Genomic DNA, 57671 nt, shown 5'->3' on the forward strand with positions numbered 1-57671 from the left:
CCTGAAGAGGTCGCCTTTTTTATGTCCGCGGGTTTTACACCGCGGCTTTACGCAACGTCGCCATGAACGCCGCCGCGCCGATGAACAGCCCGGCAAAGGTACGGTTCATGCGTTTTTGCTGCTTGGGGGTGCGCAACAGGCGCAGCACCTTGGACGCCAACCCGGTGTAACCGGCCATGACGATCAGATCAACACAGATCATGGTCACGCCAATGATCAGGTACTGGATCAGCAGCGGTGCATGCGGATCAATGAACTGCGGCAACACCGCCAGCATGAACACCAGCGCCTTGGGGTTGCTGATGTTGACCAGGAAACCGCGGAACACCAGCGCCATCGGCTTGCCAATCTGACGCACTGCGGCATCGTCGCTCATGTCGCTGGGTAGCGCGCGCCATTGCTTGATGGCGAGGTAAACCAGGTACGCCACGCCGAACCATTTGATCGCATAGAAGGCCGAGGCTGAAGCGGTGAGGATCGCGCCCACACCGGCGCCGACAATCGCGATCTGCACCGCCAGGCCTAATTGCAGGCCCAGTGCGTTCCAGTAACCGCGCCAGAAACCGTATTGCAGACCGCTGGACATCGACGCAATGGCGCCGGCACCGGGTGACAGACTGATCACCCAGCAGGCTGCAAAAAACGCCAGCCATGTTTGAAGCTCCATTGCACACCTCGACTCAGACTCGTGACAGACGTCTAAGCTAATGCGGCTTTGGGCTGATGACCATCAATTTTTTGCAGGATATTGCGGCTGCCGACCAGCGTGGTCGGCATCCCGGCTATTTTTCGAAACCGCTCGAGGGGAATACATCCGTACCGCGCCAGCGTCGAACCGAGCGCTGGAAGAACAGGCTGTTGGGCACTTGAACCATGGCACTGCCGGTGCCAAGTTCTTCCGCTTCGATCAGCGTGGTGTAAAGCAGATTGATCGCCACTACCCGGCCTTTGACGCCGGGCTTGTCGGTGGTGTCCACCAACTCGACCACGTCGCCGAGGCGAAACGGGCCGACGGTGAAAATCAGGATCGCGCACAGCAGGTTGGAGAGCACACTCCACATGGCGAAAAACGCCACCGCCGCCACCGCAACGAAGCCCGACAGCGCGGTCCACAGAACCGTGGCCGACACCCCGAGGCGCTCCAGCACGAAAATCAGCGCACTGCCCATAATCAGCCAGCGCAATCCACCGCGTAGCGGCATCAGCAACTGCGGCGGAAACGGATAGCGCTCGCCCAGTCGGGTCAGGCCTTTGGCAACGAAGCGCTGGGTGAAATAGCCAGCCAGCAGAATCAGCAGGATTTGCACGACCAGCCAGAGGGGTTCGATCCAGTCTGCCGGCAACGGCAGCTTGAACGCCTCCATCAAGACAGCGCCTCCAGCTCGGCCTGCATGCTTTCCAGCAGTTCAAGCGCTTCCATCCAGGCTTCTTCCAGTTCGGCTTCGCGCACCTTCAACCTGGCCTGTTCGGCCAGCAGATCGCGCAAGTCGTTCTTGCGCGCCGGCTCGTAGATGTCGCTGTCACCCAGGCTGGCGTCAATCTTCGCCAGTTTCTCGTGCAGTTTGCCAAGCTCGGCTTCCAGCTTGTCGGCCTCACGCTTGTGCGGCGCCAGTTGCTGACGCAACGCAGCAGCGGCCTGACGCTGGGCCTTCTTGTCGGTTTTGTCCGGGTTGACCGGTGTGTTGCTGACCGGCGCATTGCGCTGGCGATAGTCCACCAGCCAACGGGTGTAGTCTTCCAGGTCGCCGTCGAACTCCTCGACCTTGCCGTCCGCCACCAGGTAGAAATTGTCCGTGGTGCTTTTGAGCAAATGGCGATCGTGGGAGACCACCAGTACCGCGCCACTGAATTCCTGCAGGGCCATGGTCAGCGCCAGGCGCATTTCCAGGTCCAGGTGGTTGGTTGGCTCATCGAGCAGCAACAGGTTCGGTCGGCCCCAGGCGATCAACGCCAGTGCCAGGCGGGCCTTCTCGCCACCGGAGAAGTTCAGCACCGGCTCATCGATGCGTGCACCACGGAAGTCGAAACCGCCAAGGAAGTCGCGCAGGGTCTGCTCGCGCTCGGTCGGAGCCAGGCGCTGCAAGTGCAGCAACGGGCTGGCCTTGGAGTCGAGTGAGTCCAGCTGATGCTGGGCGAAGTAGCCGACGACGGTGTTCTCGCCACGGGTCAGTCGGCCGGACAACGGCTCGAGTTCACCGGCCAGGTTTTTGATCAGGGTCGATTTACCGGCACCGTTCGGGCCAAGCAAACCGATCCGCGCACCGGGGGTCAGTTGCAGCTTGACCTTCTCCAGCACGGCTTTGTCGCCATAACCCAGCCGGGCATCGGACAGATCGATCAGCGGGCTGGAGATTTTCTGTGATTCGCGGAAAACGAAATCGAACGGTGAATCGACATGGGCGGCGGACAGTTCTTCCATCCGTTCCAGCGCCTTGATCCGGCTCTGGGCCTGACGGGCCTTGGTGGCCTGGGCCTTGAAGCGGGCGATGTAGCTTTCCATGTGCGCACGTTGCGCCTGCTGCTTCTCGTAGGCCTGCTGCTGCTGGGCCAGACGTTCGGCGCGGGCGCGTTCGAAGGCGCTATAACCACCGCGGTACAGGGTGATCTTGCGTTGATCGACGTGAGCCACGTGATCGACCACGGCATCGAGGAAGTCCCGGTCGTGGGAAATCAGCATCAAAGTGCCGGGGTAGCTTTTGAGCCACTCTTCGAGCCAGATGATGGCGTCGAGGTCCAAGTGGTTGGTCGGTTCGTCGAGTAGCAACAAGTCCGAGGGGCACATCAAAGCTTGCGCCAGGTTCAGACGCATCCTCCAACCACCAGAGAAATCTCCTACCTGACGATCCATCTGCTCGTTGGTGAATCCAAGGCCGGCCAGCAACTTGCGGGCCCGGGCATCGGCGGTGTAACCGTCGGCGCTGTCGAGTTCCGCGTGCAGGCGGGCCTGAGCGGCACCGTCATGCGCCGCTTCGGCTGCGGCGAGGTCGCGTTGCACCTGGCGCAGGCGCAGGTCGCCATCGAGCACGTAGTCGACCGCCAGGCGTTCGAGCGTATCGACTTCCTGGCGCATGTGGGCGATGCGCCAGTCGGCCGGCAGGAAGCAATCACCCGAGTCCGGGTGCAGTTCGCCCCGAAGCAAGGCGAACAGGCTCGATTTGCCGGCGCCGTTGGCACCGATGAGGCCGGCTTTGTGGCCGGCGTGCAGGGTCAGCTCGGCGTCTTCTAGCAGACGTTGAGGGCCACGCTGTAAAGTCAGGTTCTGAAGTCGAATCATAATGGCGGCGGAGTCTACCAGCTTCGCTCGCAACTGGCGCGAGTAGCACTATGTCCTCTGACCTGTGGAGCTTTTCCCTGACGACTTACGCCCGTCCCGGCGTTGAACACGCGTGCCTGCAACTGCAGTCGGCCGGCGTGAATGTGTGTTTGCTGCTCTGTGGATTGTGGCTGGGGGAGCGTGGCGTCGCCTGCAACGAGCATCGAATCAAGAGGCTGCGCGCGGTGGCGGAACCTTGGGATGGGGATGTCGTGCAACCGTTGCGCGCATTGCGCATGCGCTGGAAAGCCGTCGCAACGAAGGACTCCGAGCTGAAAAAATTGCGCGAGCAAGTGCAGGCACTGGAACTGGAAGCCGAGCGACATCTGTTGTTGCGACTGGAGCGATCGGCGCAGAGCTGGCCGCAGAATGAGGCGACCGATCTAACGGCCTGGCTGGAAGGTATGGCGGCAGGCGCCGCCAACCTGGACCGCGACGCGCTGCTTGAGCTGCGCGTCGCGGTAACCGGCACTTAGGAAGCGCTGGTTGGGTTGGTGCTGGAGTTCGACAGTGCGGCTGGCGTTGGCGCAGGCGTGGTTGTCGAGGTGGTTGCGGCGGGTGCAGTCGATGCAACTGGCGCTGGCGTCACTGGCTTGGCAGCGGGCGCAGGGGTCGGTTTGGCAGCGGCGACTGGTTTGGCAGCGACGGGTTTTGCGGCTGGCTTGACTGCAGCAGGCTTGGCCGCTGGTTTTGCAACAGGCTTGGCAACAGCTGGTTTGGCGGCGGCTGGCTTGGCTGCTGGTTTCGCGGCAGCGGCTGGCTTGGCGGCAGCAGGTTTGGCCGCAATTTTAACGGCAGGTTTTGCTGCGGTTTTTACTGCCGGTTTTGCGGCTGGTTTCGCGGCAGCGGTTTTGGCCACGGCAGGTTTAGCGGCCGGTTTCGCAGCAGCAGTTTTAACAGCCGGTTTAGCGGCTGGCTTGGCTGCTGGCTTGGCTACTGCAGTTCTTGCCACAGCAGGTTTGGCGGCAGGCGCTTTGGCAGCCGGTTTGGCAGCGGCGGTTCTCGCGGCGGCTGGTTTGGCGGCTGCAGTTCTCGCCGCTGGTTTTGCGGCAGGCTTCGCAGCGCTGGCAGCGACTGGTTTTTTCACCGCCGGTTTGGCGGCAGGTTTGGCTGCGGCTTTCACCGGCGCTTTGGCGGCGGGTTTGGCAGCAGGCTTGGCCGGTGCTTTTGCAGCAGCGGGTTTGGCAGCGGCTTTCTTGGCAGGTGCCGCAGCAGGTTTGGCTGCACGCAGGGACAACGCCTTGCTGACAGCCTCTTGAACGCGACCGACGCCCTGGGCCAATTTCAGGCTTTCCTGAGCATCACGCTTGAGTTGCAGAATGTAGCCGCGAGTTTCCGACTGACGACCCTTGAGGGCATCGAGCAACTCCTCAAGCTCTTTCACTGCGTCCTTGGCTTTGGCTTGTGCCTTGGCCTTGCCGGCCGACGCAGCGTCCTGCAATTTGGTACGGGATTTGTGCAGTTTCTCTTGCGCTTTTCCGCGCTGCTTTTCCAGTTTGGCGAGCAGTTTTTCAGCATCAGCCAAGGCTTGGGAACAAGCGTTTTCCAGATGCTCGAGCAGGCTGCCCGAGAGTTGTTGGAGTAAGTGCAACGGGGTATTTACAGGCTTCTTGGTGGCCGACATGGTTTACCTCCTGGCTGACGTGGGTGCGGCTCATACTAGACCTCTGCTGCTACCGCCGCTAGGGCATGTTGACAGTATCCAAAGCGCTGCGTTGCAACGAATCGAAAATCTTCTGCGCTTGCGCAAAACCAGTTCACCTTTCTGCGCAATCACACTGGCATAATCCACCGCATCCCAGGTCGGAGAGTGCCCATGTCGCGCTACCTTTTTTTATCGCTGTGCGTGATTTTTTCGGTGGCTCAAGCTGACGAAAAAACCGCCGCAAAAAACGCTCACGATCTTGCTTACAGCCTCGGCGCGAGCCTGGGCGAACGCCTTCGCCAGGAGGTTCCGGATTTGCAACTTCAGGCACTGCTGGAAGGTCTGCAACAAGCGTATCAAGGCAAGCCGCTGGCATTGAAAGACGAACAGATCGACCAGATCCTGGCCGAGCATGAGGCCCAACTCGCCGAGCAACCCGCCCTCCCGCAAAGCGAGGCCGCACTCGAAAAAGAGCAGCGCTTTCTCACCGAAGAAAAAGCCAAGCCGGGTGTTCGGGAATTAGCTGATGGCGTGTTGCTGACGGAGCTGACTCCCGGCACGGGAGCCAAGGCTGGCCCTAACGGCAAGGTGCAGGTTTTGTATATCGGACGCCTGCCTGATGGCACCGTGTTCGATCAGAACAGTTCGCCACAGTGGTTCAGTCTCGACAGCGTCATCAGCGGTTGGCGCAGTGCACTGCAAAACATGCCCGTCGGTGCGAAATGGCGCCTGGTGATTCCATCGTCCCAGGCTTACGGCGCGGACGGTGCCGGCGACCTGATCGCACCGTTCACACCGCTGGTATTTGAAGTCGAATTGCGCGGCGCCACCAGCTGAATGGCAGGCACAAAAAACGGCGCGCATAGCGCACCGTTTTTAGCCTGCGGGAATAGGTTCAGGCCTGAACCGAATCCTCTTCCTTGTGAGCGGTATGCAGCACTTCGATCAAGCAATCTTCCAGCTCGAAGCGTTCGTGCAACAGGCCACCCAGCTCCTTGAATTTCTCCGCGACGCACTTGCCCGCATCACACAGGTCGTTGAACGCCAGCAGCTTCTCGGTGATAACGTCGATGCGTGGGTAAAGGGTCTCGGCCAGCTCCAGACCACGCTTGTCGTTGAAGGCCTTGGCCTCCCCCGTCAACTGTTCGTAGATCTCGAAGTGCCCGGCAGACACGTAATCGACCAGCACGCCGCAGAATTCCTGCAAGGGCTTTCGGTCTTCGCTCAGCGTTTCAGGCTTTGCACCGAGCTTGTCGTATGCATCGATCAGATCTTTGCGCTCCTGCAACCAGCGGTCGATCAGCAGGTGCACTCCGCCCCAGCGTTCCTGAGCATTCTGACAACTTTCGAGCATGGTGATCTCTCTTCCCTTGTGGGTCAGCTGCTCTATGCCTGCTCGCCTCTTGTTACGTCAGTGGGCGGTCAGGCAGAGCGTCATCGAGCAACATAATTCCAATGACACGTGCGGGCCAGATTATGCCCGCGCGACTGTGGCTTCAAGGTACGCAGGCGATAAAGTTCATACAAGTGTTTAATCGCCCATCCGCACCCGGTGCGACGACTTGCCGCTGAGCGGTCGTTCACACGCAAGCCAGACGATGCGAAGCAACTGATAGCTCCCCAGAATCGTCATCGCGACAAAGAGCAGCAGGCTCCATTCCGGAATGCTCAGATCGAACAACGTCCAGGAAATCTCGTCACAATCGCCCTCCCCTTTAAACATCTGCGTGACCCGGCATACCCAGGGCATGTTCTGGTGCAAGGATTCCAGGCTGGACGAGCACATGGTTAGCTGATGCGCCGGATCACTTTGCCGCAGAATCTGCCGCCACGCCGTAGCCGTGCCCACGAGGCTGCAGAAAAATCCGGACRACCAATACAGGAACGATCCAAAGCGCCCAGGCCCCAGCACCGAGGCTGCCAGGCTGATACCCGTTAGCAACGCCAGGCAAAGCCGTTGCAAAAGGCACAAGCCGCAGGGTTTGAGTCCGACCGCATATTCCAGGTAATAGGAAACGCCCAAGGCCAGGGAGCCTGTAATGAAAACCATGAAAAACAAGGAGCGTGAGCAGGCCAAAGACATGGCATTTCCGTACCAATAGAGACAGGTGGTTACGGTAGAGGAAAGCGCGCCGGCCTTTCAAGGCAGGTCTGCACGGACACTTCACCAGAAGCGTAGGGAATTCCCGACGGCGTCGAGAGGAATTGGTGTAGTCCCATGTAGGACAAGGCCGATCAAAGACTACAAAGCCAAACACCAGAAGAATTTTGAGCATGCGGATCGCCCTTTCGAGCGCCCCTTGCCCAAGACTTCAAGCGTGAGCCAACGTCGGCAGCGGTGCTGCCAGCAGGCGCTCATCGAGCATGCCCAGGCCTTCCTGAAACAGCTGATTACTGCGTTGCGTGTCACCGAGCTGTGCCAGTAGCCGCGCCAGTTCCGCGCAGGCTTCCGGGTTACGCTGAACCCGCAGGCTGCTTTCCAGGTAATCACGCGCCTTGCCCCAAAGGCTGTTTTGCAGACACAAGCGACCCAGTGTCAGCAACAGGCTTGGGTCGGCCGGATGATCCTTGAGCCAGCCCTCAGCCGTTTGCAACTGCCGAGCCGGATCGCTGCCGCGAACCAGTCCGTAAAGACGCGCCAGATGACTGTCGTATTTACGTTTGAGGGTCGTGCGCAAAACCTCTTCCGCTTCGACCTGCGCGCCCAGCTGCCGCAATTGCTCGGCATACGCCAGCACCAGCTGAGGTTCCTGACGCTGAGCCGAAGTGAGCTGCTGCCAGGCGCGGCTGAGCGATTGCAGACCAACCTTGCCATCGTCTTCCCGATGCGCCGCCAGGGACAGGTTTTCACCCCACGCACGACGCTCCAGTTCAGCCAGTTCAGCGGGCGGCAGGACTTTATCCTTGCGCAGCTCGGGCAACAGGCGAATCACCGCCGACCAGTCGCCACGCTGCTGAAGCAGACGCTGTAGCTGTCGCAGCATCTGCGCGTTGTGCGGATGACGCTCATGCATGGCTTGAAGGGCCGCCAGCGCACCGTCGGTATCGCCCCGGTCAGTCTGCAATTGTGCATGGTTCAAGGCGATCGCCAGTTCGGCCTGCGGCTGGCGCTCCAGTGCACGCTCCAGCAGATTGTCGCTTTCTTCGTAGTGACCTTGTTCGTTCGCGGCGCGAGCCGCGCCGAGGTAGTAAAGCAGCGGTTGGCGTTCGGCCTCCGCAGCCCGTTGCAAATGACGCTGCGCACTTGCCCAGCGACCTTCCGCCAAATCCAGCTGACCGTGTTCTATCGCCACTTGCACGCGGCGGCTGCGATTTCGGTTCGACCAGGGATTGACCACGCCACTGGACGTCATCACCAGCTCAACCAGCACCTTGATGCCCCAAAACAGCAGCCACAGGACCGCGACCAACGCCAGCGTCGCCCACAGGCTCGATTCATAACGAAAACTTTTGTAGGCAATCAGCACGTAACCGGCATGTTCGGCAATCGCCAACCCTAGCGCGGCGGCCGCGGCGATCACCAGGAACACGATCACATAGAGACGTTTCATGGCGTTGCTTCCTGAGCGGTACCTGCGGCAGGTTTAGCCATCGGCTTGATCGAGTCCTCGGCGTTGACGTTACGCCGCTCCAGATACCCCTGAACCGCGCTCAGCGTGCCGGTCAGGTCCGGCGTCACCACGGTGACCCGTTGTTTGCTCAACTCGCCAACCTGCTCAAGCATCACTTTGCTCTGGGGGTTGTCCGGATTGAAGTTGCCGGTCAACACATCCCGCGCTTCCGCCAGCGCCTGGGTGTAAACCGCAGCCTGACCATTGAGCGCGGCCCATTGCGCCTGCTCCAGCGCCAGGCTCAGGGCCAGGCGCACCTGGCTCAGGCTCTGCCCGGCCAACAATGGACGCACATTTTTGTCAGCATTGAAGTCGATGCGGATGTAGCGGGAGATCTGATCCCACCACTGCGCCCAGCGACTGGCACCGTCACCATCGGCGGTCAGGCCCAGCAGTGATTCACCCCGGTCCTTGTACTCGGGCGCCAGTTCGGTGAGGTCAATCACCTGATCACGCAAAGCGCCCAGTCTCAGGAACAACCCGGTGCGATCCGGTTGCTCGGTGCTGCGCAACGCCACCAGGGTTTTGGCCACTTGCTCGCGAGCGGCAAAAGAGCCCGGATCGTTCTGTTCACGAAGAATATCGTCGGCACCCTGCACCAACGCCTGGGCGCTGCTGATGTCTTGCAATGCCGAGAGTCGCAGGCTGGCCAGACGCAGCAAATGCTCGGCCTCGGCCAGGCGCCAATCTTTGCGGCTGGCACCGAGGATGGTTTCAAGTCGCTGGTTCAGGCGTTGTTGATCACCCTGCAACTGCGTCACCAGGCGGCTGCGCGCTTGCAGCTCATCGACGGCAGGCAACTGCTCCAGCCGTGCAGTAATGCGCTGCTCGTTGAGCTTGAGGCTTTGCGCCTGATCGTTCAGCGCCTGCACCTGAGCCAGTTGTTGCTGGTTATTGGCTTGCAGGTGACGCACCTGCCAGACACCCCAACCGCCCACGGCGACCCCGGCAGCACCCAGCAGCAGTGCGACGATTGCCAGCCCATTGCCTCGGCGCTGCACGTCAGCAGGTGGCGCCGTTTCAACCGGAGTTTCAACCTGTGCATCACGCACTGGCTGGTCGTCATCTTTAGGCAAGGCAGTTTCGCTCACGTATCCATCCTTTGCATTAGAGAACGGGTTCGGGATGCTCCCGCAACGCCGCCAGCAAAGCCGCGGCACTGGCGCCGCGACAATCCACAACTGTTTGGGCCCCGGCAGCGCGTGCCAGCTCGGCGACCCTGGGGCTTGGAACAAACAACGGCAACCGCGCCAACTGTGGCCAGGCATCGCCGGCCAGTTGATGCAGGTGCTCAAAACCTTGCCCACTGCTGACCACCAGCCCGTTCAAGCGTTCCGCCCGGACCCGCTCGACCAGCTCCGCAGCCGGGTATTCAGGCAATCTGCGACGGTACAACTCCAGATACTCGACACTAGCACCAAGCTCGCGCAAACGCTCAGCCAGTAGCTCGCGACCACCCTCCCCGCGCATGATCAGCACCCGCGGTTCAGGCCCGGCAATAGCCTCGCGCAAAGTAGCAAGTTCAAGCAAGGCTTCACTGTCGTCACCCTCCGCCGGGAAGCTCACATCCAGACCACTTTCATCGAGGATCTGTGCGGTGGCTGCGCCTACGCTGAACCACTTCAGTGACGGTGGCCGAGGCCAGAATTGGCCGAGCAGGTCGACGCCGATTCTGGCAGCCGGTTTGCTGACGACAATTACCGCGCTGAAGCGATCCAGTTTCCGGATCACCTCGCGCATGGTGTCAGAGACAGCAATCGGACCGATTTCCAAAAGCGGCAAGCAGCTGCTGAAAATCCCCGCTTCGGCCAACGCATGGCTCAGCGCCGCTGACTCATCCGCAGGGCGCGTCAGCAGCAGGCGCCAACCTGTCACTCGTGACCTGCCTCGCCGTAGACCGCTTTCAGAATGTCGTTGGCGCCCTGACTCAGAAGATCCTCGGCGACTTTCACACCCAGGGTTTCGGCATCTGCACGTGGCGCACGGCCCTCGGCGCTGAGCAACAGGCCACCGTTCGGATCTCCGACCAGGCCACGCAACCAGACCTGCTCACCTTCAAGCACGGCATAGCAGGCGATGGGGACCTGGCAGCCGCCGTTCAAGTGTTTGTTGAGGGCACGTTCGGCCGTCACGCGAGTGGCGGTGTCCTGATGGTGCAACGGTGCCAGCAAGGTGTGAATTTCGCTGTCGGCTGTGCGGCATTCGATACCGACTGCGCCTTGTCCACCAGCAGGCAAGCTGTCGTCGACGCTGATCGCCGACGTAATACGGTCTTCGAAGCCCAGGCGAATCAAGCCCGCCGCGGCAAGGATGATGGCGTCGTATTCACCGGCATCGAGCTTGGCCAGGCGCGTATTGACGTTGCCACGCAGGAAACGGATTTCCAGGTCCGGACGACGGGTGAGCAACTGGGCCTGACGGCGCAGGCTGGACGTGCCGACGATACTGCCCGGGGGCAATTCATCCAGGCTGGCGTACGTGTTTGAGACGAAAGCATCGCGAGGGTCTTCGCGCTCACAGATGCAAAACAGGCCGAGCCCTTCGGGGAAGTCCATCGGCACGTCTTTCATGGAGTGCACAGCGATGTCGGCTTCATTTTCCAGCAGCGCGGTTTCCAGCTCTTTGACGAACAAACCCTTGCCGCCGATTTTCGACAGCGGAGAGTCCAGCAACTTGTCGCCGCGACTGACCATGGGCACCAACGTCACGAGCAGGCCAGGATGGGCCTCTTCCAGACGGGCTTTGACGTATTCGGCCTGCCATAGGGCCAGGGCGCTTTTGCGGGTGGCGATGCGGATTTCGCGAGAGGACATGGATCAATCCGTACTGAAATAGATACGGCGGATAATAACAGCTCAGCCAAATCCACTTTGACTTGTATCAGATACTGCGTGGCCTCCCTGGCCCGGGATTGTCCGCAATCAGCGATGCAACCCGCCTGCGAACGGCGAGTTAAAGCTGCTGCATCATTTTGCGCACGCCGGCCACATGGCGCCGACTGACGATCAATGCATCACCGTTCAGGCCTTTGAGAAACAGCTGGAAATGYCCCAGAGGCGTGCGTTGCAGCCGCTCGATACGTTCGCGGGCGACCAGAGCGTTGCGGTGAATACGCACGAATCGGTCGCCGAACTCATCCTCAAGGGCCTTGAGCGGTTCATCCAGCAACACCTCGCCACCTTCGTGGCGCAGGGTCACGTATTTGTGATCGGCAATGAAGTAGACCACCTGATCCAACGGGATCAGCTCGATGCCTTTGCGGGTTCGCGCGCTGATATGACTGCGGGGACCGCTGCCACTTTCGGCGGCGGGGCGAGTCAGGGCGGCGAGCTGGAGGCGATTGGGGCGCTCGGCTTTCTTTAATGCTTCGTGAAGATGTTCAGTACGCACGGGTTTCACCACATAGCCTACGGCGCTGGCCTGTAAGGCTTCCACGGCAAATTCATCGGGTCCTGCACAAAACACCACAGCGGGCGGAGTTTCGCGTTCGCACAACCGCGCAGCCACTTGCAGGCCATCAAGGCCTGGCATGCGGATATCGAGCAACACGATATCCGGTTTGTGGCTGTCGATCAGTGCCAACGCCTCTTCGCCGTTCGTGGCGCTAGGCTCCAGGACACTGTATCCCTCGAGTTCACCGACCATTCGGCTCAGGCGCTCGCGGGCCAGGGGTTCGTCATCAACGATCAGGACATTCATATTGCGCTGGATTCCTGCGTGAGTCTCGCACAAGGATAGCGTAGACAGGTGAAGTGACGTCCGTCACCGCGATCCACGCTAAGACTAGCGCGAGGGCCAAAAAGTGCCGCGAGATCGGCGGCTAAATTTTCAACTGCCGCGTGACTGGAGGCTCTGGCCCGCGTTGGCGAGATATCGCCGTGGGTTTTCCGATACACAATATGAACACCCCCTCTTCTTATAGTCAGTGGCCGCACCGAGAAGTGCGCAGTTCCTACTGTCCAACTGTAGACGGTTGCCGGGACGTTATTGCTCAATTGAAAAATATCGTTGCGCAATTTTCCAAACTCTCACCTTGAGTATGGACCGAGGTATAAGAAAAAACGTATCGACCAGTGTCAGCGACAGGATTGGCAACCCTGTTATTATCCGCGACAGCTTTCAACGTCACTTTTCTCCAGCCGATACGAGCGAATTCATGAGCACTGACAAGACCAATCAGTCCTGGGGCGGCCGCTTCAGTGAACCCGTCGACGCCTTCGTCGCCCGCTTCACCGCCTCCGTCACTTTCGACCAGCGCCTGTATCGCCACGACATCATGGGCTCGATCGCCCACGCCACCATGCTGGCCAAGGTCGGCGTGCTGACCGATGCCGAGCGCGACAGCATCATCGATGGCCTGAACACCATTCAGGGCGAAATCGAGGCCGGCCAGTTCGACTGGCGCATCGACCTCGAAGACGTGCACATGAACATCGAGGCACGCCTGACCGACCGCATCGGCGTCACCGGCAAGAAACTGCACACCGGCCGTAGTCGTAACGACCAGGTTGCCACCGACATCCGCCTGTGGCTGCGTGACGAGATCGATCTGATCCTCGCCGAAATCACCCGCCTGCAAAAAGGCTTGCTGGAACAGGCCGAGCGCGAGGCAGGCAGCATCATGCCGGGCTTCACTCACCTGCAAACCGCGCAGCCAGTGACCTTCGGGCACCACATGCTGGCCTGGTTCGAAATGCTCAGCCGCGACTACGAGCGCCTGGTCGACTGCCGCAAACGCACCAACCGCATGCCATTGGGCAGCGCCGCGTTGGCCGGCACCACCTACCCGATCGACCGCGAATACACCGCGCAGCTGCTGGGCTTCGACGCCGTTGGCGGCAACTCGCTGGACAACGTGTCCGATCGTGACTTCGCCATCGAGTTCTGCTCGGCGGCAAGCATCGCGATGATGCACTTGTCGCGTTTCTCCGAAGAGCTGGTGCTGTGGACCAGCGCGCAGTTCCAGTTCATTGATCTGCCGGACCGCTTCTGCACTGGCAGTTCGATCATGCCGCAAAAGAAAAACCCTGACGTACCGGAACTGGTTCGTGGCAAGTCCGGCCGCGTCTTCGGCGCTCTGATGGGCCTGCTGACCTTGATGAAGGGCCAGCCGCTGGCCTACAACAAGGACAACCAGGAAGACAAAGAGCCGCTGTTCGATGCCGCCGATACCCTGCGCGATTCGTTGCGCGCCTTTGCCGACATGATCCCGGCCATCAAACCCAAGCACGCAATGATGCGCGAAGCAGCGTTGCGCGGTTTCTCCACCGCCACCGACCTGGCTGACTACCTGGTACGCCGTGGCCTGCCGTTCCGCGACTGCCACGAAATCGTTGGCCACGCCGTGAAGTATGGCGTGGAAAGCGGTAAGGATCTGGCGGAAATGAGCCTGGAAGAGCTGCGTAAATTCAGCGACCAGATCGATCAGGACGTATTTGCGGTGTTGACGCTGGAAGGTTCGGTGAACGCTCGCAACCATATCGGCGGCACTGCACCGACGCAGGTAAAGGCCGCTGTTGCGCGCGGTCAGGCACTTTTGGCTAGCCGCTAAAAGCATCGCAAGCAGGCTCACTCCTACAGGGGAACGCATTCCATTGTAGGAGTAAGCCTGCTCGCGACGACTGACTTCAGAGCACTAAAAACTCACTTCTTGGCCGCGACCATCGCCAAAAACGCCGGCATTGCCGCTTCCTTGTCCGCTGCAATCTTCTGCACATGCGGATTCTGCTCAAGCCGCTGCAACAGCGCTTTTGCCTCCGGCATTTCTGCCAACAGATCGATACCAAACAGCTTCTGCCCCACGGCACTGGCCAGCGGCACGCTATAAAGGAAATACAAATCCGCCACGCTCAAGCTGTCGCCCGCCACATACGGGGCGAATTTGCCGTGCCGGGCCAACGAGGCAAAACCCAGCAACAGCTCGGCTTTGCTCCGCTCCTTGATCGCCTCTGGTATCTGCACGCCAAAAAACGCCTCGCCGTAGCACATGCGCGCCGGCAACTCGATGTACAGCTCGATTTCCTTGGCCAGCGCCAGGGTTTGCGCACGCTCGAAAGGATCGCTTGGGAGCAGCGGCGTGCCTTGCTGGCTCTGCTCGATGTATTCGAGAATCACCGCGGTTTCATTGATAAAACCGTGCTCGGTGTGCAGCACCGGCACTTTACCGCGCGGGCTGATGGCCAGTGCTTGCGGGGTAGTGCCGCCATAAAACGCCACTTCTTCGAACGGCAGTCCCTTCTCGAGCAGCGCCAGTTTGACCATGTTGTAGTAGTTGCTGACGGAAAATCCATAAAGCTTGAGCATCACAAAGCCTCCAGGCCGTGCGGGGTTGGCAGTCCTGTTTTATAGAACGTCGCAGCGATTCTTGCCAGCAGCATCACAGCGCTGAATGCAGGTAAACTGGCCGCCTTAACTTGAGGAGCCTGCCATGAGCGAGCCGACAGACATCGATAACGACGAAGAAGAGTTCACCGAAAACACCCTGATCGAAGCCATCGAAAACCAGATCGAAAGCGATAACCCGCCTGCAGCCAAGGCAACGTTCAACAAGTTGACCCTGGTGGGTTACGAGCGGGAAGAAATTCTCAACCTGATGGCCCACGTTTTAGCGGTAGAAATCGACGCGATCCTCGAAGAAGACCGCGCGTTCAACACAGAATGGTACGAAGCGGCACTGCGCGCGCTACCAGAACTGCCGCCGGAAAAGAAGTAAGTCAGAAACCGGTAGGAGCAAGGCTTGCCCGCGATGAACGATGGCACGATCCGTCTGACAGGTCGCGGCGCGGCAATCGCGGGCAAGCCTTGCTCCTACAGCACCCCGCTGCCGCACCTCCTGCCGGGGAATGCTTCCCGAGGCGAAAAATCCCTGTCGCGAGCACTGGACATGCCGCACAAGTGGGCTCACCTTAGGGGCGCTGTCGTCCAATTCCTAGAAAGTCTGGAGTCCTTATGTCGCTTACCCCTGAGTTGGTTGCCGAACTGGAAGTCCTCGCACTCTTCAACCTGGACAGTTCCCAGGAAGGTTTGAAAATTCATCAGACCGCTGCCCCGAAACACATCGCCGCCGCCAAACGCCTGCATGAAAAGGAACTGATCGACCAGCCCGATGGCGGTTACCTGACCAGCCTGGGGCGTGATGCTGCACAAAATGTGCAAACAGTACTGACCATTCTGAGTGTCGCAGAAACAGCCTGAAGATCACCGCATCGCCCACGGAAACCCCTGCGACGGGATTTCCGCGGGCAAACTTGCTGAGCCGCCATCAACCCGCGATATAAATCTGACGTCAAAATCCAAAATCAGCTTAAAAGTGCCAGGCCCGAGGCGCTAAACTGCCCCTCATCCGCCGACCCCACGTCCGAGCCTCGCGAGCCGGTTTGAGCTGACATGACCCGCAACCATGAAATCCGCCCCGATCTGGACGAGGGAATCGACCGCAAGGTTCTCAGCCAACTGCGCGCCCGCTTTCTAAAACTCAATGAAGGCCGCATGGCCCGTGCCATGGAGGGGTTGTCGACCCGCCAGCAAACAGTACTGACGCTGCTGCCGCTGTTTTTCCACGTGAATCATCCGTTGTTGCCAGGGTATGTGTCCGGCAGCACGCCGGCCGGACTGTCGAACTTCGAGCCCGACGCCAATGCCCTCGCTGAAGCCCAACGCCTGACCCGCTCGTTTTCTTACAAGCCGCGCCATGGCAGCAACCCGCCGCGACCAATCCACGGCCTGTTCCTGATGGGCAGCCTTGGTACGCTGGCTCAAGCCGATCAGAGCGACATGGACGTCTGGGTGTGCCATGCACCGGACCTCAGCGAAAGCGAACTCGCGGAGCTGCGTAAAAAGTGCCAACTGCTGGAGGTCTGGGCCACGAGCCTGGGCGCCGAGGCGCATTTCTTCCTGATCGACCCGACGCGCTTCGTGCTCGGCGAGCGCGATACCCAGTTGAGCTCCGAAGACTGCGGCACCACCCAGCATTACTTGCTGCTGGACGAGTTCTACCGCACTGCGATCTGGCTGGCAGGTCGTACGCCAATCTGGTGGCTGGTGCCGGTCTACGACGAATCCGCCTACGACCGGTACACCCACACGCTCCTGTCCAAACGCTTCATCCGCGCCGACGAAAGCCTGGACCTCGGGCATTTGGCCTACATTCCGCCCGGTGAATTCATTGGCGCCGGCCTCTGGCAGTTGTTCAAGGGCATCGAGTCCCCCTACAAGTCCGTGCTCAAGCTGCTACTGACCGAGGTCTACGCCAGCGAACACCCCGAGGTTCATTGCCTGAGCCTGCGTTTCAAACAAGCCGTGTTCGCCAATCAACTGGACCTCGACGAGCTGGACCCTTATATCGTGGTCTACCGGCGCATCGAGGAATACCTCACGGCCCGGGGCGAACCGGAACGGCTGGAATTGGTGCGGCGCGCCCTGTACCTGAAGGTCAATCGCAAACTCACCGGCAGCAGCCGCGCTCAGAGCTGGCAGCGTTCACTGCTGGAGCGGCTGGCTCAAGAATGGGGCTGGGATCAACGGCAACTGGCGCTGCTTGATAGCCGCAGCCAGTGGAAAGTCCGCCAGGTCAGCGCTGAACGCCGTGCCCTGGTCAACGAGCTGAACTACAGCTACCGCTTCCTGACTCAGTTCGCCCGCAGCGAACAAACTGTCAGCCTGATCAACAAGCGCGACCTCAACGTGCTGGGTCGACGGCTATACGCGGCCTTCGAGCGCAAGGCCGACAAGGTCGAGTTCATCAACCCGGGCATCGCCCCGGACTTGGCCGAAGACACCCTGACACTGGTGCAGGCGCCCAACAAGAAAGAGCCGGGGCAAACCCAGTGGGGTTTGTACAACGGCAGCCTGACCGCTCAAGAGTGGGAGCATTTCGCGCCGATAAAGCGCAGCCGCCAATTGCTTGAATTACTCACCTGGTGCCACCGCAATGGCGTGATCGACAGCAGCACGCGGCTCGCCCTGCACCCTGGCGCCAGCGACTTGAGCGAGTTCGAACTGTTCAACCTGCTCGGTAGCCTGCAACAGAGCATTGCGCTCCCCCTGGCCACCGTTGCAGAAGAGACGTTGCTGCGCGCCAGCGTACCGAGCGAGGTGTTGATTCTGGTGAACGTTGGCGTCGACCCGCTCAAGCATCATCGCGATCTGAACATCCTGATGACCACCGAGCGCACCGACTCGTTGAGCTACGCCGGGGTGCGCGAAAACCTGGTGCTGACGCTGGACCAGGTCACGCTCAACAGCTGGAACGAAGTGCTGGTCAGCCGCTACGACGGCCCTCATGCCCTGCTCGACTGCCTGCGCGCTTACCTCAACAACCTTCCAAGCGGGTTGGCGCAGCCTCGATTGCGGGTTCGCTGTTTCTGTCACAACCGCGCGCAGTTCATTGCGCGACGCGTCGAAGAGGTCCTCGATACAGCGCAAAACCTGTTATTGAGCAATCTCAATCACCGTTACCTGATTCAGGTCCAGCAGCACTACCACGTGCTTGAGCTGGTGCCCGGCCAGGTCAATCACGTTGCCCTCGCCACCTTGCCGGCACTGATCGATTACCTGGGCGAGGAACTGACAGCGTACAGCCCGCTGCACCTGGACCCGATGGCACTGGAAGACCACGACCTGGCACTGCTTCTGCCGATGGGGCAACCCGAGTGCATCCAAGTGTTCTACCGAATCAACGAAGACCAGGCCGACTTGTATGTCCTCGATGAATTCAATGCGCTGTGGCAACAACGCTTGCCTTATCACGATGAACAAAGCCTGCTGGTGCCACTGCAACGCTTCCTGCAATCGATTCAGTACCGACGCGATGCCTTGTTGCCGATGGACGCGGCCCAGCCCTTGAGCCTCGACACCTTGTATTACCAACTGCTGCCTTCCGGCCCCGGACGAGCGCGTCGGGTCGAAGCGCGGCCCGCGCCGCAAACGCCGGCCAACAAACCGTTCTACGACGTCCAGGCGATCATCGGCAAAGCCGCACCGGGAAAGGTGCAGGTGACGTTGTATTGCAATCAACGAGAGTTTTCAGAACTGGAACATGGCGACCAACTGTTCAGCGTGGTCGCACAAGAAATCGTCGAGCAGCGTCGCGAAACCGAACGCTATCGCTGCTACATCACCGACCTGGACCTTTCGGGCCTGCCCGGTGACGAACAGAGTTCAAGCAATTTGTACCTGCGCTACAAGGCTGACCTGGAGCGCTCGTTGAACGAGGCACTCGAACAGGTCTGAGGGGCGTTATTCCGGGAAGTCGCCGCCATTGGCAGGCTGGGATTCAACTTCCAGCAACGTCAGTTTGAGGGTCTTGCCGCCCGGCGCTGGCCAGTCGATGTGCTGACCGACTTTCAGACCGAGCAAAGCACTGCCCACCGGCGCCAGAATGGAAATCCGGCCTTCGTCGGCATTGGCATCCTTGGGGTAAACCAGGGTCAGGTGATAGTCCTTGCCACTGCTTTCTTCACGGCAGTGCACACGGGAATTCATGGTCACGACATCGGCGGGCACTTCATCGTGACCAACCAGGGTATCGGCGCGATCCAGTTCGGTTTGCAGCGCGATGACGCCTGGCAGCGTGTCATCCAGGCTGTCGATCAGGCGCTCCAGACGTTGGACGTCCAGACGGGTAAGGGTGATGGAAGGTGCGGTCATGATTAAGGCAGACTCCTTTCTTCTGCACAGAAAAAGCAAAACCCCGCCAGAAAAAGGCGGGGTTTTCACGAGCCTCGATGGGTTGAGGCGTTTCTGGACACTATCACAGCTCAATAAATATACAAGTCAGGTGCGACCAAGCACTTTGTAGCCGCTGGCGAAGCCTGCGTTCGGCTGCGTAGCAGTCGTGGAATCAGGCGATAGGGTGTATCAGGAGTAACGAGCATTCAGGTTTTACGACGGCTACGCAGCCGAACGCAGGCTTCGCCAGCTGCTACAGGTCGCTTGAAGGCTTCAGGTGGCGGTCTTGCGCTGTGAGGCTTGGGCGCAGATAACCCGTCGACGTTCATCATCCGCCGAGCGCCACTCGCGGATGTCTTCGACATGGCGAAAACACCCAAGGCAGACCTTCTGCTCATCCAGCCGACACACACCGCTGCACGGCGAAGGCACCGCCGGGCTGACATTGCTGTAGAGCGGTTTGGGCGGACGAACGGGCGCAGGCTGGGTCACGATTTCACAGGCCTTCGAAATCGAGTTCGACGTCAGCTTGCTGCTTGACGATGCGCTCGAGCATTTCGCCCAACTGTTCTTCGCTCTTGTCGCACATCCAGCGCTCGCTCTCTTCGTCGTAGTCGAAGTGGAAACCACCGGAGACCGCCGCCAGCCACAGCTGACGCAGGGGCTCCTGACGGCTGAAGATCAACTGGCTGCCGTTTTCGAACTTCACGGTCAGCACACCGGCCGAGCTTTCCAGATCAATATCCAGGCCACTCTCGTCGAAAATATCTTCCAGCGTCTGCTGGGTGGCATCGACCAGATCGTGGAAACGGGCTTCAGTCAAACTCATTGCGGCAACCTCAAAAAGTGTCTGTTCACGCTCAAGCGCCGCAAGATACGGGCGAGCCCCGGTGATTGCAAAGGATAACGATCAAGGGCCGACATAGGTACATCAAACGCTGTACCTGTGGGAGCGGGCTTGCCCGCGAAGGGGCCGGCCCATTCAAAATCTTTGTTGACCGGACCACCGCTTTCGCGGGCAAGCCTGCTCCCACAAGGATTGCACCTGGCCCGCCGGCATCAGCCAAGCCCCGCCGGACGGGAGCCCCATCGCATAGGCAAGCTGCCGGGTGGCCGGTATACTCCGGCGCAATTAACGCATTTTCAAGGATTTCGCCATGAAGCGCCTGATCTCTTCCCTTGCTGCGCTCGTCGCGGTTGCCTGCCTTGTGTCGGCCTGTGGTCAAAAAGGCCCGCTGTATCTGCCAGACGAAGACCAGGACCCTGTCGAACAGGCCAAGTCCTCGCAACAGCAGCCTGCCTCCAAAGCACACAAGCACGACGTCTACCAATAAGGGAACGCCATGGACGCTTTTAATTACCGTGGCGGAGAGCTGTTCGCGGAAGGTGTGGCGCTGTCTGCCATCGCCGAACGTTTCGGCACACCGACCTACGTCTACTCTCGCGCGCACATCGAAGCTCAATATCTGGCTTACGCCGATGCGCTGGCGGGCATGCCGCACCTGGTCTGCTTTGCGGTCAAGGCCAACTCCAACCTGGGCGTGCTGAATGTCCTGGCGCGTTTGGGCGCCGGTTTCGACATCGTCTCCCGTGGTGAACTGGAACGTGTTCTGGCCGCTGGCGGCAGTGCCGACAAGATCGTGTTCTCCGGTGTCGGCAAGACCCGTGACGACATGCGTCGCGCCCTGGAAGTCGGCGTGCACTGCTTCAACGTCGAATCCACCGATGAGCTGGAGCGTCTGCAAGTGGTCGCCGCCGAACTGGGCGTTCGCGCACCGATCTCGCTGCGGGTGAACCCGGACGTCGATGCGGGCACCCACCCGTATATTTCCACCGGTCTCAAAGAGAACAAGTTCGGCATCGCCATTGCTGACGCCGAAGACGTGTACATCCGCGCCGCTCAGTTGCCGAACCTGGAAATCGTCGGTGTCGATTGCCACATTGGTTCGCAACTGACCACCCTGCCACCGTTCATCGATGCCCTCGACCGCCTGCTGGGCCTGGTCGATCGCCTCGGCGATTGCGGCATCTACCTGCGCCACATCGATCTCGGTGGTGGTTTGGGCGTGCGTTATCGCGACGAAGAACCGCCATTGGCCGGCGACTACATCAAAGCCGTGCGCGAGCGCCTCGACGGTCGTGATCTGGCCCTGGTGTTCGAGCCTGGTCGCTTCATCGTGGCCAACGCCGGCGTGCTGCTGACACAGGTCGAGTACCTCAAGCACACCGAACACAAAGACTTCGCTATCGTCGATGCCGCCATGAACGACTTGATCCGCCCGGCGCTGTACCAGGCCTGGATGGACGTGACCGCCGTGCGCCCTCGCGATACTGCGCCTCGTGCCTACGACATCGTCGGCCCGATTTGCGAAACCGGCGACTTCCTGGCCAAGGATCGTCAGTTGGCCCTGGAAGAAGGCGACCTGCTGGCTGTGCATTCGGCCGGCGCCTATGGGTTTGTCATGAGTTCCAACTACAACACCCGCGGCCGTGCCGCTGAAGTGTTGGTGGACGGTGATCAGGCAGTTGAAGTGCGTCGCCGTGAGACGGTAGCCGAGTTGTTTGCTGGCGAAAGCCTGCTGCCGGAGTAACCCCATGCTGCTGCGTTTTACCAAGATGCACGGCCTGGGCAACGACTTCATGGTCCTCGACCTGGTCAGCCAGCACGCGCATATTCTGCCCAAGCACGTCAAGCTTTGGGGCGATCGGCACACCGGCATCGGTTTTGACCAGCTGCTGATCGTCGAAGCGCCGAGCAACCCGGATGTGGATTTCCGTTATCGGATCTTCAACTCCGATGGCTCTGAAGTGGAACAGTGCGGCAACGGTGCGCGCTGTTTCGCCCGCTTCGTGCTCGACAAGCGCCTGACTGCAAAACGGCTGATTCGCGTCGAAACCAAAAGCGGCATCATCGAGCTCGATGTGCGCAGCGACGGCCAGATCAGCGTCAACATGGGCGCACCACGCCTGGTGCCGGCCGACATCCCGTTTGTCGCCCCGGAACAGGCGCTGAACTACCAGGTCGACGTCGATGGCAGTGCAGTCGAACTGGCCGCCGTGTCCATGGGCAACCCCCATGCCGTGCTGCGGGTCAGCGACGTCAACAATGCACCGGTGCATGAACTGGGGCCGAAAATCGAACATCACCCGCGCTTTCCGGCGCGGGTCAATGTCGGTTTTCTCCAGGTCATCGACCGCAGCCGCGCGCAGTTGCGCGTCTGGGAACGCGGTGCCGGGGAAACCCAGGCCTGTGGAACCGGTGCCTGCGCAGCCGCAGTGGCCGCGATCAGCCAGGGGTGGATGGATTCGCCGCTATTGATCGATCTGCCTGGCGGGCGCTTGTCCATTGAATGGGCAGGCCCTGGCCAACCGGTCATGATGACCGGCCCGGCAGTACGCGTATACGAAGGACAAGTGCGTCTTTGAGTGAGCTAAACCCATGACCGACAAGCCCCAGGTTCCCGCCCTGCAGTCCGACGAAGCCCCTAGCGAAAGCCTTGAGGCGGCGGCGATTGCCGCGTACCTGGAGGCTCATCCGGATTTCTTCGTCGAACACGAAGAATTGCTCCCGGCCATGCGCATTCCGCACCGACGTGGCGATACCATCTCGCTGGTCGAACGCCAGATGACCATCCTGCGCGATCGCAACATCGAGTTGCGCCATCGCCTTTCGCACTTGATGGACGTCGCCCGCGACAACGACCGCCTCTTCGACAAGACCCGCCGCCTGATTCTCGCGCTGATGGACGCCAGCAGCCTGGAAGACGTGGTGATCAGCGTCGAAGACAGCCTGCGCCAGGACTTCCAGGTGCCTTTCGTCAGCCTGATTTTGCTGGGTGACAATCCGATGCCGGTGGGCCGCTGGGTGACTCACGCCGAGGCGCAAACGGCCATCGGTGGCTTGCTCTCGGAAGACAAAAGCGTCAGCGGCAGCCTGCGTGAACACGAACTGGACTTCCTGTTTGGTGAGGAACAGCGCAAGCAGATCGGCTCGACCGCCGTCGTCGCGATCAGCTATCAAGGCATCCACGGCATCCTGGCCATCGCCAGCCGCGACCCGCAGCACTACAAAAGCTCGGTGGGCACCTTGTTCCTGAGCTACATCGCCGAAGTCATGGGCCGCGTGCTGCCACGGGTCAACAGCTCCCTGCGCTCGGTCCGCTGATCATGGAAAGGCAACTGGACGCTTACTGCGAACACCTGCGCAGTGAGCGACAGGTGTCGCCTCACACGCTGTACGCCTACCGCCGCGACCTCGACAAAGTGCTGGGCTGGTGCGCTAAACAGAACATCGACAGCTGGGCCGCGCTGGACATCCAGCGCCTGCGTAGCCTGATCGCCCGCCTGCATGCACAAGGCCAGTCATCGCGTAGCCTGGCGCGACTGTTATCGGCGGTGCGCGGGCTGTATCACTATCTGAATCGCGAAGGCCTTTGCGACCACGACCCGGCCAACGGTCTGGCGCCGCCCAAGGGTGAGCGTCGCCTGCCGAAAACCCTCGACACCGACCGCGCGCTGCAATTGCTGGAAGGCGCCGTCGAGGATGATTTCCTGGCGCGACGGGACCAGGCCATTCTGGAGCTGTTCTATTCCTCGGGATTGCGCCTTTCCGAACTGACCGGGCTCAATCTGGATCAGCTGGATCTGGCCGATGGCATGGTTCAAGTGCTCGGCAAGGGCAGCAAGACCCGCTTGCTGCCTGTGGGTAAAAAGGCTCGCGAAGCGCTGGAACAGTGGCTGCCGTTGCGGGCCATGACCAACCCTGCGGACGACGCGGTGTTTGTCAGCCAGCAAGGCCGGCGCCTCGGCCCCCGGGCCATTCAGGTGCGGGTCAAAGCTGCCGGCGAGCGCGAGCTGGGGCAAAACCTGCACCCGCACATGCTGCGACACTCCTTTGCCAGCCACTTGCTCGAGTCCTCGCAGGATCTGCGCGCGGTGCAGGAATTACTTGGCCACTCGGACATCAAGACCACCCAGATCTACACCCACCTGGACTTCCAGCACCTGGCCACGGTTTACGACAGCGCCCATCCACGGGCCAAACGCATGAAAGGCGACGACTCATGACCCTGCAATTGATCACCTTCGACCTCGACGACACCTTGTGGGACACCGCCCCGGTGATCCTCAGCGCCGAAGCCGTATTGCGTGAATGGCTGACCGAGCATGCGCCGAGCCTTGGAGCGGTGCCGGTGGAGCATTTGTGGGCGATCCGCGAGCGAATCCTGGGCAATGAGCCAGGCCTCAAGCACCGCATCAGCGCGTTGCGTCGCCGCGTGTTGTTCCATGCACTGGAAGAGGCCGGTTACGACCATGACCAGGCAAACGATCTTGCCGATAAAAGCTTCGAAGTGTTTTTGCATGCGCGACATCAGATCAACGTGTTCCCTGAAGTCGAGCCGACGCTGCAGATGCTGGCCAAACATTACGCCTTGGGCGTGGTCACTAATGGCAATGCCGATGTGCGCCGATTAGGGCTGGCGGATTACTTCAAGTTTGCCTTGTGCGCCGAAGACATCGGCATCGCCAAACCCGATGCACGCCTGTTTCATGAAGCACTGCAACGCGGAGGGGCCACACCCGAGACGGCGGTGCATATCGGCGATCATCCGGGTGATGACATTGCTGGCGCGCAGCAGGCGGGGATGCGAGCGATCTGGTTCAACCCGACCGGAAAAGCCTGGGAAGCCGATACGGCACCGGATGCGCAGATTCGCAGCCTGACTGAATTGCCGGCGTTGTTGGCCCTGTGGAACTCCCGACACTAACCCGGAAATCACACCAGCCCAAGATACTTGTACCACCCATGAAAAAGCCCGCAGCGACGGCGGGCTTTTTCAGCAAGCAAGTGGCAGGCGCTTAGATAGGCCGGCTGCCGTACTTGTTATCAGGCTTCTTGGGAGGATCGGCGACCACGTTGGCCTCCACTTCCTGCACCTTGCCGCCCTTGGCCAAAAACTCTTCCATGGCCCGCGCGAGAGCATCGCGCTCCTTGTTTTTGGCTTCAACGCTCGGCAGCTCATCGACCGATACCGCAGCCTTGGCTTTGCCTTTTGCAGTCGGAACGGGCGCATCACCGCCATCGTCTTCAGCGACGTCTTCGGCCGCTGCTTCCAGACCTTCTTCGGTTTCGTCGTCGTCGCCTACTTCGAGGTCGTCGTTTTCCAGATCATCGTCGCTCATGTTCTACCTCATGACTCTTGCGAAAAGCAGATTAGTTATAGCCCAGCTTTACCGTCTGTCGACAGTCGCCGGAAAAATTCAATAACCGCTGGTGACCAGCGGTTCATGCCTCTTCACCGTGCACGGTGGCAAGGACTTTACGGGCACCGCCAAAATCACGGTGCTCGCCCAGATAAACGCCTTGCCAGGTACCCAACGCCAGTCGGCCTGCCGAGATCGGCAAACTGAGCTGACAGCCAAGCACGCTGGCCTTGAAGTGCGCCGGGAGGTCGTCCAGGCCTTCGTCGTTATGCTCATAGCCGTCTGTTCCTTGTGGGATCAGACGATTGAAAAACCGTTCGAAGTCGCGACGTACCGCCGGATCGGCGTTCTCGTTGATGGTCAACGACGCCGAGGTATGCTGTAGCCACAAATGCAACAGACCGACCCGACACGCCTTGAGTTCAGGCAGGCCGGCGAGTAACTCGTCCGTTACCAGATGAAAGCCCCGGGGCCTTGCCCGCAGAGTAATCAGAGTCTGTTGCCACATACAGTTCTCCGCACGTTCGGGGCGCATTCTAGCGCGCTCTGGGAAAAAACAAAGGCCCTAATATTCCTTCAATCATGTAAGCCATTGGCCGCAGAAAAACGCCCGTCGTAAACAAACCTGAACGTGTACGAAAAAACCTTTCAGCAGCTCCTCCACTGACAAATTCCGGACAAAAAAATGCCCGGCAAGCCGGGCAAGTTTTTTAGACGCGTACTTACACGTTGTAGCCGCGTTCGTTGTGAAGTGCCAGGTCGATGCCCACCGCTTCTTCTTCTTCGTTGATCCGCAGGCCCATCACCGCATCCACTACCTTGAGGATGACGAACGTGGCGATGGCGGTGTAAATCACGGTGAAGCCTACGCCTTTGCACTGAATCCACACTTGTGCGGCGATGTCGGTCACGGTGCCGAAGCCACCCAGGGACGGTGCAGCGAACACACCGGTCAGGATCGCGCCGAGGATACCGCCGATACCGTGTACACCGAAGGCGTCCAGGGAGTCGTCATAGCCGAGTTTGCGTTTCAGGGTCGTGGCGCAGAAGAAGCACACCACGCCTGCTGCCAGACCGATGATCAGCGAACCCATCGGGCCGACGGTGCCGGCAGCCGGAGTAATTGCCACCAGACCGGCGACCACACCCGAGGCGATACCCAGCGCGCTTGGTTTGCCGTGGGTGACCCACTCGGCGAACATCCAGCCCAGTGCAGCGGCAGCGGTTGCGATTTGGGTAACCAGCATCGCCATACCGGCAGTGCCGTTGGCGGCAGCCGCGGAACCGGCGTTGAAGCCGAACCAGCCGACCCACAACATGGCCGCGCCCATCAGGGTGTAACCGAGGTTGTGCGGAGCCATCGGAGTGCTCGGGAAGCCTTTACGCTTGCCCAGTACCAGGCACGCTACAAGCCCTGCAATACCGGCGTTGATGTGCACCACGGTGCCACCGGCGAAGTCCAGCACGCCCCAATCGCCCAACAGCGAACCCGGACCGCTCCAGACCATGTGCGCGATTGGCGCATAAACCACGGTGAACCACAGGCCCATGAAGACCAGCATCGCGGAGAACTTCATCCTCTCAGCGAACGCACCGACGATCAGCGCCGGGGTGATGATCGCAAAGGTCATCTGATAGGTGACGAAAACCGCCTCAGGGAACAGCGCTGCAGGCCCGGTAATGCTCGACGGTGTGATACCGGCGAGGAAAGCCTTGGCGAGACTGCCGACAAAGGAGTTGTAGTTGACGACGCCTGCTTCCATACCTGTCGTGTCAAACGCCATGCTGTAGCCATAAAGGAACCACAGGATAGTGACCAGACCGGTGATGGCGAAGCACTGCATCATCACGGAAAGAATGTTTTTGGACCGGACCATGCCACCGTAGAACAGCGCGAGGCCGGGAATGGTCATGAACAGCACGAGGGCTGTCGAGGTCAGCATCCAGGCGGTGTCGCCGGAGTTCAGGACTGGAGGTGCCACCGGATCTGCCGCCAAAGCCAGGCCGGGCATTACGATGGACAACAGGGCTCCAAGCCCTGCGAATTTACGCAGAGTCATATTGTTTTCTCCTGGGGCGTTGGGTTTGTGGCGGCTTAAATCGCGTCGGTATCGGTTTCGCCGGTACGGATGCGAATCGCCTGTTCCAGATTCACCACAAAGATCTTGCCGTCACCGATCTTGCCGGTGTTGGCGGCCTTGGTTATCGCCTCGATAACCCGGTCCAGATCCTTGTCATCAATGGCGACATCGATCTTCACCTTGGGCAGAAAATCGACCACGTACTCCGCGCCGCGATACAGCTCGGTGTGACCCTTCTGCCGACCGAAGCCTTTGACTTCAGTAACGGTAATGCCCTGCACGCCGATCTCGGACAGCGACTCGCGTACGTCGTCCAGTTTGAACGGCTTGATGATGGCAGTGACTAGCTTCATGAAAACTCTCTCCCGAATTGGTGGACTTGCCCCAGGAAAACAAACCCGACTCAAGTCTAAGCGCAGTGCCTGGCTTTGTAACGCATCGTCGGCCTTGGATGCCCGTCCGACCCCAGCTAACCACCCCGTACGAAACACTTCCCCCGTTTCGCCTGGCGCACTGCATTCGTCACAGCGACTGCATCAGTGCATGGGTTAACAGTCACTAAGCAGAAACCTTGCCATCTCGCCAAAACCTACTGAATTCAATCCCTTGGCCAATACTGCAAGCCACCGCCCTTAATTACTCCGGAACTAACGCACAACAACAGTGCGTCACCGTCCGTCCGCATGCGCGAAAAGCGTGCGCTGGTTGCCAGTCGAAATTGACTATAGACACTGCGTGATACACTGCCCGCCATTGTTTCCAGGACACTCATCATGCTCGCGCCCAAAGACTTCCTCGACGCCCTGACAGGCACCGCCTCCCGCCTCTTCAGCGGCGAAACCCCGCTGCCGAAAAGCGAAATCGAAAGCCAGTTCAAGGCGTTGTTGCAGAGCGGTTTCAGCAAGCTCGACCTGGTCAGCCGGGAAGAATTTGATAGTCAGATGGTTGTGCTGGCTCGCACCCGTGCACGGCTGGAAAGTCTTGAGGCGAAAGTGGCGGAGCTGGAAGCGAAGCTGAATCCGCCGGCTGAGTAACGCCCCAAGCCCCCCCCTGTGCAATGCGATCCCCTGTGGGAGCGGGCTTGAACTGGCCTAATAATTTCGGACACCTCTTAAGGGCGATATGATTTCGCCAACTTGGAGGCTCCATGAACGAAAGAAAGGTCTATACGCGCGAGTTCAAGCTTCATGCTGCCAGCATGGTGCTTGATGATAACTGCCCGGTTTCAGATGTTTGTGCATCGCTGGATATCGGGCCCACCGCTTTACGGCGCTGGGTCGATCAGGTTCGTAAGGAACGTGAAGGGCAGCCAGTCAAAGGCACCAAGGCAATCACCGAAGATCAGCGCCAGATCCAGGAACTAAAAGCCAAGATCAAGCGCATGGAGATGGAAGCCGATATCCTAAAAAAGGCTACCGCTCTCTTGATGTCGGATCCCGATCGTTTTCGATGATCGCACCGTCCGAAAGCTCGCCCCCGACCAGCGTCAAACCGCACGAATGCTCATCCACGGCGTCATCGAAAACACCCTGCTGATCAGCGAATCCGGCGTCTACGCATTACTGATCTACCACTACTGCCCCGAACACCGCGGTCTGCGCGAATGGCTGACTCACGAAGTAGTTCCAACCCTAAGAGACGCTCAACAATCCACCTCAACCGAACGCCCGATCCTGAGCCTGCTGAACTGGCCGCAGATGTCGTTGAGTTTGCTGCACTGGAATAACCAGCCGTGGATTCGGTTGCAGGATGTGCCACACGTACTACCGGACCAAGAACGATCACACCGCGCAGTGAACGAACCATGGTGGAAGCGTGCTTCGCGAGTACTCCAATCGTTTTGAGCTTCCGAAGCTCAACCACGGCCAATTTCGGCGATCCGCACATCGTGGGTCGATTGCAGATTCAGCCAGAATTCGATTGTGGTGTTCAGGTGAATGGAAAGCTTCTTGGCTAGTTCAGGGCCGACACGGATGTTCTGCGCCATCAACTCACGCAATTAAAACGGGGACATCCGCACCCGGCCCTGAAGATCAGCCACCGAAATACCCCACGGCTCAAGAAACTCCTTCTCAAGGATTTCGCCGGGATGAATCGGCCGCATTCCATTTGTGTTCATTTCCCCTCCTGAGGGTTTGATCTGCTGTGATCATAAGCAGCTCCCTCGAGCGCACAAGAGCGCCCGTGCGCTTTGGCCGACGTCCCTCATGTATCTCGGCACAGTCCTACAAAACCAACGTCCATGCAGCGGATTGCACCCAGTACCAGCCCCGACGCAACCTTTGTAGCAGCTGGCGCAGCCTGCGTTCGGCTGCGCAGCAGTCGTAATCAAAGTACACGGTGTGTCAGGTAAACTTTGCCTGTCGAATTTACGACTGCTGCGCAGCCGAACGCAGGCTGCGCCAGCTGCTACAGATCATGCGAACCTGCAATATCTTGCGAAGATTTCCCACCTCTCCAGCCAGACTCCACGACTACCCTTCAAAAACCCGCAGGAAGCGGCCCCCGTACCACTCAAGGAACGACCATGTCCCTCTCCATCGTCCACAGCCGCGCCCAAATCGGCGTGGATGCGCCTGCCGTTACCGTTGAAGTCCACCTGGCCAACGGTTTGCCATCCCTGACCATGGTCGGTTTGCCGGAGGCGGCGGTGAAGGAAAGCAAGGACCGCGTACGCAGCGCGATCATCAATTCCGGACTGCAATTCCCGGCGCGGCGCATCACGTTGAATCTCGCCCCGGCGGATTTGCCCAAGGACGGTGGCCGGTTTGATCTGGCGATTGCCTTGGGGATTCTGTCCGCCAGTGTGCAGGTGCCGACGTTGACGCTGGATGATGTGGAATGCCTGGGAGAGCTCGCGCTCTCGGGCGCTGTACGAGCCGTGCGTGGGGTATTGCCGGCGGCATTGGCGGCGCGTAAGGCCGGGCGGTCGCTAATGGTGCCGCGGGCAAATGCCGAAGAGGCATGCCTTGCCTCAGGGCTTAAGGTGATCGCGGTGGATCATTTGCTGGAAGCGGTCGCGCATTTTAATGGGCACACACCGGTCGAGCCTTACGTTTCCAATGGTTTGCTCTACGCCAGCAAACCCTATCCCGACCTCAATGAAGTGCAGGGACAACTCTCGGCCAAACGCGCCTTGCTGATTGCCGCGGCAGGGGCACATAACCTGTTGTTCAGCGGGCCGCCGGGGACTGGGAAAACGTTGTTGGCCAGCCGTCTTCCGGGATTGTTACCGCCACTGGCTGAAAATGAGGCACTGGAGGTCGCGGCAATCCAGTCAGTTTCCAGTTGCGTGCCCTTGAGCCATTGGCCACAACGACCGTTCCGCCAACCTCATCACTCAGCCTCCGGGCCGGCATTGGTTGGCGGCGGTTCGAAACCGCAACCTGGCGAAATCACCCTCGCCCACCACGGCGTACTGTTCCTCGACGAACTCCCGGAATTCGATCGCAAGGTATTGGAGGTGTTAAGGGAGCCGCTGGAATCCGGCCATATCGTGATTTCCCGGGCCAAGGACCGTGTGAGATTCCCCGCCCGCTTTCAATTGGTCGCGGCGATGAATCCTTGCCCCTGTGGATATCTTGGCGAACCGAGCGGCAAATGCAGTTGTACGCCGGACATGGTCCAGCGCTACCGCAACAAACTGTCAGGCCCATTGCTGGACCGAATCGACCTGCATCTGACTGTTGCCCGGGAAGCCACGGCGCTCAATCCGGCGCTTAAACCCGGTGACGACACCGCCACCGCAGCGGTACTAGTGGCTGACGCACGAGAACGGCAACACAAGCGCCAGGGCTGCGCCAATGCGTTCCTCGATCTGCCGGGTTTGCGCAAACATTGCACGTTATCCACAGCCGACGAAAACTGGCTGGAATCCGCTTGTGAAAGATTGACGCTGTCGCTGAGAGCCGCACATCGGCTGCTTAAAGTAGCCCGAACGCTGGCGGATCTTGAGCAAACCGATGAGATAAAGCGCGAGCACCTGGCCGAGGCATTGCAGTACCGGCCGAGTGCAAATTGAGGGATTTCATAAAGTCCAAAATGACCTCATGCAACCTATGCACACTTACGCTAGTCTCATACGGTTTTGGACCTCCGCTAATTGACGGCGACATCATTATGACATTAAGGTCGCCAGCTAATTGCAGGAGCAAGAACAGACACCTTTGTCTGTCATTATTTGCGCAACGATACATATGGAGTTTGAATGCGCGGGGCACTATTACGCAGCGGTAAGAGCGGGTCATTCACTGCCCTGGGCGAAACAGGTCAACCGGTCTACCGGGCGGCCCTGCAATTGCGCGAAGCCATTCGTCGCAAGAATCCCGAAATGGTCGATCATCTGGCCATCCCTCAAAGCGATGAACTCGGCAACCAGATCGACTGGTACAGCGGCCTCGAGGGCGATGTCATCCCGTGGAGCAGCGCGACCGAAGAAGAACGCGTCCCCGCCCGCCTCCAACTTGAATCCTTGAAGACAGCGCTCGACGAATTGAGCCAGCGCTACCTGGGCACTGATCCGGCCGAACAGCAGCAAGGCGACAAAGCGGTGTTCGGCAAGTTGCTAAAGCGCGTCATTCATTTCCCTGACGAAAACTTCGTCTACCTGGTGCAAGGCAAACCGGTACTGACCTTTTGGGGTTTCGAGCACGCGGGCACCGACCGCAATCGCGATCCCCTGCACTGCCTGACTCAGGCTGCGCCCGTGTTCACCCTGCCACCCGTGGTCGAAGCAGCGCCCGTTGTCGCGCCGATCGTGCCAGTGGTGGCTCGCCCGTGGTGGCGACGCTGGTGGTGGCTGTTGCTGCTGCCTTTCTTGCTGCTGTTGTTGTGGCTACTCTTGGGTTTACGCGGTTGCGTGCCGATTCCACGGGTGGCGGTTGATCTGCTTCCAGAGGGCGTCGTGCCCGTTGAAAGACAACTGGAAGAGCCACCATTGACCGGCAATGCCACGACATTGAATGGCGTCCCCGTGACAGGCACTGTCACAGGGACCACCACCGGCACCGCCGTGACGGGGACTCATGGTGTCGAAGCGCCAGCCGTCGAGGGTAACGAGGCTGATGCCGCGAGCGCCGACTTGGGCAAAAATCCAGGCATAGATCCAGGCAAAGATCAGGGTAAAGACCCGGCAGCCGAATCGCCGGCCACGGCACCTGAAAACAAAACCGCTCCGCCTGCTGTCTCACCATCCGAGGCAGAAAAATCCGCCGCCGCAAAACCTGGCCCTCCCCTGAGCATTCCGCCAGACGCCGCTGACGGTGCCGCCAAGTTCCTCGACGGTCAGTTCCGCGCCGGTGCTGGCATTCAGGATCGTCGCACCGGCAAACCGCTGCGCCTGGAGTACCAACTCAAGGACGGCAAGGGCGAAGTCACCGTGCACCAGGCCGACGGCACCAAATGCAGCGGGCCGGTGAGCGCTACCATGAAGGGTGGCAGCCTGGCCATCGACAGCCAGGGTCAGGCCGTATGTGCCGATGGCAGCACTTACGACATGCCCAAGGTCAACTGCCGCAAAGGGGCGACCACAGTCGCAGACTGCACCGGCGGTTACGGCAAAGAACAATTCCCCATGTCCATGCGGCACGTGGCCGAATAAAAACGGAATAACCAGACATGTTGCCTGAAGTCACCCAATTCGAAGACACCGTCACGCTGGTCAGCGACACCGGCATCCAGTTCATGGATTTCGCGCTGCGCCTGGATCCTCGCAAGGAACCGGCGGGCGAGTTCGCACCAATGATCAGCGGGCTGATCTGCCGTCTGGCGTACAACGAAGAGAAAGACTTCTTTTTCTACGAACCCGAACCGGAAAAGGTCGAAAAGGCCAAGCCCGTGTTCAGTGTCGACATGAAAAGCAGCCTCGAATTGCTCGACGGTGTCTGGCTGCCGACCCCGTTTTTCCGCTTCATGCCCCCGCATCGCTTCGACGAAGGCCCGACCAACTGGTCGCGCATGCGCCTGGTGAAACTGGCCACGCCAGACATCGACGGCAACACCCACCGCCTGACGATGGCCTTCGACAGCCGCGTGATGCCCAAGCGTGACGGCACCGCCTACCTGGCGCCGAACGAAGAAGACATCAGCTCCGGCGTGTCTTTCAAACTGGCGACCAAGGCCAGCGAAACCCGCTGGTTCCTGGCCCAGCCGTGGGTCAATGAATGGCTGCTGGAAGTGTTCAACGAAGGCAATACCCACCGTTCGCGCGAAGAGCTGGACATCGATATCCGCGCCAACTATCACCTGGCGCATTACCTGAATTTGCTCAGCCTGTTGAGCAAGCCGTCTGCCGCACAGCAGTCGACGGCTCGCCCGAAAGTCGAGATCCCCGAGCTGAAAGTGGTCGCCAACGACAGCAACGGCCTGGTCAAACCGATTCCGGTGGACCTGGTGCTGGACGTCGGCAACTCGCGTACCTGCGGCATCCTGATCGAGAACCATGGTCAGGCCGGCTCCGGGCTCAAGCAGAACTACGTGCTGGAACTGCGCGACCTGATCACCCCCGAGCACACCTACAACCTGCCGTTCGAAAGTCGCGTGGAATTTGCCCAGGCGTATTTCGGCAAGGACCACTGCTCGGTCAAGAGCGGCCGTCATGATGCCTTCCAGTGGGCGACGATTGCCCGTGTCGGCAACGAGGCCAGCCGTCTGGCCAGCCGTCGTCGCGGCACCGAAGGCTCCACGGGCCTGTCCAGCCCGAAACGTTATCTGTGGGACGAAAACGCCTACGGCCACGGCTGGCGGTTCAACTGCTCGTACATCAAGACCGATAACGAGCCCTACGCTACCGCCGCGCCGTTCTCACACCTGATCAATGAAACCGGTGAAGCCCTTTACAGCCTCGAAGAAGACGATCGCCTGCCGGTGTTCATGCCGCGTTATTCGCGCAGCTCGCTGATGACCTTCATGCTCGCCGAAGTGCTGGCCCAGGCGCTGTCGCAAATCAACAGCCCGGCCCAGCGCTCGCGCCAGGGGCACACCCGCGTACCGCGCCAGCTCAACAGCATCACCCTGACCGTGCCGCCAGGCATGCCACAAGCCGAGCGCAGCATCCTCAACGAACGCATGCTGCAAGCCATAGGCCTGGTCTGGAAGAGCCTCGGCTGGCACGCCGGCGAGGAAGACCCGCATCAGGATCAGGCCCTGAGCCCGCGCACGCCGATCCCGAGCATCCGCGTGGAATGGGACGAAGCTTCCTGCGGCCAATTGGTGTACCTGTACACCGAGGTCAACGAGAACTTCGCCGGTCACCCGGAAGAGTTTTTCGACACCATCGCCCGGCCCGACAAGACCGACCGCGAGCGTATTACCTTGGCGACCATCGACATCGGCGGCGGCACCACGGACCTGGTCATCACCGACTATCGCCTCGACCGCGCCGGCAACACCGGCAGCGGCAGTAACGTGCACATCGTGCCCGAGCAGCGTTTCCGCGACGGATTCAAAGTGGCCGGCGACGACATCCTGCTGGACGTGATTCAGGACTTCATCCTGCCGAGCTTCGAGAAAGCGTTGCAGAGCGCCGGCGTAAAAGCCCCGGATTCGTTGATGTCACGGCTGTGCGGCGATGAGTCGGTCAGCGCCCAGGACATGATCCTGCGCCAGCAGTTGAACCTGCAGGTGTTCGCACCGCTGGGCCTGGCGCTGCTCAAGGCTTACGAGCATTACGATCCGCAGGTCCCGCAGGAAGTCACCCCGCAAAGCTACCGCCAATTGCTGGGCGACAACGCGATCAGCAAGACCGTGCTCGACTACGTCAATGCCGCCGTACGCCGCGATGTCGGCAGTCAGAGCGGTTTCGACGTGTATGAGGCACCCATCAGTTTCGACCTGCAAAAGCTCCATGCCGCATTTCTCAACGACCAGATCAACATCACCAAAATTCTTGGTGCGCTGTGTGAAGTGGTCGCGCATTACCCGTGCGACGTGCTGCTGCTGACTGGCCGTCCTTCGCGCCTGCCCGGCATCCAGGCGTTCATTCGCAAGGTGTTGCCACTGCCGCCAGGGCGCATTCTGGCGCTGCAAAACTACCGCACGGGCGGCTGGTATCCGTTCCATAAAAATGGCCGGATCGACGACCCGAAAAGCACCGCCTCGGTGGGCGCCATGCTTTGCCTGCTGTGCGCCAACCACAGTGTGCCGAATTTCTACTTCCGTGCTTCGGCACTCAAGCCGTATTCGACGGTCAAGCACATCGGCGTCATCGACCTGAACAACGTGATCAAGGATGCCGACGTGCTGTACCGCGACATCCAGTCCGAAGACTACAAGATCAAGCTGCCGGTGATCGGCGTGGGCGATACCGCCGACACGCCGCAACTGGAAATGCGCGGCGACCTGCGCCTCGGTTTCCGCCAGTTGGCTGCCGATCGCTGGGCCGCGTCGCCGCTGTACACCTTGCGCTTCACCAAAGTCGGTCGGGAGAAGTTTTCCCGTGCCATCGGTGATAACGGCAGCGCGCCGCTGCTCAAGGTGCGATTCGAGGTCAAGCCGGCGGACAAATACACGCGCAAGCAGGATCTGGTCAGCGATCTCCTCTCGGTTCGCGACATCGAATCCAACTGCAATAATGTCAACTTCAACCCGCGCAGCGACCTCGTGCTGGAGCTCAACACCATGCTCGACGCCGGCCTGAACGATTCCAAGTACTGGCTCGACAGTGGAAGTGTGAAACGCAAATGAACGACCTGACCCCCGAACAACATCAGCTCTCAAACAGTTGGGCCGCTGTTTATGAAGGTGCCGGTCAGGCGCTGGATTGGATTGGCCAGACGCGCGCCAATGCGCCACGCCTGGACAGCGAAGCCGACAACCTGAACATCCGCCTGCACCGTGCCCGCAACCTGGCTCACAGCCTGGGTCGCGTGGCCTGCACGCCGATGACCATTGGCTTTTTCGGTTTGTCGCAGGCCGGCAAGTCCTACCTGATTTCGGCTCTCGCTGCTGGTCAGAACGGCAAACTGGAGACCGACTTCGGTGGCCAGCGCCTGGACTTCATCAAGCACATCAACCCGGTGGGTGGCGGCAAGGAAGCCACCGGCCTGGTGACGCGCTTCAGCCGCCGCGCCACGCCGAGCCAGGATAATGATTTCCCGGTCGAACTCACGCTGTTCAAGGAAATCGAGCTGGCGAAGATTCTCGCCAACTCCTGGTTCAAGGATTTCGACCTTGAACGCATTTCCTACGAGATCGACGAAGAACGCATCCAGCGCGTGCTCAAACCGTTCGAAGGTCGCGAAACCGGGCCGATGCAAACGGGCGTCAACGCCGACGATCTGGTGTCGCTGTGGGATTACCTGCGCGACAACTTCCGCAACTCAGTGAAGAAGCTGGAGCACCTGTACTGGCCCAAGGCGTTGCAACTGGCGCCGCGCCTGAATTTCCAGGAACGGGCCGAGCTGTTTTCGATCCTCTGGGGCGAGCAAAGCGAACTGACGCGCGTTTATCAGCAACTGGCCGGCGCGCTGCACAAGCTGGGTTTGCCCGAAACCGTGTTCGCGCCCCTGAAGGCCTTGGTGAGTTTCGAAAACGACACCTACAGCCAGCGCGACAGCATCATGAACGTCGACATCCTCGAACGCTTCGGTAGCCCGCTGGATTTGCCGATCGATGTTCGACCATGGGTGGGTGGCCGTCTGCAAAACAGTCAGGGCATCCCGGTCGCGCAACTGGCGGCACTGACCGCTGAAATGACCTTCCGCCTGATCGAAGCGCCGGTCGACGAAATCGTCAATCAGGTCGACCTGCTGGATTTCCCCGGTTATCGCGGGCGCAAAAAGCTGCACGAAATCGCCGATTCCAACGATCCCGAATCCGCCACCAAGGACAACTCCGTCTCGCAACTGATTCTGCGGGGCAAGGTCGCCTACCTGTTCGAACGTTACACCGACAACCAGGAAATGAACGCGCTGGTGGTTTGCACCGGTTCGACCAAACAAAGCGACGTCAACGACGTTGGCCCGGTGCTGACACGCTGGATCGAAAAGACCCAGGGCGCCGACTCGGCCGCTCGCGCGAAACGCGATACTGGTCTGATCTGGGCGCTGACTATGCTCGACCTGCGCATCAGCAACTCCCTGAGCCTGACACCTGATCAGTACGACGAGAGCTGGAACGGCATGGTCAAGCTGACCATGCTGGAGCGCTTCGGCAGCCTGAGCTGGATGAACGACTGGGCCGGGACACCGTTCCAGAACACCTTCCTGGTGCGCAAGCCGCGCATGGACGCGGCGTTCATCGGGCAAGACGCGAACGGTGCCGAAACCGGCCTCAATGGCGGCTATGAAGATCGCGTCAAAGCGCTGGGCGAAAGCTTCGCCAGCAACGACCTGGTGTGCAAACACATCAAGAACCCGGCCAACGCCTGGGCCGAAATGCTGCGCAACGATGACGGTGGCATCAGCCACTTCAGCGGCAGTTTCACTGGCGTTGCCAACCTCGAATTCAAATTGCAGCGCATCCGCGAGCAATTGAGCGAATGCCTCGAAGGCCTGACTACGCATGGCCTGAGCACCTGGTATTACGCCGACGGTGACGGCGCCGCAGCGGCGAAAAAAGCGCAAGCGCAGATGATACTCACGGGCCTTGGCCGTCGTCCGGCGGTACTCGGCGAGCTCATCGATCAACTCGACATGCCGAGCGAAGAGGTGCGCGACCTGTACCTCAGCGGCGTGTACGAAACCGATGACGAGCCTACCGTGACCGACGAACCGGTCGCGCCGACACCGAGCCAGAGCCTGTACGGCAACGACGCCGGTTTTGATTTCGATTTCGGCGACGACCTGAGTCACGACAGCACACCGGTCAGCAGCAAAGCCAATACCCCGGCGCCAGAGCTGCAAAGCAACGAGCACCGCTTCGCCAAAGCCGCGTTCAAGGCCTGGATCGCGCACCTGCGTGAACTGACCACCCGGCAAAGCCTGCTCAACCTCCTCGGGCTGGAAAAGGCGTTGCTCGAAGCGGTGGTCGACGAACTGATCACCGCCGCTTACCGCCAGGACTTGCCGGGGCAACTGAGCCGTGCGGTCCTCAAGCGTGCACAAAGTGGCGCGCGCCGCGATCAACTGGTCGAGCGTCAGGTACTGGAAGTGCAACGTGTGCTGCGCGATTTCGTCTCCTGGTTCGGCTACATCCAGAAACCGGTAAGCGAGCGTCCGAACAGCCGGGCCGGTGCCAAGTTGCCTTTGTTCTCGTTCTATACCGACATCAATCCGGGACAAGTGCCGGTGCTGCCGCCGCAACCGGCGAACCAGGCGCAGCGGTATCTCGGCGACTGGCTCTCGGGCCTTGCCTACATCACCCAGGACAATGCCGGCCATGGCGCCGGGCGCGAAATCACCCCTGAACAGAACGAACGGCTGGGCAAAGTGCTCACAGCCTTCGCAGCGAGATAAGCAATGCCAATTCGTGTCGACCTGCTCGCCTTAGAGCCCAATGTGCCTGGCCAGGCCCGCCTCACCGTAAAGAAATGGCAGGGTGGCGAGGAACAGCTGGAGTTTTCCATTCAGCGTAACCAGGACGGTTTTTACCTTCAGGGCCAGAAGGCCTGGAGCAACAATCCGTTCTGGTTCAAAGTCTCGCGCTTCACCGCCAACGGCGAATTCCTGGTAACTCAGGTTGGCCCGGACGTGGTTGACCCATTACTGGAAGGCAGCGGCAACTCGCAATTTCGCATCGAACTTCGCGAACAGAGCCTGGGCCATGCCGACGCAGGCGTGATACTTCCGGCCAACAACCTGCTGGCTTCCACGGCTGGCGGCCAGACGCGCTCGACGTACGGCGGCGCCGAACTGACGACACCGGTAGCACCGGCACCGGAGATCCCTGACCTGCCGGAACTGGTCCTGCCGCCCGCCGAGGCAGAAGTGGAACCGGAACCGGAGCCGGTATTCGCCGACCCCGTCGAGACACCGCCGCCGCCACCGGCGAAGAAAAGCAACAAAGGCCTGATCGGCCTGTTGATGGTCGTGGTGTTGCTGTTGGCAGCAGGCGCTGGATTCTGGTTCTACAAACGCACTCCCGCACCCGCTCCGGTGGCCGCAGCCCCTGCTGCCGCGCCGGCCGGCGCCGACGCACAGGCCTGCACCCTCGAGAGCATGAACAGCCTGCCCGAATTGACCTTCGTCCAGACCTGCATCAAGGCTGCGCCCGACAGTGCCAAGTTGCTGGAGATCATCAACCAAGCCAAGGCCGGCAAGCACTGTGGCATCGCGCAGCGTCTGTACGCCAACCGTGCCCAGGCCGGTGACGCGTTGATCGCCAACGCCTATGCCCGCGAATACGACCCGAAATACCTGAAGGCCAGCGAGTGCTTCCCGGTCGCGGACAACGCCACCGCCGCCTACTGGTACGAAACCATCCTCACGCAGGACCCGAACAACGCCGAAGCCAAGCAGCGCTTCGAGGAGTTGCAGAAGTGATGCGTTCGCCCGTGAGTCGATTCCTGCTGAGCAGTGCCGCCTTGTTGGCACTGTGCATCAGCCCGCTGTCCCAGGCCGATGACAAACCGCTGATCCAGGCCGGTAAAAAGACCCTGTTCCAACGCGTACTGACCACGCCGGGCTGCAAGATCAGCCCGACGGCGGGCGGCGCGGCAGGCGACGAGCAACCGGTCTTCAGCCGCTTTTATGTGTACGAGCGCGCGCAAGTGAACAACGCCGAATGGCTGAAAGTCGGCCCCGACAGTTACGGCAAAACCATTGGCTGGCTACCTGCCGGCTGCACCACCGATTGGAAAATGCAGCTGACGCTGGCGTTCACCAACCCGGCTAACCGCGACCGGCTGCTGTTTTTCAAGGACCGCGCCACTGTCGAAGGCATCCTGGATGCGCCAGACCCGGTCAGCAAAGTCGCGCCGCTGCGGGCCACGCTGAAAAAAGGCCAGCAAGCACCCGGCGTGCTGGCCGAAGAACCTGAATACTTCGTCGACCTGCAAAAGCAGTTTTACCTGCTGCCGGTGCTCAGTGGCGAAGAAGTCATGACCGAAAGCGGTTTCCGCACGCGCCTGCTCAACGTCGCGTCGGTCAGCAAACCGGATGACAAGACGGCCAAGGGCGGTGCGGCAAACAGCGCTGCCGGCGGCAAGGAAGCCGAAGACAAAACGGCCAGCCAGTTGAAGGAATTCAGTGCGGCGGTGGTGTTTGTCATCGACTCGACGATCTCGATGGACCCGTACATCGACCGCACCCGCGAGGCGATCCGCAAGGTTTATCAGAAGATCGAAGCGCAGAACCTCGGCAAGCAGGTCAAGTTCGGCATGGTGGCTTTCCGTTCCAACACCCAAGCGGTGCCGGGGCTGGAATACACCACCAAAATGTACGCCGACCCTACCAAGGTGAAAGACAGCGCCGACTTTTTCGCCAAGATCGCCGACCTCAAACAGGCCAACGTATCGAGCAGCAGCTTCGATGAAGACTCATTTGCCGGCGTCATGGAGAGCATCGACAAGGTCGACTGGAGCCAGTTCGGCGCGCGCTACGTGGTGTTGATCACCGATGCGGGCGCCATCGAGGGCGACGACAAACTGTCGAAGACCGGGTTGAGCGCAGCGCAGGTGCGTATCGAGGCCGCCAATCCGGGTGTAGCTATCTATACGCTGCACTTGAAAACCCCGGCCGGGGCCAAGGACCACGCCAAGGCCGAAGCGCAGTACCGGGACCTGTCGACTTACCCTGGCACCAACACCTCGCTGTACTACCCGGTAAATGCCGGCGATGTGCAGGAGTTCGGTCGCAAGGTTGACGCACTGGCCGCCGCGATCACGACGCAGGTGAAAGCCGCCTACATGGGCGAAGACGCCATCGGCAGCGCGGCGAACGCCAAACAGGACCCGGCCGAGAAGAAAATGCTCGAAGACGCGGCGCTGATCGGCCATGCCATGCAACTGGCCTATCTCGGCGAGAAGACCAACAGCAAGGCCCCGCCGGTGTTCAAGGCGTGGATCACTGACCGCGACCTGATCAAGCAGAACATCCCGACCACCGATGTGCGGGTGCTGCTGACCAAGTCTCAGCTCAGCGACTTGAGCGACGTGATGAAGCAGATCCTCGATGCGGCCAACGAAGGCCTGATTTCGCCGACGGAAATGTTCGAGCGCCTGCGCTCGGTGGCGGCGACCATGGGCGCCGATCCCAATCAGCTCAAGCAGAACAGCAAAGCCAAACTGGCGGACATGGGTGTGCTCGGCGAGTACCTCGAAGACCTGCCCTATCAGAGTGAAGTGTTGAACCTGGATGAAGAAACCTGGAAGAGCTGGGACGGTCTGGCCCAGGAGAAATTCATCCGCACGCTCAATACCAAACTGCGGCATTACCAGCGTTACAACGCGGATGTTGACCGCTGGGTAGCTCTAGCCAAGGACAGCGACGCGCGGGACAACGTGTACCCGGTGCCACTGGAAATGATGCCTTAACGAGACACCCATGCTCGATATCAAGAACCTGCTGGTGCGTCGTGGTGACGGCGCGCTGGCCCACCACGTGCGCCTGCCGCACTTGCAGGTTGGCGCCGGAGAAATCCTCGCCATCACCGGCGAGAGTGGCAGCGGCAAAAGTACATTGCTCGAAGCCATCGGCCTGTTGCTCGCGCCTGTCGAACTCGAGCGCTTTCGTCTGGGCCCGACGTCAGCGGCACCGGCTCAAGACATCGCTCAACTGCTCGCCAGCGACGACCAGCCCGCCCTGGCGGCGGTGCGTTCACGGCATTTGGGATTCATTTTGCAGAGCGGCGGCTTGCTGCCGTTCCTCAGCGTGCGTGACAACATCAGCCTGCCGCGCCGTTTGCTCGGGATGTCGGCGAAGAGCGAGCACATCGACCACGCTGTTGACGTGTTGCGCCTGAGCGGGTTGCTGGATAAACAACCGCAGGCATTGTCGATCGGCGAACGCCAGCGCGTTGCCTGCGTTCGGGCCATTGCCCATGAACCGGTGCTGCTGCTGGCCGACGAACCGACCGCCGCGCTCGACCCCCACAGCGCCCGGCGTTTGTTCGAGTTGCTGCTGAGCCTGGTGTCGAACATGGGCTTGAGTGCACTGGTGGTGTCCCATGATTGGGCCTTGCTGAAGTCTTTCGGCTTGCCGCGACTGGGTGCTGTCAGCCGTCAGGGAGAGACACTGTTTGAACCCATGGATTAATCAAGTGCGCCTGTTGGGCTCATTGGCGCTGCAAGACCTCTGGCACGACCGCAAGGTCTCGCTGTGCATCGCCGCCTCCCTGGTGGCGGTGATCGCGCCGCTGTTGCTGCTGTTTGGTCTCAAGCACGGGGTGGTCAGCCAGTTGCAGGACGAACTGCTGCGCGACCCGCGCAACCTTGAAGTGAAGATGCTCAGCAACGGCAACTACGACAGCGCCTGGATCGAGCGTTTGCGCCAGCTCCCCGAGACCGGCTTTGCCCTCGGCCAGACGCGCTCGCTCAATACCCAGGCTGATTTGCTGATGGGCATGCAACGCTTTGTCGAAGGTGCGGAAATCATTGCCACCGAACCGGGCGACCCGCAACTGAACCTCGCGTCGCTCAACCCGGTCGGCAATCAAGTGATCCTCAGCGCCAGCGCCGCGCAACGCTTGCAGGCCAAGGTCGGCGACAGTGTGCAACTGCGGGCGCTGCGCCGCCTGGAAGGTGTCAATGAACGCGGCGAGATAACACTGACGGTGCTCGCCGTGCTCGACGGTGCACGTTTCGGTCGCGCCGCCGGGTTTGTCGCCCCGCCGTTGCTGTTGAACCTGGAGCGCTTTCGCGATGGCTATGAGGTCAGTGCGTTCGGCGTTGCCACCGGCAAGCCTCTGGGCAACCTGCAACCGCTGTATGCCCGTGCCCGGGTGTATGCGCGCGACATCGATCAAGTGGCGCCACTGGAGCGCTGGCTCAACGAACAACACATCGAAACGTCGAGCCGACTGGCCGACATCGACAACGTCAAAGCCATCAACCATGTGCTGGGGCTGATTTTCGGGGTTATCGCCATGGCGGCGCTGATTGGCTGTGTGGCGTCGATGGTCGGCGCGTTCCTGGCCAACATCGACCGCAAGCGCAAAAGCCTCGCGGTGCTGCGCCTGCTGGGTTTCAAACGCAGGGCCGTCGGTGGTTTCGTGGTCGTGCAAGCGTTGTTGCTGAGCCTGGCCGGTTACGTGGGCGGGTTGGGCTTCTATGCCGTTGGCAGTCATTTGTTCGACTATTTGCTCGGCAGCAGCCAGGCCACCGGCACTTTCGTGTGCCACATTACGGTCTGGCATGGCCTTGGCGCCCTGCTCCTGACCTTTCTGGTCGCTGCGCTGGTGGCCGTGATCGGCGCCCTGCGAGCCATCAACATCCAACCTGCGGAGAGTCTGCGTGAGCTATAAACGTTTTGGCTTGCTATTGCCCCTGAGCCTTGGCTATCTGCTCGACGCCTCGGCTGCGGGCTGGGAAGAGAAGTATTACAACCCGATGCCGGACGCCGCCGACGTGGTGCTGCCGATGCCCTGCGAAGGCTCGATGGTCTTTCGCAAGGTGTTCATTCCGGTGGCAGGGCCGCTCGATGACTACCCGATCAACATCGGTCAGGACGGCGCGGAATATGGCTACGTCGAACAGACGCGGCCGACGTTCATCGCCGGCAGTTTTACCGGCGCCAAGAACGACAAGTCCCGCTACTACCTGATGGCCAAGTACGAGATGAGTCAGTTGCAATACGCCGCACTGACCGAAGAAACCTGCCCGACGGCTGCGACCAAGATGCGCTTGCCGCAAGTGGCGGTGAGCTGGGTGCAAGCCATCGAAGCCGCCGACAAATACAACCTGTGGCTGCGCAAGAACGCCGCCGACAAGTTGCCCAAGGAAGACGGCGCGCTGGGCTTCTTGCGCCTGCCGACTGAAGTCGAGTGGGAGTTCGCCGCACGCGGCGGGCTGGAAGTCGGCGCCGCTGAATTCCGCGACACGCACTACCCGATGCCCGAAGGGATCAACGCCTACGAGTGGTTCGCCGGGGCGCAATCGTCCAACGGCAAGCTGCAATTGTCTGGCCTGCAAAAGCCCAATCCGCTGGGCCTGCATGACATGCTCGGCAACGTCGACGAAATGATGTTCGAACCGTTTCGCCTGAACAAACTCGACCGCCAGCACGGTCAGGCAGGCGGCTACGTGGTCCGTGGCGGCAACTACCTGACCGCGCAAGCCGACCTGCGTACTGCGTTGCGCAAGGAGGAGCCGTATTACAATGCCGATGGCCAGGTGAAAAACAAAACCACCGGCCTGCGACTGGTACTGGTCTCGCCGACCCTGACCTCCCGCGAGCGCGTCGCCAGCATTGAAAACAGCTGGAAGAAACTTGGCACCGGCAGCAAAGAAACCGAGTCTGCCGACAAAGGCACCGTTCAATCCTTGAACAGCCTGGCCTCGGGCGTCGAAGACAAAGCCCTCAAGGAAAAGCTCCAGGCCCTGGAAAACCAGTTGCGCGCCAGCAACCAGCAACAGGAAGAAACCCGCGACCAGGCGATCCGCGCCAGCCTGAACCTGGGCGCGTTCCTGTGCACCAAGATGCTCGACGACGGCCAGTACGTGGACTTCCTGCAAAAGAACTACAAGCTCAATTGCGAAGCTGCGGAAAAGGACGCGAGCTGCGACATGCGCAAAGGCAAGCTCGAGGAGCAGAAGGATCGCCTGCACAAACTCAGCCGTTACTACGCCAGCAGCCTGGTGGAATCGGCGACCTTGTACGGCCAGCCACTGCTTGAAAAACAGGTTCCGGTGATGGAAGAAATCATCACCCGCAACAAACAGCTGCAAGACCTCAAACCGTACTTGCGCACCCACTGGGCCAATCAGAAGGCGTTCCTGCAAAAGCAGAAGATCGACACTGAGGCCTGGCTGACCAGCTGCAAAACCGTCACTCAATAACAACACGTCAACACCGTCATCTAGGAGTTTCACCATGTCGCGCAGCCTTTGGACTCGCTTCAAGCTACAGATCGCTTTCGTACTGGCCGGCAGCCTGCTGCTGACCGGTTGCGCCAACACCGGCAGCTCCATGCTCGGCGAAAGCGGCGGCGGCACCGACCCGCGCCTGACTCAGGGCAATGATGCAGAGTTCTTCAGCAAGTCCGGTTACCAGGCCTGCGCCGTCGGCGCCGGTGTCGGCATCCTCACCTGCGCGCTGTCCAACAGCAGCAACAAAGCCGTGTGCGCCATCGCTGCCGGCATTACCGCGTGTGGCGTGGCCATGGGCGCGAACTACTATCTGGATCAGCGTCGCAGCGAATACGCCGACACCACCACCCGCCTGGCGAAGATGAACAGCGACGTCGAACAAGACACCCAGAACGTGATCGCCCGTACTGCGACCGCTCAGCAAGTGATCAACGATGACGAGGCGCGCATCGCCCAGATCAAAAAAGACATCGCCAACAAGAAAGTCGACAAGACCAAGGCCCAGACGCAAATCGCCGAAATCGATTCGAACATCGCCCGCCTGCGTAAAGACCTCGGCAACATGCGCACCAAAGTCACCGAGTACACCAAAGTAGCCGATGCCGAACGCGCACAAGGCGCACAAGGTGCCGAGATCAAGCAAGTGGACATGAACATTGCGAAAATGAACCAGAAAGTCACGGCCCTGCAGAAGGAAGTCGACGGTCTGTACAGCCAACGCTCCGCGATCACCCTGGGCTAAGCACATGACACTACGACAGCTGGCGGTCCTTACCGCCGTCCTGGCCCTGAGCGGTTGCGCGACGAAGCCCGGCGAATGCGATTCGACCAATCGCGACAGCAGCATGCTGACCAAGATGAACTGCGACTACTCCGGTGGTTACAGCGATCAGGTCAAGCAGAAGGAACTGGCCCTGAGCGAGTCCCGCCAGCAAAACGCAATGTTCCATCAGGTGTACGCGGACATTCAGGCGCAGCAACTGAGCACTAAAGCCGATCTGGCGAGCCAGCAGAAATCCCAGGCAGCGTTGAATCAGTCTTTGAGTCAGTTGCTAAGCTCGCTCAAGGCTCGGCGTGGCAACGAAAGCAGTGTGCAGAAGCAGATTGCCAGCATCGAGCAGCAACTCAAGGCCTCGCAAGCGGCGCCAACGACCAAAGCCACTCCAGCATCGCTGGCGGCCAAGCAGGAACAACTGAAGGCGTTGCAGAAGAAGGTCAATCAGCTGCAATTCAGCCTCGGTTACGAAGAGTAATGTTCACCCCGCAGGCATCTCCTGGATGCCTGCACTTTTTCAGGAATCGTCGTCATGCAGCGGGTCATCAGGGATGCGCAAGCCACACCGGAGGGGATGAGTGCGCTGCAAGCCAAAGTCGCCCTCATCCAGAAACACTTTCCGCCGACCGTCGCCAGTCTCTTCGCCATCCCGCGAATGGGCAGTGGTGACGTGCTGGAATGGTGGACCGAACTGKGTGGGCAACCCACGCCCTACGCCGACCTCAACGAGGACGCGCAACGACGTTTGCTGGAAACCTATGAAGTGCGTCAGACGTCCCTGGGACAGCTGGCGGACGAACTGCAAAAACGCGGTCAGCCCACGGTAGCGGATGACCTGCGCAGCCTGCTCGGCACGCCTGAGCTGGACAAACTCTACAGCCTCAACGGTGAGCCGTTGGTGGTGCGCTGGAACCAGCGTCCGCCAAAACCGATCGTACCGCCGGTTGTTCCGGTGGCGCCGATCGTACCGCCGTCACGGCGTGGCTGGTGGATTGCGGCAGCCCTGCTCGCGCTGCTGTTGCTGCTTCTGGCGCTGTGGCTCTGGTGGTTCCTGCACCGTGAACCGGTCGTCGTGGCTCCGCCGGTAGCGCCTGTTGCGCCAGTGGTAACGCCGGTGGAAAAACCGGTCGAGCCTGTTCCCGAGCCTGTTGTGGAACCGGAGCCTGCTCCAGAACCAGAACCCGCGCCAAAACCAGTGCCACCACCCAAGCCGGTCCCACCACCAAAACCGGTAGTGGCCGCGCCGCCGCCACCACCGCCGCCACCTCCGGCCCCGACGCTGGATAACTTCGCCTGTCGCAAAAAAGCGCCTGACGCCAAGATCCCGCAATTCGTGGTGGTGCTCGACACCTCAGGCTCGATGGATTTGAACATCAAGTCCGTGAAAGCCGACGAAGACTGGTTCTTCGGCAATGAGCTGAACAAGTACCTGGACGTGAACCGCACCCAACAGATCTTCGCCAAGCCGAGCCGCATGGACGTCGCCAAGGACTCGTTGGCCGGCATGATCAACGGGCTGGACCCGAAGATCGACACGCGCCTGATCACCTTCGCCGGTTGTGAAAGAACACCGGACCAGGGCGTGTTCAGATTTGGCGATCGCCCGCGGCTGATCAATGGGATTCGAGGCCTGGTTCCCAACGACGGTACACCGCTGGCTGACAGCCTGGCCTACGCGGCCAGCACCGTTGACGGGCGCAATAACGATGCCGTGATCGTGATGTTCGTCGACGGTGAAGACGGCTGCCAGAAAGACGCCTGCGCCGTGTCGCGCCGAATCGCCAAGGAACAACCGCGACTGCGGGTCAACGTGGTGAAAATCGGCGCCGGTGGCCCGTCGCGCTGCATCGCCGAAAACACTGGTGGCCGGGTTTACAACAGCACCAATGCGTCTGAATTGGCCAATCAGTTGAAACAGGCAAGCAAGGAAGTATCTAGCAATGCCAAGTGCGACTAGCCGGGGATAGATCCTGAATTGAGGTGACCCCATCGCGAGCAAGCTCGCTCCCACACTGGATATGTGATCGACACATAACCCTGTAGGAGCGAGCCTGCTCGCGAAAGCTATTTCAGAGGCGCCTCAACGAAACCGGTCAACCTCTTGGCGCAAGTCCGCCGCGAGCTTCTCCAGCTCCTTGGCCGTCACCGCCAGGTTGGACACCACTTCGCGCTGCTCACTGTTGGCCAGCGCAATGCTTTGCAGGTTGCTGCTGAGCAACGTTGCGGTGCTGCTTTGCTCCTGGGTCGCGGTGGTAATCGCCGCAAACTGCTGACCGGCCGAACGGCTCTGCTCGTCGATTCGCGCCAAGGCCGAAGCCACGTTGGCGTTACGCGACAAACCTTCCTGCATCAACACATTGCCCTGCTCCATGGTGCTGATGGCGTTGCCGGTTTCCTGCTGGATGCTGCTGATCATCCCGGAAATTTCGTCAGTGGCCTGACGAGTGCGCGACGCCAGGTTACGCACCTCATCGGCAACCACCGCAAAACCACGGCCCTGTTCACCGGCGCGGGCCGCTTCGATGGCGGCGTTCAGTGCCAGCAGGTTGGTCTGTTCGGCAATCGAGGTGATCACCCCGACGATGCCGCCGATTTCCTGAGAGCGCTGACCGAGGGTGTTGATCACCGTCGCGGTGCTGTTCAGCGCGCTGGCGATTTGCTCCAGCGACGAGGACGCTTCGTCCATCGACGTCCGACCGATCTGAGTTTGTTGTGCGTTTTCCTGGGCCAGACGCTGAGTGTTGCCCATGTTGTCGGCAATGTTCAGGGACGTGGCGCTGAACTCTTCCACGGCGCCGGCCATGCTGGTGATTTCGCCGGACTGTTGCTCCATCCCTTCATAAGCGCCACCGGACAGGCCGGACAATGCCTGGGCACGGCTATTGACCTCCTGCGAGGCTTTGCGGATGTGCTCGACCATGGTCGACAGGGCCTGGCTCATCTGGTTGAACGCGCGGGCCAGTTGACCGATCTCATCGTTGCTCGACACGTTCAGCCGCACGCTCAAATCACCGGCGCCCAAGGCTTCGGCCTGGCGCACCAGATCGCTCAGCGGCGCGAGTTTGCTGCGTAACAGCCAGACGGCTGAACCGACCGCGATCAACATCGACAGCAGACTGCCGATGGCCAATTGAATGCCGACACTCCAGGTCACCGCACTGATTTCGGCTTTTGGCATGTTCGCCACCACCGACCATGGCCCGCCGTCGAACGGCACCGCCACGCTGTAGAAGTCTTCCGACTTGTCGCTCCAGAAATCACCCTTGCCCGGTGTTTTCGCCAGGTCGACGATGGCCGTAATGGCTTGATCCGGTGCCTGCACGCCCGCCGGCGGCACCAGCCATTTGTTTTGTTCATCCAGCAGCGCCAGCGAACCGGTCTGGCCGATACGGAAGCGCTTGAGGTTGGCGAACTGGGCGTTCTGCGCGTCGGTGTAATCGAACCCTACGAACAGCACGGCAATCACCTTGCCGCTGCTGTCGCGTACGGGGGTGTATTGCGTCATGTAGGAACGCTCGAAGAGCAGCGCGCGACCCACATAGCTCTGCCCCGCCATCAAACGCGCATAAGCCGGGTGGGCGTGGTCAAGCAGCGTGCCGATGGCGCGGTTGCCGTCCTGTTTGGTCAGGGAGGTGCTGACCCGAATGAAGTCTTCGCCACTGCGCACGAACAACGTGGCCACACCGGCGGTCATTTGCTTGAACTCGTCGACTTCCTTGAAGTTGTTGTTCAACACTTCGCTGCCCAGGTGCAGCCCCGGGGTCTGCACACCGGCCACCGTCACCGGCTCATCCGGGTGCAGGCTCAGGCCGGAGCTGAAGCGCTTCTCGAACAGGCCGCTCAGACGCTGGGTGCTTTCGCGCAAAGTACCGTGGAAGGTACTCAACTGATCGGCCAGTAACCGGGCTTCACTGGCCAGGTGCTCTTCGCGGGTGGCGAGGTTGGCAGTGTCCAGCGAACGCAGGGCGAACACGGTACTGCCAGTGATGACAATCGCCAGTATCACGGCAAGCGCAAGGCCAAGCTGTGAGGCAATCCGGGCACGGGGTTGAGACATGACAACTCCTGGCCGAGCGACCTGCCCCCGTGTTTGATCGGGCTGCACACTCAGCAAAATTTTTCTAATAATGGGAACAGCGCTGGACCTGCACGAAGGTTCCATTTGCAGAATTTCGGCGGCGATTCTGAATACTTGAGTAAATAGCCGGGATATGGCGCAAGGCCTCTATCACGCCAGCTCTATCGATTCAGCTCAAACGCTGCACATCCGGTAATTCCATCGCCCGGACTTCACCCAACAGAAAATCGCTGAGCCGGCGCAAACGATCACCTCCGGGGCGGGTTTTCGGCCAGACAAGGTAATAATTCTCACCACTGGCAACGGCGGTCGGCCACGGCAAACTCAGACGCCCCTGCGCGACATCCTCCGCCACCATCAGCAAATCCCCCATGGACACGCCGTAGCCCCGCGCGGCGGCAATCATGCCCAGCTCCAATGTGTCGAACACCTGCCCGCCCTTGAGCGAGACCTGATCGGTCAGGCCCATGCGGTCCAGCCAACTGCGCCAGTCGCGACGATCCGGCGTCGGGTGCAGCAGTTCGGTGCTGGCCAGGCGTGCAACGTCCCACGGCTGATCGTTCAGAAGATTCGGCGCGCCCACCGGAATCAGCTCCTCCGGGAACAGCAGCGTCGCTTCCCAGTCCGGCGGGAAATGCCCGTTGCTGAGGATCACGGCACAGTCGAACGGTTCCTGATTGAAGTCCACCGAGTCGATGTCCATCCAGGCACTGGTCAGTTGCACTTCATTGCCCGGCTGCAGGTGCCGAAAGCGGCTGAGCCGCGCCAGCAGCCAGCGCATGGTCAATGTCGAAGGGGCTTTCATGCGCAGGATGTCGTCTTCGGCGCGCAAGGTATTGCAAGCGCGTTCCAGGGCGGAGAAACCGTCACGAATGCCCGGCAAAATCAGGCGCGCCGACTCGGTCAACTGCAGGTTGCGTCCACTACGGTGAAACAGCCGACAGGCAAAATGCTCTTCGAGTGTACGAATGTGTCGGCTGACGGCACTCTGGGTGATCGACAATTCTTCGGCGGCGCGAGTAAACGAGCTATGCCGAGCCGCCGCTTCAAATGCGCGCAAGGCATATAAGGGAGGAAGACGACGAGACATGCGGAAAGCTCCTATAGCGCAATCCGCTTACCCTAGCAGAATCTCCATTGCATGAGTTTGACTCATGCTACCCATCCTTTTTATCCCTTTGTGCAAACCCCTTGAAGCGCCGAGAATCGACCCTTTCCAGTTCACTTTGATAATCGAGCGTGATGACCATGAAGCATCCAGCGCGTATTGAACTCGGGGCCATCCTGCGGCTGGCGGGGCCGCTGATTGCCTCGCAGTTGGCGCACATGCTGATGGTCCTCACCGACACCTTGATGATGGCGCGCCTGAGTCCCGAGGCATTGGCCGGTGGCAGTCTGGGGGCAGCGAGCTATTCGTTCGTGTCGATTTTCTGCATCGGCGTGATTGCCGCCGTCGGCACCCTGGTGGCGATTCGTCAGGGCGCAGGCGACATCATCGGCGCTGCGCGGCTGACCCAGGCCGGAATGTGGCTGGCGTGGTTGATGGCACTGGTGGCCGGGCTGCTGCTGTGGAATCTCAAACCTGTGCTGTTGCTGTTTGGCCAGACCGAGTCCAACGTCCACGCGGCCGGGCAGTTTCTGCTGATCCTGCCGTTCGCCCTGCCCGGTTACCTGAGCTTCATGGCCCTGCGCGGTTTCACCAGCGCCATTGGCCGGGCGACGCCGGTCATGGTGATCAGCCTCGGCGGCACGGTGGCGAACTTCCTGCTCAACTACGCCTTGATCACCGGCATGTTCGGCCTGCCGAAACTCGGGCTGATGGGTATCGGGCTGGTGACAGCGATTGTTGCCAACCTGATGGCCGTGGCGCTGGCGGTGCACATCCGCCGGCACCCGGCGTATGACGCCTACCCCTTGCGCCAGGGCCTGTCGCGACCTAACCGTCGGTATTTGAAGGAGCTGTGGCGCCTCGGCCTGCCGATTGGCGGCACATATGCGGTGGAGGTCGGGCTGTTTGCGTTCGCCGCGCTGTGCATGGGCACCATGGGCAGCACGCAGTTGGCGGCGCACCAGATCGCCCTGCAGATCGTTTCGGTCGCGTTCATGATTCCGGCCGGGATTTCCTACGCGATCACCATGCGCATCGGCCAACACTACGGCGCCGGGCAGTTACTGGATGCGCGGCTGGCGGGCCGGGTCGGGATTGCTTTCGGCGCGGCTGCGATGCTCGGTTTCGCCATGGTCTTCTGGTTCCTGCCGAACCAGTTGGTCGGCCTGTTCCTGGACCAGAACGACCCGGCCTTTCGCGACGTTATCAACCTGGCTGTGAGCCTGCTGGCGGTGGCGGCCTGGTTTGAGCTGTTCGACGGCACACAGACCATCGCCATGGGCTGCATACGCGGGCTCAAGGACGCCAAGACCACATTCCTGGTCGGGTTGGGCTGTTACTGGCTGATTGGCGCACCCGCCGCGTGGTGGATGGCCTTCCATGTRCACTGGGGGCCGACGGGCGTCTGGTGGGGGCTGGCGCTGGGGCTGGCGTTTGCGGCGGTCAGCCTGACGCTGGCGTTCGAGTGGAAGATGAAGCGGATGATTCGGCAGGAGCCGTCGTCACACCAGCGTTTCGAAATCCCTCAGCCAGACTGAGATCCCTGTAGGAGCATGGCTTGCCCGCGATGAACGATAACGCGGTGTGCCTGCAAGACCGTGTCGCCTGYATCGCGGGCAAGCCTTGCTCCTACAGGATCCTCGCTAGTTCACGACTTCCAGCACTGGCTGCTGATCGCTGGCTGACGTCAAATACTCAACCAGCTCCGCCAACGGCAGCGGCTTGCTGATCAGGTAGCCCTGCACCTGATCGCAGCCAAAACCGCGCAACAGATCCAGCTGTTCCGGTGTTTCCACCCCTTCGGCAACCACCTCGAGATTGAGGTTGTGCGCCAGGTTGATCATCGCGTGGACCAGTTTGCGATTCTCCTCACGTTCTTCCATGCCGCCGACAAAGCTCTTGTCGACCTTCAGCAACGCGATCGGCAGGCTGTTGAGGTGCACGAAGGACGAGAACCCGGTGCCGAAGTCATCCAGCGAGAAGCGCACGCCCAGCCGCCCGAGGGCGTCCATGGTTTGCTTGACCAGATCGCTGCGACGCATCACCGCGGTTTCCGTCAGTTCGAATTCAAGCCACTGCGCTTCGACACCACGCTCGGCAATCAACCGGCTCAACGTGGACAGCAATTGGCTGTCCTGAAACTGCCGGAACGACAGGTTGATCGCCATGTGCAACGCCGGCAGCCCCTGCTCACGCAAGGCCTGCATGTCGCGCAGGGCCCGGGAAATCACCCAGTAACCGAGCGGCACGATCAAACCGCTTTGCTCGGCCAGCGGTACGAATTCGCTCGGTGGCAACAAACCGCGCTCGGCGTGCCGCCAGCGCACCAGGGCTTCAAGGCCGACGATCTGGCCGTCATCCAGGTTCAGGCGGGGTTGGTAGTGCAGTTCCAGTTCGTCACGCCGCAAAGCCCGGCGCAACTCGCTTTCGAGATCGGCCATGCTGCGGGCGTTGCGGTTGATGCGTTCGTTGAAGATGTGAAAGGTGCAGCCTTGCGTGCTCTTGGCTTGCTGCATGGCGATGTGCGCGTGCCACATCAGCGGGTCGGCGCCGGCCTGGACCCGGGCGTGGGCAATGCCCAGGCTGGACCCGATCAACAGGCTTTCGCCGTCGACCCAGTAAGGTTCTGCCAGTGCTTCGGTGATGCGCTCGGCCATCCATTCGGCGCGCTGAGGCGCACGGCGGGTGTCGATCAGCAGGGCGAATTCGTCACTGCCCAGGCGCGCCAGTTGGTCGCCGGCCTCAAGTTGGCTTTTGAGCCGAGCGACCACTTGCAGAATCAATCGGTCGCCGGCCTGGTGGCCGAGGGCATCGTTGGCGTGACGGAAGTTGTCGAGGTCCAGGTGACCGAGGGCCAGGCCCCGGCCGTCGTTTTCTGCGAGGCGCGCTGCCAGCAGGGTCTGAAAACCCTGGCGATTGGCGATGCCGGTCAACGGGTCTTGCTCGGCCAGACGCTGCAAGGTGTTTTCCAGCAAGCCACGCTCGCGCACATGCCGCAGGCAACGGCGCAGCATGCCGGCATCGAGCAGGTCACGCACCAGCCAGTCACTCACGCTGTCGGGCGTCGTCACTGGCTCGTGCTCGAGCAACAACACCGTCGGCAAGCTGCAACGACCCGGTAGCGGCTGAAGTGCAGGAACAGTCAACAACACCGCGTTACGGTTGTCATCGAACAAACTGCTGACCGACTCCCAGCTCGGCGCGCTGATGAGCACGGCCGAGCTCCCCATCGGAGCCAGACACTCGCGCAACAACGCTGCCCACGCTGGCTCTTCGGCCAGTAACAGCAAACGCAAGGGTTCGACAGGCGTAGACAAGCTAGCTCCCTAGACTCTGCAAAGATGTAGGCGGCGGGCATTATGCCGCGCGGGTAACCAATGACCAAATGACATCGGTTATCAAACGCGTTTTGCGCCCGGAATAAGAACATTAGCCGCACATTCACCGCGCATCCTGCTTGAAAGTAACAAAACCGGCAATTAGAGAAAGCGTGTTACGTCACAAGTCGGACAGAGCAGCACAATTCGCTGAGCCTGTTAAAATGCCGGCCCATTTCACAAACGACTCCCTGAATTCTGTATGTCCCGACTCAATCCCCGGCAGCAAGAAGCCGTGAGCTACGTCGGCGGCCCTCTTTTGGTGCTCGCCGGTGCAGGCTCCGGCAAGACCAGCGTGATCACCCGCAAAATTGCGCACCTGATCCAGAACTGCGGCATCCGCGCCCAGTACATCGTCGCCATGACCTTTACCAACAAGGCCGCGCGCGAGATGAAGGAACGGGTCGGCACATTGCTCAAGGGTGGCGAAGGCCGTGGCCTGACCGTGTGCACCTTCCACAATCTGGGCCTGAACATCATCCGCAAGGAACACGTGCGCCTGGGTTACAAACCGGGCTTCTCGATCTTTGACGAAACTGACGTCAAAGCCTTGATGACCGACATCATGCAGAAGGAATACGCGGGCGACGACGGCGTCGACGAGATCAAGAACATGATCGGCTCGTGGAAAAACGACCTGATCCTGCCCGCCGAAGCCCTGGAAAACGCGCGCAACCCCAAGGAGCAGACCGCCGCCATCGTCTACACCCACTATCAGCGCACGCTCAAGGCGTTCAACGCGGTGGACTTCGACGACCTGATCCTGCTGCCGGTAAAGCTGTTCCAGGAACACGCCGACATCCTCGAAAAGTGGCAGAACAAAGTCCGCTACCTGCTGGTCGACGAATACCAGGACACCAACGCCAGCCAGTATTTGCTGGTGAAATTGCTGATCGGCACGCGCAACCAGTTCACCGTGGTCGGCGACGACGACCAGTCGATTTACGCTTGGCGCGGCGCCCGTCCGGAAAACCTGATGCTGCTCAAGGACGACTATCCGTCCCTGAAAGTGGTGATGCTGGAGCAAAACTACCGCTCCACCAGCCGCATCCTGCGTTGCGCCAACGTGCTGATCTCGAACAATCCGCACGAGTTCGAAAAACAGCTGTGGAGCGAGATGGGCCACGGCGACGAAATCCGCGTGATCCGCTGCCGCAACGAAGACGCCGAAGCCGAGCGCGTGGCGGTGGAACTGCTGACGCTGCATTTGCGCACGGACCGCCCGTACAGCGATTTCGCGATCCTGTATCGCGGCAACTACCAGGCCAAGCTGATCGAGCTGAAGCTGCAACACCACCAGATTCCGTATCGCCTCTCCGGCGGCAACAGCTTTTTCGGGCGTCAGGAAGTGAAAGACCTGATGGCCTACTTCCGCCTGATCGTGAACCCGGACGACGACAACGCCTTCCTGCGGGTGATCAACGTCCCACGCCGGGAGATCGGTTCGACCACCCTGGAAAAGCTCGGCAACTACGCCACCGAACGCAAAATCTCGATGTACGCCGCCACCGATGAGATCGGTCTGGGTGAGCATCTGGACACGCGCTTCACCGATCGCCTGTCGCGCTTCAAGCGCTTCATGGACAAGGTGCGCGAGCAGTGCGCCGGCGAAGACCCGATCTCGGCATTGCGCAGCATGGTCATGGACATCGACTACGAGAACTGGCTGCGCACCAACAGCTCCAGTGACAAGGCCGCCGATTACCGCATGGGCAACGTCTGGTTCCTGATCGAGGCGTTGAAAAACACCTTGGAGAAAGACGAAGAAGGCGAGATGACCGTCGAAGACGCCATCGGCAAACTCGTCCTGCGCGACATGCTCGAACGCCAGCAGGAAGAGGAAGACGGCGCCGAAGGTGTGCAAATGATGACCTTGCACGCGTCCAAAGGCCTGGAATTCCCTTACGTGTTCATCATGGGCATGGAAGAGGAAATCCTCCCGCACCGCTCCAGCATCGAAGCCGACACCATCGAAGAAGAACGCCGCCTGGCCTACGTCGGGATTACCCGCGCGCGCCAGACCCTGGCCTTTACCTTCGCCGCCAAGCGCAAGCAGTACGGCGAAATCATCGACTGCGCGCCGAGCCGCTTCCTTGATGAGCTGCCGCCGGACGATCTGGCGTGGGAAGGCAACGACGACACACCGGTTGAAGTCAAAGCCGTTCGCGGAAATACCGCATTGGCGGATATACGCGCGATGTTAAAGCGCTAGAATTGAGCACTTTTTAATCAAAGCATTTTTAACCGAACACTTTTTGACAAGCTCGGCGCACATGGCGCCAGTAGAGGAACGCTTCATGGAAGCACTGCACCAGAAAATTCGCGAACAAGGCATCGTGCTTTCCGATCAGGTCCTGAAGGTAGACGCCTTTTTGAACCACCAGATCGACCCGGCCCTGATGAAGCTGATCGGCGACGAATTCGCCGCGCTGTTCAAGGACTCGGGCATCACCAAGATCGTCACCATCGAAGCCTCGGGCATCGCCCCGGCGATCATGACCGGTTTGAACCTCGGCGTGCCGGTGATCTTCGCCCGCAAGCAGCAGTCCCTGACCCTGACTGAAAACCTGCTGTCGGCGACCGTTTACTCGTTCACCAAGAAGACCGAAAGCACCGTGGCGATTTCCCCGCGCCACCTGACCAGCAGCGACCGCGTGCTGATCATCGATGACTTTTTGGCCAACGGTAAGGCATCGCAGGCACTGATTTCGATCATCAAACAGGCGGGCGCGACCGTGGCCGGTTTGGGCATCGTGATCGAGAAGTCGTTCCAGGGTGGCCGTGCGGAACTGGATGCGCAGGGTTATCGCGTTGAATCGCTGGCCCGCGTGCAGTCGCTGGCCGGTGGTGTTGTGACCTTCATCGAGTAAGCCGCAACACTGCAAAACCTGTAGGAGCCGAGCTTGCTC

Annotated in this window: 52 protein-coding genes and 3 pseudogenes; 30 read left to right on the top strand and 25 right to left on the bottom strand. The window is 60.4% G+C overall.

Features of this window, described 5'->3' with window-relative positions:
• Nucleotides 1-34: 34 nt before the first annotated feature.
• From rhtB to AC1D2P_RS07725, 3 genes are all read right to left on the bottom strand, one after another.
• The gene (gene rhtB / locus AC1D2P_RS07715) at nt 35-667 is read right to left on the bottom strand and encodes a homoserine/homoserine lactone efflux protein (protein ID WP_046032239.1); all 633 of its coding nucleotides are present in this window, start codon (nt 665-667) and stop codon (nt 35-37) included.
• A gap of 115 nt (nt 668-782) precedes the next feature.
• Nucleotides 783-1364 (bottom strand): mechanosensitive ion channel family protein, encoded by a 582-nt coding sequence (locus tag AC1D2P_RS07720; RefSeq protein WP_109785696.1) that lies wholly within the window; start codon nt 1362-1364, stop codon nt 783-785.
• A complete protein-coding gene (locus AC1D2P_RS07725) occupies nt 1364-3274 on the bottom strand; it encodes an ATP-binding cassette domain-containing protein (protein ID WP_077431056.1) in 1911 nt (636 codons plus the stop codon). Before AC1D2P_RS07725 ends, AC1D2P_RS07720 begins: the two co-directional genes overlap by 1 nt.
• Nucleotides 3275-3324: 50 nt before the next feature.
• On the opposite strand from AC1D2P_RS07725, the gene AC1D2P_RS07730 reads away from it, so the two are divergent.
• The gene (locus tag AC1D2P_RS07730; RefSeq protein ID WP_046032236.1) at nt 3325-3789 is read left to right on the top strand and encodes a TIGR02444 family protein; all 465 of its coding nucleotides are present in this window, start codon (nt 3325-3327) and stop codon (nt 3787-3789) included.
• Here AC1D2P_RS07730 and AC1D2P_RS07735 read toward each other — a convergent pair.
• Nucleotides 3786-4937: an AlgP family protein gene (locus AC1D2P_RS07735; protein WP_109785697.1), complete on the bottom strand. Its 1152-nt coding sequence runs from the start codon at nt 4935-4937 to the stop codon at nt 3786-3788. The two genes, AC1D2P_RS07730 and AC1D2P_RS07735, sit on opposite strands and share 4 nt — an antisense overlap.
• 192 nt (nt 4938-5129) lie before the next feature.
• On the opposite strand from AC1D2P_RS07735, the gene AC1D2P_RS07740 reads away from it, so the two are divergent.
• Complete coding sequence (locus AC1D2P_RS07740) at nt 5130-5795, top strand: FKBP-type peptidyl-prolyl cis-trans isomerase (RefSeq protein WP_046032234.1); 666 nt, start codon at nt 5130-5132, stop codon at nt 5793-5795.
• A 58-nt stretch (nt 5796-5853) separates the two neighbouring features.
• On the opposite strand, the gene rsd is transcribed toward AC1D2P_RS07740, so the two are convergent.
• The 8 genes and pseudogenes from rsd to AC1D2P_RS07780 form a co-directional block, all read right to left on the bottom strand.
• A complete protein-coding gene (rsd, locus tag AC1D2P_RS07745) occupies nt 5854-6312 on the bottom strand; it encodes a sigma D regulator (protein ID WP_109785698.1) in 459 nt (152 codons plus the stop codon).
• A 177-nt stretch (nt 6313-6489) separates the two neighbouring features.
• Nucleotides 6490-7041 (bottom strand): disulfide bond formation protein B, encoded by a 552-nt coding sequence (locus AC1D2P_RS07750; protein ID WP_477811374.1) that lies wholly within the window; start codon nt 7039-7041, stop codon nt 6490-6492.
• A gap of 229 nt (nt 7042-7270) precedes the next feature.
• Nucleotides 7271-8509: a heme biosynthesis protein HemY gene (locus AC1D2P_RS07755; RefSeq protein ID WP_109785700.1), complete on the bottom strand. Its 1239-nt coding sequence runs from the start codon at nt 8507-8509 to the stop codon at nt 7271-7273.
• Complete coding sequence (locus AC1D2P_RS07760; protein ID WP_109785701.1) at nt 8506-9660, bottom strand: uroporphyrinogen-III C-methyltransferase; 1155 nt, start codon at nt 9658-9660, stop codon at nt 8506-8508. The genes AC1D2P_RS07755 and AC1D2P_RS07760 overlap by 4 nt, the downstream gene beginning before the upstream one ends.
• Before the next feature lie 16 nt (nt 9661-9676).
• Nucleotides 9677-10444, bottom strand: coding sequence for a uroporphyrinogen-III synthase (locus AC1D2P_RS07765; RefSeq protein WP_109785702.1), 768 nt, complete (start codon nt 10442-10444; stop codon nt 9677-9679).
• Nucleotides 10441-11382 carry a hydroxymethylbilane synthase gene (hemC, locus tag AC1D2P_RS07770; RefSeq protein WP_046032228.1) on the bottom strand — a complete coding sequence of 314 codons (942 nt, stop codon included), beginning with the start codon at nt 11380-11382 and terminating at the stop codon, nt 10441-10443. Before hemC ends, AC1D2P_RS07765 begins: the two co-directional genes overlap by 4 nt.
• 139 nt (nt 11383-11521) lie before the next feature.
• Nucleotides 11522-12268 (bottom strand): LytR/AlgR family response regulator transcription factor, encoded by a 747-nt coding sequence (locus AC1D2P_RS07775; protein WP_046032227.1) that lies wholly within the window; start codon nt 12266-12268, stop codon nt 11522-11524.
• Nucleotides 12265-12390: pseudogene (locus AC1D2P_RS07780) on the bottom strand (sensor histidine kinase); the annotation flags it as partial. The gene AC1D2P_RS07775 and the pseudogene AC1D2P_RS07780, both read right to left, overlap by 4 nt.
• 335 nt (nt 12391-12725) lie before the next feature.
• Between AC1D2P_RS07780 and argH the strand changes: the two are divergent.
• Nucleotides 12726-14120 (top strand): argininosuccinate lyase, encoded by a 1395-nt coding sequence (argH, locus tag AC1D2P_RS07785; protein WP_109785703.1) that lies wholly within the window; start codon nt 12726-12728, stop codon nt 14118-14120.
• Nucleotides 14121-14212: 92 nt separating this feature from the next.
• Here the strand turns inward: argH and AC1D2P_RS07790 are convergent, their stop codons facing one another.
• A complete protein-coding gene (locus tag AC1D2P_RS07790; RefSeq protein ID WP_109785704.1) occupies nt 14213-14872 on the bottom strand; it encodes a glutathione S-transferase family protein in 660 nt (219 codons plus the stop codon).
• 124 nt (nt 14873-14996) lie between these two features.
• On the opposite strand from AC1D2P_RS07790, the gene AC1D2P_RS07795 reads away from it, so the two are divergent.
• From AC1D2P_RS07795 to AC1D2P_RS07805, 3 genes are all read left to right on the top strand, one after another.
• Nucleotides 14997-15281 carry a hypothetical protein gene (locus tag AC1D2P_RS07795; protein WP_109785705.1) on the top strand — a complete coding sequence of 95 codons (285 nt, stop codon included), beginning with the start codon at nt 14997-14999 and terminating at the stop codon, nt 15279-15281.
• Nucleotides 15282-15517: 236 nt separating this feature from the next.
• Nucleotides 15518-15763 (top strand): TIGR02647 family protein, encoded by a 246-nt coding sequence (locus AC1D2P_RS07800; protein WP_077431052.1) that lies wholly within the window; start codon nt 15518-15520, stop codon nt 15761-15763.
• A 192-nt stretch (nt 15764-15955) separates the two neighbouring features.
• A complete protein-coding gene (locus AC1D2P_RS07805; protein ID WP_109785707.1) occupies nt 15956-18799 on the top strand; it encodes a class I adenylate cyclase in 2844 nt (947 codons plus the stop codon).
• A 6-nt stretch (nt 18800-18805) separates the two neighbouring features.
• Here the strand turns inward: AC1D2P_RS07805 and rnk are convergent, their stop codons facing one another.
• From rnk to cyaY, 3 genes are all read right to left on the bottom strand, one after another.
• A complete protein-coding gene (gene rnk, locus AC1D2P_RS07810) occupies nt 18806-19216 on the bottom strand; it encodes a nucleoside diphosphate kinase regulator (protein WP_046032222.1) in 411 nt (136 codons plus the stop codon).
• Between the two features lie 294 nt (nt 19217-19510).
• Entirely contained in the window at nt 19511-19729 is a 219-nt protein-coding gene (locus AC1D2P_RS07815) for a DUF1289 domain-containing protein (RefSeq protein ID WP_077431049.1), read from the bottom strand.
• A gap of 4 nt (nt 19730-19733) precedes the next feature.
• Nucleotides 19734-20066: an iron donor protein CyaY gene (cyaY, locus tag AC1D2P_RS07820; protein ID WP_046032221.1), complete on the bottom strand. Its 333-nt coding sequence runs from the start codon at nt 20064-20066 to the stop codon at nt 19734-19736.
• A 328-nt stretch (nt 20067-20394) separates the two neighbouring features.
• On the opposite strand from cyaY, the gene lptM reads away from it, so the two are divergent.
• Genes lptM through AC1D2P_RS07850 form a run of 6 tightly spaced genes read left to right on the top strand, consistent with a single transcriptional unit; the run spans nt 20395 to nt 25005 of the window.
• Nucleotides 20395-20571: an LPS translocon maturation chaperone LptM gene (lptM, locus tag AC1D2P_RS07825; protein ID WP_046032220.1), complete on the top strand. Its 177-nt coding sequence runs from the start codon at nt 20395-20397 to the stop codon at nt 20569-20571.
• A gap of 9 nt (nt 20572-20580) precedes the next feature.
• Complete coding sequence (lysA, locus tag AC1D2P_RS07830) at nt 20581-21828, top strand: diaminopimelate decarboxylase (RefSeq protein ID WP_046032219.1); 1248 nt, start codon at nt 20581-20583, stop codon at nt 21826-21828.
• A gap of 4 nt (nt 21829-21832) precedes the next feature.
• The gene (gene dapF / locus AC1D2P_RS07835; protein ID WP_477757417.1) at nt 21833-22663 is read left to right on the top strand and encodes a diaminopimelate epimerase; all 831 of its coding nucleotides are present in this window, start codon (nt 21833-21835) and stop codon (nt 22661-22663) included.
• Between the two features lie 13 nt (nt 22664-22676).
• Complete coding sequence (locus AC1D2P_RS07840) at nt 22677-23402, top strand: DUF484 family protein (RefSeq protein ID WP_109785709.1); 726 nt, start codon at nt 22677-22679, stop codon at nt 23400-23402.
• A 2-nt stretch (nt 23403-23404) separates the two neighbouring features.
• On the top strand, nt 23405-24304 hold the full coding sequence (gene xerC / locus AC1D2P_RS07845; RefSeq protein ID WP_046032216.1) for a tyrosine recombinase XerC: 900 nt from the start codon (nt 23405-23407) through the stop codon (nt 24302-24304).
• Entirely contained in the window at nt 24301-25005 is a 705-nt protein-coding gene (locus AC1D2P_RS07850; protein ID WP_109785710.1) for an HAD family hydrolase, read from the top strand. The genes xerC and AC1D2P_RS07850 overlap by 4 nt, the downstream gene beginning before the upstream one ends.
• 91 nt (nt 25006-25096) lie before the next feature.
• Here AC1D2P_RS07850 and sutA read toward each other — a convergent pair whose 3' ends face one another.
• The 4 genes from sutA to glnK all read right to left on the bottom strand — a co-directional run bounded on the left by sutA (nt 25097) and on the right by glnK (nt 27875).
• Nucleotides 25097-25420 (bottom strand): transcriptional regulator SutA, encoded by a 324-nt coding sequence (gene sutA, locus AC1D2P_RS07855; RefSeq protein ID WP_008050867.1) that lies wholly within the window; start codon nt 25418-25420, stop codon nt 25097-25099.
• A gap of 103 nt (nt 25421-25523) precedes the next feature.
• A complete protein-coding gene (locus AC1D2P_RS07860) occupies nt 25524-25949 on the bottom strand; it encodes a secondary thiamine-phosphate synthase enzyme YjbQ (protein ID WP_008030499.1) in 426 nt (141 codons plus the stop codon).
• A 214-nt stretch (nt 25950-26163) separates the two neighbouring features.
• A complete protein-coding gene (locus AC1D2P_RS07865; RefSeq protein WP_109785711.1) occupies nt 26164-27501 on the bottom strand; it encodes an ammonium transporter in 1338 nt (445 codons plus the stop codon).
• Nucleotides 27502-27536: 35 nt separating this feature from the next.
• Nucleotides 27537-27875 carry a P-II family nitrogen regulator gene (glnK, locus tag AC1D2P_RS07870; RefSeq protein WP_002555808.1) on the bottom strand — a complete coding sequence of 113 codons (339 nt, stop codon included), beginning with the start codon at nt 27873-27875 and terminating at the stop codon, nt 27537-27539.
• Between the two features lie 420 nt (nt 27876-28295).
• Between glnK and AC1D2P_RS07875 the strand changes: the two genes are divergently transcribed.
• The 3 genes and pseudogenes from AC1D2P_RS07875 to AC1D2P_RS07885 form a co-directional block, all read left to right on the top strand.
• A complete protein-coding gene (locus tag AC1D2P_RS07875; RefSeq protein ID WP_046032213.1) occupies nt 28296-28556 on the top strand; it encodes an accessory factor UbiK family protein in 261 nt (86 codons plus the stop codon).
• Between the two features lie 113 nt (nt 28557-28669).
• Entirely contained in the window at nt 28670-28975 is a 306-nt protein-coding gene (locus AC1D2P_RS07880) for an IS3 family transposase (RefSeq protein WP_046033372.1), read from the top strand.
• 1 nt (nt 28976) lies between these two features.
• Nucleotides 28977-29366 (top strand): annotated as a pseudogene (locus AC1D2P_RS07885) (BRO-N domain-containing protein); the annotation flags it as partial.
• An 11-nt stretch (nt 29367-29377) separates the two neighbouring features.
• Here the strand turns inward: AC1D2P_RS07885 and AC1D2P_RS07890 are convergent.
• Together AC1D2P_RS07890 and AC1D2P_RS07895 are read right to left on the bottom strand one after the other, a co-directional pair.
• Nucleotides 29378-29485, bottom strand: a pseudogene (locus tag AC1D2P_RS07890) (HigA family addiction module antitoxin); the annotation flags it as partial.
• A gap of 36 nt (nt 29486-29521) precedes the next feature.
• On the bottom strand, nt 29522-29641 hold the full coding sequence (locus AC1D2P_RS07895; protein WP_442963200.1) for a helix-turn-helix transcriptional regulator: 120 nt from the start codon (nt 29639-29641) through the stop codon (nt 29522-29524).
• 408 nt (nt 29642-30049) lie between these two features.
• Between AC1D2P_RS07895 and AC1D2P_RS07900 the strand changes: the two genes are divergently transcribed.
• From AC1D2P_RS07900 to AC1D2P_RS07955, 12 genes are all read left to right on the top strand, one after another.
• Nucleotides 30050-31543 (top strand): YifB family Mg chelatase-like AAA ATPase, encoded by a 1494-nt coding sequence (locus AC1D2P_RS07900; protein WP_046030628.1) that lies wholly within the window; start codon nt 30050-30052, stop codon nt 31541-31543.
• Nucleotides 31544-31729: 186 nt separating this feature from the next.
• On the top strand, nt 31730-33121 hold the full coding sequence (locus AC1D2P_RS07905; RefSeq protein WP_109785720.1) for an SrfA family protein: 1392 nt from the start codon (nt 31730-31732) through the stop codon (nt 33119-33121).
• Nucleotides 33122-33138: 17 nt separating this feature from the next.
• Nucleotides 33139-36204: a virulence factor SrfB gene (locus tag AC1D2P_RS07910; protein ID WP_109785721.1), complete on the top strand. Its 3066-nt coding sequence runs from the start codon at nt 33139-33141 to the stop codon at nt 36202-36204.
• Entirely contained in the window at nt 36201-38915 is a 2715-nt protein-coding gene (locus AC1D2P_RS07915) for a putative virulence factor (protein WP_109785722.1), read from the top strand. Before AC1D2P_RS07910 ends, AC1D2P_RS07915 begins: the two co-directional genes overlap by 4 nt.
• Before the next feature lie 3 nt (nt 38916-38918).
• Nucleotides 38919-39941 carry a hypothetical protein gene (locus AC1D2P_RS07920; protein ID WP_109785723.1) on the top strand — a complete coding sequence of 341 codons (1023 nt, stop codon included), beginning with the start codon at nt 38919-38921 and terminating at the stop codon, nt 39939-39941.
• Nucleotides 39941-41932 (top strand): vWA domain-containing protein, encoded by a 1992-nt coding sequence (locus AC1D2P_RS07925; RefSeq protein WP_177412236.1) that lies wholly within the window; start codon nt 39941-39943, stop codon nt 41930-41932. The genes AC1D2P_RS07920 and AC1D2P_RS07925 overlap by 1 nt, the downstream gene beginning before the upstream one ends.
• A 10-nt stretch (nt 41933-41942) precedes the next feature.
• Nucleotides 41943-42653 carry an ABC transporter ATP-binding protein gene (locus AC1D2P_RS07930; RefSeq protein ID WP_046030639.1) on the top strand — a complete coding sequence of 237 codons (711 nt, stop codon included), beginning with the start codon at nt 41943-41945 and terminating at the stop codon, nt 42651-42653.
• Nucleotides 42637-43860 carry an ABC transporter permease gene (locus AC1D2P_RS07935; protein ID WP_109785724.1) on the top strand — a complete coding sequence of 408 codons (1224 nt, stop codon included), beginning with the start codon at nt 42637-42639 and terminating at the stop codon, nt 43858-43860. Before AC1D2P_RS07930 ends, AC1D2P_RS07935 begins: the two co-directional genes overlap by 17 nt.
• Complete coding sequence (locus tag AC1D2P_RS07940) at nt 43850-45394, top strand: SUMF1/EgtB/PvdO family nonheme iron enzyme (protein WP_109785725.1); 1545 nt, start codon at nt 43850-43852, stop codon at nt 45392-45394. The genes AC1D2P_RS07935 and AC1D2P_RS07940 overlap by 11 nt, the downstream gene beginning before the upstream one ends.
• A gap of 34 nt (nt 45395-45428) precedes the next feature.
• Nucleotides 45429-46166: a hypothetical protein gene (locus AC1D2P_RS07945; RefSeq protein WP_109785726.1), complete on the top strand. Its 738-nt coding sequence runs from the start codon at nt 45429-45431 to the stop codon at nt 46164-46166.
• Nucleotides 46167-46170: 4 nt separating this feature from the next.
• A complete protein-coding gene (locus AC1D2P_RS07950; RefSeq protein WP_046030645.1) occupies nt 46171-46677 on the top strand; it encodes a hypothetical protein in 507 nt (168 codons plus the stop codon).
• Nucleotides 46678-46731: 54 nt separating this feature from the next.
• On the top strand, nt 46732-48156 hold the full coding sequence (locus AC1D2P_RS07955) for a vWA domain-containing protein (protein ID WP_477811375.1): 1425 nt from the start codon (nt 46732-46734) through the stop codon (nt 48154-48156).
• Nucleotides 48157-48279: 123 nt separating this feature from the next.
• Here AC1D2P_RS07955 and AC1D2P_RS07960 read toward each other — a convergent pair whose 3' ends face one another.
• Complete coding sequence (locus AC1D2P_RS07960; RefSeq protein WP_109785728.1) at nt 48280-50256, bottom strand: methyl-accepting chemotaxis protein; 1977 nt, start codon at nt 50254-50256, stop codon at nt 48280-48282.
• A 190-nt stretch (nt 50257-50446) separates the two neighbouring features.
• Nucleotides 50447-51367, bottom strand: a complete 921-nt coding sequence (locus tag AC1D2P_RS07965; protein WP_046030648.1) for a LysR substrate-binding domain-containing protein — start codon at nt 51365-51367, stop codon at nt 50447-50449.
• 158 nt (nt 51368-51525) lie between these two features.
• On the opposite strand from AC1D2P_RS07965, the gene AC1D2P_RS07970 reads away from it, so the two are divergent.
• Nucleotides 51526-52923 (top strand): NorM family multidrug efflux MATE transporter, encoded by a 1398-nt coding sequence (locus AC1D2P_RS07970; protein ID WP_046031106.1) that lies wholly within the window; start codon nt 51526-51528, stop codon nt 52921-52923.
• Nucleotides 52924-53028: 105 nt separating this feature from the next.
• On the opposite strand, the gene AC1D2P_RS07975 is transcribed toward AC1D2P_RS07970, so the two are convergent.
• The gene (locus AC1D2P_RS07975) at nt 53029-54702 is read right to left on the bottom strand and encodes a putative bifunctional diguanylate cyclase/phosphodiesterase (protein ID WP_046030649.1); all 1674 of its coding nucleotides are present in this window, start codon (nt 54700-54702) and stop codon (nt 53029-53031) included.
• Between the two features lie 262 nt (nt 54703-54964).
• Here AC1D2P_RS07975 and rep point away from each other — a divergent pair, with 262 nt between their 5' ends.
• Nucleotides 54965-56974, top strand: a complete 2010-nt coding sequence (gene rep, locus AC1D2P_RS07980; RefSeq protein ID WP_046030650.1) for a DNA helicase Rep — start codon at nt 54965-54967, stop codon at nt 56972-56974.
• 85 nt (nt 56975-57059) lie between these two features.
• Nucleotides 57060-57632: a xanthine phosphoribosyltransferase gene (locus AC1D2P_RS07985; RefSeq protein ID WP_027926370.1), complete on the top strand. Its 573-nt coding sequence runs from the start codon at nt 57060-57062 to the stop codon at nt 57630-57632.
• Nucleotides 57633-57671 lie beyond the last annotated feature (39 nt).

The sequence above is a fragment of the Pseudomonas sp. P1_F1_2 genome, from assembly GCF_056405815.1.

Coding starts and splice junctions, on each gene's coding strand:
- rhtB (WP_046032239.1), bottom strand. CDS start 667: ATGGAGCTTCAAACATGGCTGGCGTTTTTTGCAGCCTGCTGGGTGATC.
- AC1D2P_RS07720 (WP_109785696.1), bottom strand. CDS start 1,364: ATGGAGGCGTTCAAGCTGCCGTTGCCGGCAGACTGGATCGAACCCCTC.
- AC1D2P_RS07725 (WP_077431056.1), bottom strand. CDS start 3,274: ATGATTCGACTTCAGAACCTGACTTTACAGCGTGGCCCTCAACGTCTG.
- AC1D2P_RS07730 (WP_046032236.1), top strand. CDS start 3,325: ATGTCCTCTGACCTGTGGAGCTTTTCCCTGACGACTTACGCCCGTCCC.
- AC1D2P_RS07735 (WP_109785697.1), bottom strand. CDS start 4,937: ATGTCGGCCACCAAGAAGCCTGTAAATACCCCGTTGCACTTACTCCAA.
- AC1D2P_RS07740 (WP_046032234.1), top strand. CDS start 5,130: ATGTCGCGCTACCTTTTTTTATCGCTGTGCGTGATTTTTTCGGTGGCT.
- rsd (WP_109785698.1), bottom strand. CDS start 6,312: ATGCTCGAAAGTTGTCAGAATGCTCAGGAACGCTGGGGCGGAGTGCAC.
- AC1D2P_RS07755 (WP_109785700.1), bottom strand. CDS start 8,509: ATGAAACGTCTCTATGTGATCGTGTTCCTGGTGATCGCCGCGGCCGCC.
- hemC (WP_046032228.1), bottom strand. CDS start 11,382: ATGTCCTCTCGCGAAATCCGCATCGCCACCCGCAAAAGCGCCCTGGCC.
- argH (WP_109785703.1), top strand. CDS start 12,726: ATGAGCACTGACAAGACCAATCAGTCCTGGGGCGGCCGCTTCAGTGAA.
- AC1D2P_RS07790 (WP_109785704.1), bottom strand. CDS start 14,872: ATGCTCAAGCTTTATGGATTTTCCGTCAGCAACTACTACAACATGGTC.
- AC1D2P_RS07795 (WP_109785705.1), top strand. CDS start 14,997: ATGAGCGAGCCGACAGACATCGATAACGACGAAGAAGAGTTCACCGAA.
- AC1D2P_RS07800 (WP_077431052.1), top strand. CDS start 15,518: ATGTCGCTTACCCCTGAGTTGGTTGCCGAACTGGAAGTCCTCGCACTC.
- AC1D2P_RS07805 (WP_109785707.1), top strand. CDS start 15,956: ATGACCCGCAACCATGAAATCCGCCCCGATCTGGACGAGGGAATCGAC.
- rnk (WP_046032222.1), bottom strand. CDS start 19,216: ATGACCGCACCTTCCATCACCCTTACCCGTCTGGACGTCCAACGTCTG.
- cyaY (WP_046032221.1), bottom strand. CDS start 20,066: ATGAGTTTGACTGAAGCCCGTTTCCACGATCTGGTCGATGCCACCCAG.
- lptM (WP_046032220.1), top strand. CDS start 20,395: ATGAAGCGCCTGATCTCTTCCCTTGCTGCGCTCGTCGCGGTTGCCTGC.
- lysA (WP_046032219.1), top strand. CDS start 20,581: ATGGACGCTTTTAATTACCGTGGCGGAGAGCTGTTCGCGGAAGGTGTG.
- dapF (WP_477757417.1), top strand. CDS start 21,833: ATGCTGCTGCGTTTTACCAAGATGCACGGCCTGGGCAACGACTTCATG.
- AC1D2P_RS07840 (WP_109785709.1), top strand. CDS start 22,677: ATGACCGACAAGCCCCAGGTTCCCGCCCTGCAGTCCGACGAAGCCCCT.
- xerC (WP_046032216.1), top strand. CDS start 23,405: ATGGAAAGGCAACTGGACGCTTACTGCGAACACCTGCGCAGTGAGCGA.
- AC1D2P_RS07850 (WP_109785710.1), top strand. CDS start 24,301: ATGACCCTGCAATTGATCACCTTCGACCTCGACGACACCTTGTGGGAC.
- sutA (WP_008050867.1), bottom strand. CDS start 25,420: ATGAGCGACGATGATCTGGAAAACGACGACCTCGAAGTAGGCGACGAC.
- AC1D2P_RS07860 (WP_008030499.1), bottom strand. CDS start 25,949: ATGTGGCAACAGACTCTGATTACTCTGCGGGCAAGGCCCCGGGGCTTT.
- AC1D2P_RS07865 (WP_109785711.1), bottom strand. CDS start 27,501: ATGACTCTGCGTAAATTCGCAGGGCTTGGAGCCCTGTTGTCCATCGTA.
- glnK (WP_002555808.1), bottom strand. CDS start 27,875: ATGAAGCTAGTCACTGCCATCATCAAGCCGTTCAAACTGGACGACGTA.
- AC1D2P_RS07875 (WP_046032213.1), top strand. CDS start 28,296: ATGCTCGCGCCCAAAGACTTCCTCGACGCCCTGACAGGCACCGCCTCC.
- AC1D2P_RS07880 (WP_046033372.1), top strand. CDS start 28,670: ATGAACGAAAGAAAGGTCTATACGCGCGAGTTCAAGCTTCATGCTGCC.
- AC1D2P_RS07895 (WP_442963200.1), bottom strand. CDS start 29,641: ATGAACACAAATGGAATGCGGCCGATTCATCCCGGCGAAATCCTTGAG.
- AC1D2P_RS07900 (WP_046030628.1), top strand. CDS start 30,050: ATGTCCCTCTCCATCGTCCACAGCCGCGCCCAAATCGGCGTGGATGCG.
- AC1D2P_RS07905 (WP_109785720.1), top strand. CDS start 31,730: ATGCGCGGGGCACTATTACGCAGCGGTAAGAGCGGGTCATTCACTGCC.
- AC1D2P_RS07910 (WP_109785721.1), top strand. CDS start 33,139: ATGTTGCCTGAAGTCACCCAATTCGAAGACACCGTCACGCTGGTCAGC.
- AC1D2P_RS07915 (WP_109785722.1), top strand. CDS start 36,201: ATGAACGACCTGACCCCCGAACAACATCAGCTCTCAAACAGTTGGGCC.
- AC1D2P_RS07920 (WP_109785723.1), top strand. CDS start 38,919: ATGCCAATTCGTGTCGACCTGCTCGCCTTAGAGCCCAATGTGCCTGGC.
- AC1D2P_RS07925 (WP_177412236.1), top strand. CDS start 39,941: ATGCGTTCGCCCGTGAGTCGATTCCTGCTGAGCAGTGCCGCCTTGTTG.
- AC1D2P_RS07930 (WP_046030639.1), top strand. CDS start 41,943: ATGCTCGATATCAAGAACCTGCTGGTGCGTCGTGGTGACGGCGCGCTG.
- AC1D2P_RS07945 (WP_109785726.1), top strand. CDS start 45,429: ATGTCGCGCAGCCTTTGGACTCGCTTCAAGCTACAGATCGCTTTCGTA.
- AC1D2P_RS07950 (WP_046030645.1), top strand. CDS start 46,171: ATGACACTACGACAGCTGGCGGTCCTTACCGCCGTCCTGGCCCTGAGC.
- AC1D2P_RS07960 (WP_109785728.1), bottom strand. CDS start 50,256: ATGTCTCAACCCCGTGCCCGGATTGCCTCACAGCTTGGCCTTGCGCTT.
- AC1D2P_RS07965 (WP_046030648.1), bottom strand. CDS start 51,367: ATGTCTCGTCGTCTTCCTCCCTTATATGCCTTGCGCGCATTTGAAGCG.
- rep (WP_046030650.1), top strand. CDS start 54,965: ATGTCCCGACTCAATCCCCGGCAGCAAGAAGCCGTGAGCTACGTCGGC.
- AC1D2P_RS07985 (WP_027926370.1), top strand. CDS start 57,060: ATGGAAGCACTGCACCAGAAAATTCGCGAACAAGGCATCGTGCTTTCC.